At 63.3% G+C, this 57,128-nt stretch carries 52 protein-coding genes and 1 riboswitch (2 of these 53 only partly in view); of the genes, 24 read left to right on the top strand and 28 right to left on the bottom strand.

What is annotated here, in order from left to right; all coding sequences use genetic code 11:
• From rnr to rpmG, 6 genes are all read left to right on the top strand, one after another.
• Positions 1–1,839, top strand: the 3' portion of a protein-coding gene (rnr, locus tag EN845_RS25005) for a ribonuclease R (RefSeq protein ID WP_127872588.1). 468 nt of this gene lie to the left of the window's left edge; only the last 1,839 of its 2,307 coding nucleotides appear in the window; its start codon lies beyond the left edge, outside the window; it ends in the stop codon at positions 1,837–1,839.
• Positions 1,839–2,273, top strand: a complete 435-nt coding sequence (locus EN845_RS25000; protein ID WP_135864396.1) for a DUF983 domain-containing protein — start codon at positions 1,839–1,841, stop codon at positions 2,271–2,273. Before rnr ends, EN845_RS25000 begins: the two co-directional genes overlap by 1 nt.
• 73 nt (positions 2,274–2,346) lie before the next feature.
• Positions 2,347–3,087 (top strand): NUDIX hydrolase, encoded by a 741-nt coding sequence (locus tag EN845_RS24995; RefSeq protein WP_127872589.1) that lies wholly within the window; start codon positions 2,347–2,349, stop codon positions 3,085–3,087.
• A 102-nt stretch (positions 3,088–3,189) separates the two neighbouring features.
• The gene (locus tag EN845_RS24990) at positions 3,190–4,368 is read left to right on the top strand and encodes an MFS transporter (RefSeq protein WP_127872590.1); all 1,179 of its coding nucleotides are present in this window, start codon (positions 3,190–3,192) and stop codon (positions 4,366–4,368) included.
• A 111-nt stretch (positions 4,369–4,479) separates the two neighbouring features.
• Positions 4,480–4,938: a hypothetical protein gene (locus EN845_RS24985; protein WP_127872591.1), complete on the top strand. Its 459-nt coding sequence runs from the start codon at positions 4,480–4,482 to the stop codon at positions 4,936–4,938.
• A 155-nt stretch (positions 4,939–5,093) separates the two neighbouring features.
• Positions 5,094–5,261 carry a 50S ribosomal protein L33 gene (rpmG, locus tag EN845_RS24980; RefSeq protein ID WP_006201775.1) on the top strand — a complete coding sequence of 56 codons (168 nt, stop codon included), beginning with the start codon at positions 5,094–5,096 and terminating at the stop codon, positions 5,259–5,261.
• A 104-nt stretch (positions 5,262–5,365) separates the two neighbouring features.
• On the opposite strand, the gene ugpC is transcribed toward rpmG, so the two are convergent.
• The 9 genes from ugpC to EN845_RS24930 all read right to left on the bottom strand — a co-directional run bounded on the left by ugpC (position 5,366) and on the right by EN845_RS24930 (position 15,595).
• The gene (gene ugpC / locus EN845_RS24975; protein ID WP_127872592.1) at positions 5,366–6,433 is read right to left on the bottom strand and encodes a sn-glycerol-3-phosphate ABC transporter ATP-binding protein UgpC; all 1,068 of its coding nucleotides are present in this window, start codon (positions 6,431–6,433) and stop codon (positions 5,366–5,368) included.
• Positions 6,434–6,436: 3 nt separating this feature from the next.
• Entirely contained in the window at positions 6,437–7,285 is an 849-nt protein-coding gene (locus EN845_RS24970; RefSeq protein WP_127872593.1) for a carbohydrate ABC transporter permease, read from the bottom strand.
• A complete protein-coding gene (locus EN845_RS24965) occupies positions 7,285–8,208 on the bottom strand; it encodes a sugar ABC transporter permease (RefSeq protein ID WP_127872594.1) in 924 nt (307 codons plus the stop codon). Before EN845_RS24965 ends, EN845_RS24970 begins: the two co-directional genes overlap by 1 nt.
• 185 nt (positions 8,209–8,393) lie before the next feature.
• Entirely contained in the window at positions 8,394–9,671 is a 1,278-nt protein-coding gene (locus EN845_RS24960; RefSeq protein ID WP_127872595.1) for a sugar ABC transporter substrate-binding protein, read from the bottom strand.
• 29 nt (positions 9,672–9,700) lie between these two features.
• Positions 9,701–10,888, bottom strand: coding sequence for a PLP-dependent transferase (locus tag EN845_RS24955; protein ID WP_127872596.1), 1,188 nt, complete (start codon positions 10,886–10,888; stop codon positions 9,701–9,703).
• The gene (locus tag EN845_RS24950) at positions 10,885–11,619 is read right to left on the bottom strand and encodes a FadR/GntR family transcriptional regulator (protein WP_127872597.1); all 735 of its coding nucleotides are present in this window, start codon (positions 11,617–11,619) and stop codon (positions 10,885–10,887) included. Before EN845_RS24950 ends, EN845_RS24955 begins: the two co-directional genes overlap by 4 nt.
• A gap of 105 nt (positions 11,620–11,724) precedes the next feature.
• On the bottom strand, positions 11,725–13,263 hold the full coding sequence (locus EN845_RS24945) for an FAD-dependent monooxygenase (protein ID WP_127278637.1): 1,539 nt from the start codon (positions 13,261–13,263) through the stop codon (positions 11,725–11,727).
• A gap of 553 nt (positions 13,264–13,816) precedes the next feature.
• A complete protein-coding gene (locus EN845_RS24935) occupies positions 13,817–15,190 on the bottom strand; it encodes a PleD family two-component system response regulator (protein ID WP_127872598.1) in 1,374 nt (457 codons plus the stop codon).
• A gap of 33 nt (positions 15,191–15,223) precedes the next feature.
• Entirely contained in the window at positions 15,224–15,595 is a 372-nt protein-coding gene (locus EN845_RS24930; RefSeq protein ID WP_006334976.1) for a response regulator, read from the bottom strand.
• Between the two features lie 247 nt (positions 15,596–15,842).
• Between EN845_RS24930 and EN845_RS24925 the strand changes: the two genes are divergently transcribed.
• Complete coding sequence (locus EN845_RS24925; RefSeq protein ID WP_127872599.1) at positions 15,843–16,142, top strand: DUF3572 domain-containing protein; 300 nt, start codon at positions 15,843–15,845, stop codon at positions 16,140–16,142.
• Positions 16,139–16,801 (top strand): hypothetical protein, encoded by a 663-nt coding sequence (locus EN845_RS24920; protein WP_127872600.1) that lies wholly within the window; start codon positions 16,139–16,141, stop codon positions 16,799–16,801. Before EN845_RS24925 ends, EN845_RS24920 begins: the two co-directional genes overlap by 4 nt.
• Before the next feature lie 36 nt (positions 16,802–16,837).
• Here the strand turns inward: EN845_RS24920 and EN845_RS24915 are convergent, their stop codons facing one another.
• On the bottom strand, positions 16,838–18,427 hold the full coding sequence (locus EN845_RS24915; RefSeq protein ID WP_127872723.1) for a hypothetical protein: 1,590 nt from the start codon (positions 18,425–18,427) through the stop codon (positions 16,838–16,840).
• Between the two features lie 92 nt (positions 18,428–18,519).
• Entirely contained in the window at positions 18,520–19,107 is a 588-nt protein-coding gene (locus EN845_RS24910) for a GNAT family N-acetyltransferase (RefSeq protein WP_127872601.1), read from the bottom strand.
• Between the two features lie 65 nt (positions 19,108–19,172).
• On the opposite strand from EN845_RS24910, the gene EN845_RS24905 reads away from it, so the two are divergent.
• A complete protein-coding gene (locus EN845_RS24905) occupies positions 19,173–20,501 on the top strand; it encodes a DNA polymerase IV (protein WP_127872602.1) in 1,329 nt (442 codons plus the stop codon).
• Positions 20,502–20,507: 6 nt separating this feature from the next.
• Here the strand turns inward: EN845_RS24905 and EN845_RS24900 are convergent, their stop codons facing one another.
• A complete protein-coding gene (locus tag EN845_RS24900) occupies positions 20,508–21,014 on the bottom strand; it encodes a hypothetical protein (RefSeq protein WP_127872603.1) in 507 nt (168 codons plus the stop codon).
• Between the two features lie 186 nt (positions 21,015–21,200).
• On the opposite strand from EN845_RS24900, the gene EN845_RS24895 reads away from it, so the two are divergent.
• Positions 21,201–22,082 carry a DMT family transporter gene (locus EN845_RS24895; protein WP_127872604.1) on the top strand — a complete coding sequence of 294 codons (882 nt, stop codon included), beginning with the start codon at positions 21,201–21,203 and terminating at the stop codon, positions 22,080–22,082.
• Positions 22,083–22,094: 12 nt separating this feature from the next.
• Here EN845_RS24895 and EN845_RS24890 read toward each other — a convergent pair whose 3' ends face one another.
• The 3 genes from EN845_RS24890 to EN845_RS24880 form a co-directional block, all read right to left on the bottom strand.
• The gene (locus EN845_RS24890; RefSeq protein ID WP_127872605.1) at positions 22,095–22,898 is read right to left on the bottom strand and encodes a potassium channel family protein; all 804 of its coding nucleotides are present in this window, start codon (positions 22,896–22,898) and stop codon (positions 22,095–22,097) included.
• A 64-nt stretch (positions 22,899–22,962) separates the two neighbouring features.
• Complete coding sequence (gene dnaE / locus EN845_RS24885; protein ID WP_127872606.1) at positions 22,963–26,490, bottom strand: DNA polymerase III subunit alpha; 3,528 nt, start codon at positions 26,488–26,490, stop codon at positions 22,963–22,965.
• 107 nt (positions 26,491–26,597) lie between these two features.
• Positions 26,598–28,610 (bottom strand): acetyl/propionyl/methylcrotonyl-CoA carboxylase subunit alpha, encoded by a 2,013-nt coding sequence (locus tag EN845_RS24880; RefSeq protein WP_127872607.1) that lies wholly within the window; start codon positions 28,608–28,610, stop codon positions 26,598–26,600.
• A gap of 243 nt (positions 28,611–28,853) precedes the next feature.
• On the opposite strand from EN845_RS24880, the gene EN845_RS24875 reads away from it, so the two are divergent.
• The 7 genes from EN845_RS24875 to EN845_RS24845 all read left to right on the top strand — a co-directional run bounded on the left by EN845_RS24875 (position 28,854) and on the right by EN845_RS24845 (position 34,066).
• Positions 28,854–29,981: an S-(hydroxymethyl)glutathione dehydrogenase/class III alcohol dehydrogenase gene (locus tag EN845_RS24875; RefSeq protein WP_127872608.1), complete on the top strand. Its 1,128-nt coding sequence runs from the start codon at positions 28,854–28,856 to the stop codon at positions 29,979–29,981.
• 65 nt (positions 29,982–30,046) lie between these two features.
• Positions 30,047–30,616: an S-(hydroxymethyl)glutathione synthase gene (gfa, locus tag EN845_RS24870; RefSeq protein WP_127872609.1), complete on the top strand. Its 570-nt coding sequence runs from the start codon at positions 30,047–30,049 to the stop codon at positions 30,614–30,616.
• A gap of 65 nt (positions 30,617–30,681) precedes the next feature.
• Positions 30,682–31,149 (top strand): YaiI/YqxD family protein, encoded by a 468-nt coding sequence (locus tag EN845_RS24865; protein WP_127872610.1) that lies wholly within the window; start codon positions 30,682–30,684, stop codon positions 31,147–31,149.
• Between the two features lie 30 nt (positions 31,150–31,179).
• Positions 31,180–31,857 carry a DUF1345 domain-containing protein gene (locus EN845_RS24860; RefSeq protein WP_127872611.1) on the top strand — a complete coding sequence of 226 codons (678 nt, stop codon included), beginning with the start codon at positions 31,180–31,182 and terminating at the stop codon, positions 31,855–31,857.
• Between the two features lie 97 nt (positions 31,858–31,954).
• Complete coding sequence (locus EN845_RS24855) at positions 31,955–32,836, top strand: cytochrome b/b6 domain-containing protein (RefSeq protein ID WP_127872612.1); 882 nt, start codon at positions 31,955–31,957, stop codon at positions 32,834–32,836.
• A gap of 1 nt (position 32,837) precedes the next feature.
• Positions 32,838–33,629 (top strand): molybdopterin-binding protein, encoded by a 792-nt coding sequence (locus EN845_RS24850; protein WP_127872613.1) that lies wholly within the window; start codon positions 32,838–32,840, stop codon positions 33,627–33,629.
• A complete protein-coding gene (locus EN845_RS24845; RefSeq protein ID WP_127277659.1) occupies positions 33,629–34,066 on the top strand; it encodes a GNAT family N-acetyltransferase in 438 nt (145 codons plus the stop codon). The genes EN845_RS24850 and EN845_RS24845 overlap by 1 nt, the downstream gene beginning before the upstream one ends.
• Here EN845_RS24845 and EN845_RS24840 read toward each other — a convergent pair.
• Positions 34,063–35,064, bottom strand: coding sequence for a hypothetical protein (locus EN845_RS24840; RefSeq protein WP_127277660.1), 1,002 nt, complete (start codon positions 35,062–35,064; stop codon positions 34,063–34,065). The two genes, EN845_RS24845 and EN845_RS24840, sit on opposite strands and share 4 nt — an antisense overlap.
• 249 nt (positions 35,065–35,313) lie before the next feature.
• Positions 35,314–35,400, top strand: a riboswitch (glycine riboswitch).
• 149 nt (positions 35,401–35,549) lie between these two features.
• On the opposite strand from EN845_RS24840, the gene gcvT reads away from it, so the two are divergent.
• From gcvT to gcvP, 3 genes are read left to right on the top strand one after another with little or no spacing between them, the layout of a single operon-like run.
• A complete protein-coding gene (gcvT, locus tag EN845_RS24835; RefSeq protein WP_127277661.1) occupies positions 35,550–36,647 on the top strand; it encodes a glycine cleavage system aminomethyltransferase GcvT in 1,098 nt (365 codons plus the stop codon).
• Positions 36,648–36,652: 5 nt separating this feature from the next.
• On the top strand, positions 36,653–37,021 hold the full coding sequence (gcvH, locus tag EN845_RS24830; protein ID WP_127277662.1) for a glycine cleavage system protein GcvH: 369 nt from the start codon (positions 36,653–36,655) through the stop codon (positions 37,019–37,021).
• A gap of 18 nt (positions 37,022–37,039) precedes the next feature.
• Complete coding sequence (gcvP, locus tag EN845_RS24825; RefSeq protein ID WP_127872614.1) at positions 37,040–39,850, top strand: aminomethyl-transferring glycine dehydrogenase; 2,811 nt, start codon at positions 37,040–37,042, stop codon at positions 39,848–39,850.
• Here gcvP and EN845_RS24820 read toward each other — a convergent pair whose 3' ends face one another.
• The 10 genes from EN845_RS24820 to cpaB form a co-directional block, all read right to left on the bottom strand.
• A complete protein-coding gene (locus tag EN845_RS24820) occupies positions 39,851–41,026 on the bottom strand; it encodes a GGDEF domain-containing protein (protein WP_127872615.1) in 1,176 nt (391 codons plus the stop codon).
• Between the two features lie 173 nt (positions 41,027–41,199).
• Positions 41,200–41,673: a hypothetical protein gene (locus tag EN845_RS24815; protein WP_127279842.1), complete on the bottom strand. Its 474-nt coding sequence runs from the start codon at positions 41,671–41,673 to the stop codon at positions 41,200–41,202.
• Positions 41,674–41,827: 154 nt separating this feature from the next.
• The gene (locus EN845_RS24810) at positions 41,828–42,613 is read right to left on the bottom strand and encodes a hypothetical protein (protein WP_245511796.1); all 786 of its coding nucleotides are present in this window, start codon (positions 42,611–42,613) and stop codon (positions 41,828–41,830) included.
• A 125-nt stretch (positions 42,614–42,738) separates the two neighbouring features.
• Positions 42,739–43,701, bottom strand: coding sequence for a type II secretion system F family protein (locus tag EN845_RS24805; protein ID WP_127279841.1), 963 nt, complete (start codon positions 43,699–43,701; stop codon positions 42,739–42,741).
• A gap of 1 nt (position 43,702) precedes the next feature.
• A complete protein-coding gene (locus EN845_RS24800; protein WP_127872617.1) occupies positions 43,703–44,668 on the bottom strand; it encodes a type II secretion system F family protein in 966 nt (321 codons plus the stop codon).
• A 5-nt stretch (positions 44,669–44,673) separates the two neighbouring features.
• Positions 44,674–46,095 carry a CpaF family protein gene (locus tag EN845_RS24795; RefSeq protein WP_127872618.1) on the bottom strand — a complete coding sequence of 474 codons (1,422 nt, stop codon included), beginning with the start codon at positions 46,093–46,095 and terminating at the stop codon, positions 44,674–44,676.
• Entirely contained in the window at positions 46,092–47,300 is a 1,209-nt protein-coding gene (locus EN845_RS24790; RefSeq protein ID WP_127280813.1) for a response regulator, read from the bottom strand. The genes EN845_RS24795 and EN845_RS24790 overlap by 4 nt, the downstream gene beginning before the upstream one ends.
• 33 nt (positions 47,301–47,333) lie before the next feature.
• Positions 47,334–47,603 carry a hypothetical protein gene (locus EN845_RS24785; RefSeq protein WP_127280814.1) on the bottom strand — a complete coding sequence of 90 codons (270 nt, stop codon included), beginning with the start codon at positions 47,601–47,603 and terminating at the stop codon, positions 47,334–47,336.
• Between the two features lie 4 nt (positions 47,604–47,607).
• Positions 47,608–48,993, bottom strand: coding sequence for a type II and III secretion system protein family protein (locus EN845_RS24780; protein ID WP_245511799.1), 1,386 nt, complete (start codon positions 48,991–48,993; stop codon positions 47,608–47,610).
• A gap of 90 nt (positions 48,994–49,083) precedes the next feature.
• Complete coding sequence (cpaB, locus tag EN845_RS24775; protein WP_245511795.1) at positions 49,084–50,010, bottom strand: Flp pilus assembly protein CpaB; 927 nt, start codon at positions 50,008–50,010, stop codon at positions 49,084–49,086.
• Positions 50,011–50,248: 238 nt separating this feature from the next.
• On the opposite strand from cpaB, the gene parE reads away from it, so the two are divergent.
• Positions 50,249–52,306: a DNA topoisomerase IV subunit B gene (parE, locus tag EN845_RS24770; protein ID WP_127872620.1), complete on the top strand. Its 2,058-nt coding sequence runs from the start codon at positions 50,249–50,251 to the stop codon at positions 52,304–52,306.
• 44 nt (positions 52,307–52,350) lie between these two features.
• Positions 52,351–54,420 carry an FUSC family protein gene (locus EN845_RS24765; RefSeq protein ID WP_127872621.1) on the top strand — a complete coding sequence of 690 codons (2,070 nt, stop codon included), beginning with the start codon at positions 52,351–52,353 and terminating at the stop codon, positions 54,418–54,420.
• On the opposite strand, the gene EN845_RS24760 is transcribed toward EN845_RS24765, so the two are convergent.
• The gene (locus EN845_RS24760) at positions 54,417–55,541 is read right to left on the bottom strand and encodes a DUF2336 domain-containing protein (RefSeq protein ID WP_127872622.1); all 1,125 of its coding nucleotides are present in this window, start codon (positions 55,539–55,541) and stop codon (positions 54,417–54,419) included. The genes EN845_RS24765 and EN845_RS24760 overlap by 4 nt on opposite strands.
• Positions 55,542–55,692: 151 nt before the next feature.
• Between EN845_RS24760 and EN845_RS24755 the strand changes: the two genes are divergently transcribed.
• Together EN845_RS24755 and EN845_RS24750 are read left to right on the top strand one after the other, a co-directional pair.
• Positions 55,693–56,145 carry a MaoC family dehydratase gene (locus tag EN845_RS24755; protein ID WP_056572267.1) on the top strand — a complete coding sequence of 151 codons (453 nt, stop codon included), beginning with the start codon at positions 55,693–55,695 and terminating at the stop codon, positions 56,143–56,145.
• Positions 56,145–57,026 carry a CoA ester lyase gene (locus EN845_RS24750; RefSeq protein ID WP_127872725.1) on the top strand — a complete coding sequence of 294 codons (882 nt, stop codon included), beginning with the start codon at positions 56,145–56,147 and terminating at the stop codon, positions 57,024–57,026. Before EN845_RS24755 ends, EN845_RS24750 begins: the two co-directional genes overlap by 1 nt.
• Positions 57,027–57,029: 3 nt before the next feature.
• On the opposite strand, the gene EN845_RS24745 is transcribed toward EN845_RS24750, so the two are convergent.
• Positions 57,030–57,128, bottom strand: partial view of a flavin reductase family protein gene (locus tag EN845_RS24745; protein WP_127277448.1) — the final stretch only. Its footprint extends 510 nt past the window's final position; only the last 99 of its 609 coding nucleotides appear in the window; its start codon lies beyond the right edge, outside the window; its stop codon occupies positions 57,030–57,032.

Raw genomic sequence — 57,128 nt, 5'->3', positions numbered from 1 at the left:
ACCGGCCGGGTGATGAAGATCTTCGAGAAGCGCACGGATGCCGTCCTCGGTGTCTTTCGCGTGCTTCAGGACGGCAGCTTCCGCATCGAGCCGGTGGAACGGCGCCAGCCCGAGCTGATCGTCGACAAGGAATTCCAGAACGGCGCCAAAAACGGCGACCTTGTCGAGGTCGAGCCCGCGCGAGCCTCGCGTTATGGGCTGCCGAGAGCCAAGGTGCTCAACGTGCTGGGTTCGCTGACGAGCGAAAAGGCGGTCTCGATGATCGCCATCCACGCGCACGACATTCCGCATATCTTCCCGGCCGAGGTGATAGCCGAATCCGAAGCCGTCAAGCCGGCGACGCTTGCCCATCGCGAGGACTGGCGCGACCTGCCCCTGGTGACCATCGATCCGGCTGATGCCAAGGACCATGACGACGCCGTCTTCGCCACCCCTGACCTCGACGAGAGAAATCTCGGCGGCTTTATCGCCACCGTCGCGATCGCCGATGTCGCCGCCTATGTCCGCTACGGCACGGCGCTCGACCGCGAGGCCCTGAAGCGTGGCAATTCGGTTTATTTCCCGGATTGCGTCGTGCCGATGCTGCCCGAGCGCATCTCCAACGATCTCTGCTCGCTGCGCGAGGGCCAGGATCGCCCGGCGCTAGCGGTGCGCATGACCTTCTCCGCCGATGGCCGCAAGATCAGGCATTCCTTTCACCGCGTCATGATGAAGTCGGCGGCCAAGCTCGCCTACAGCCAAGCCCAGGCGGCGATCGACGGCGTGCCGGACGACAAGACCGGCCCGATCCTCGACACGGTGCTGAGGCCGTTGTGGGACGCCTACGCGATCCTCAAGCGCGGCCGCGACAGCCGCCAGCCGCTCGAACTCGAGCTGCCGGAGCGCAAGATCCTGCTCAAACCGGATGGCACGGTCGACCGCGTCATCGTGCCGGAGCGGCTCGACGCCCACAAGCTGATCGAAGAGTTCATGATCCAGGCCAATGTCGCCGCGGCCGAAACGCTGGAGGGCAAAAAGCAGGCGCTGGTCTACCGCATTCACGACGCGCCGTCGCTGGCCAAGCAGGAATCGCTGCGCGAATTCCTGCAGACGCTTAGCCTGTCGCTGGCACGCGGCGCCCAGATGCGGCCCAGCCAGTTCAACGGCATTCTGGACCGCGTACGCGGCGCCGACAATGAGGCGCTGGTCAACGAAGTGGTGCTGCGCTCGCAGAGCCAGGCCGAATATTCACCCAAGAACATCGGCCATTTCGGCCTCAACCTCAGGCGCTACGCGCATTTCACCTCGCCGATCCGCCGCTACGCCGACCTGATCGTCCATCGCGGGCTTATTGCCGCACTGGGTCTTGGCCCCGGAGGATTGACGCAAGATGAGGAGGCGCGCCTTGAAGACGTTGCGGTGCTGATCTCCGGCACGGAGCGGCGCGCAATGTCTGCCGAGCGCGACACGGTCGACCGGCTGATCTCCGCCTATCTCGCAGAGCGCATCGACGACCGCTTCGATGCCCGCATCTCCGGCGTCACCAAATCAGGACTTTTTGTCCAATTGCCGCAGTATGGCGCCGATGGTTTCATCCCGGTGTCAACTCTGGGCGGCGATTACTATATATACGACGAAACGGCCCGCTCGCTGTTCGGAGAACGCTCGGGCAAAGGCTACCAACTGGCGGACCGCGTCGAGGTCCGGCTCGTCGAGGTGGCGCCAATGGCCGGCGCGATGCGCTTCGAGATGTTGACCGACCCAAAGCCCCTGCCAGGCTCCAGCAGGTCGTTTCACAAGGCTAAGGGCCGCGCCCGTGCGTCGCAATCGCGACCGGGGTCGCGCGGCAGGAGACGATGATGGAACAACAGGTTTTTGGCGGCGAACATCACTCGGGCCGGATTGCCCGCCCATTGTGGACGGCGATGAAGCGGGGGCTCTTGGGCCGCTGCCCGAATTGCGGCGAAGGCAAGCTGTTCCGCGGCTTCACCAAGACCGTCGAAACCTGCAGCGTCTGCGGCGAGGAGATTCATCACCATCGCGCCGACGATTTGCCCGCCTATCTCGTCATCGTCATCGTCGGCCACATCGTGCTCGGCGCCTTCATGGGTGTCGAGGCGACCTCGACGCTCTCCACCTGGCAACACATCCTCATCTGGGTGCCCTTGACCATCCTTCTCTCGATCGCGTTGCTGCAGCCTGTCAAAGGCGCCGTCATCGGATTGCAATGGGCGTTCTATATGCACGGATTTGGTGGCGAAAAGGATGTGATCGAGCCGCATCCCGGGGCCTGAGGTGTTGGCTGGCGCAACATGCCAATCGTTAAGGCCACTTTCGCATGCAAGAAGTTTCCGCTAGGTCCCGCGCATGGAAGCTATGACCAAGGCGGACGTCGACAAGATCGACAAGGGCCTGGCCGTGCATGACGGCCGGCCCCTGCGTCCGCGTGATGCCGCGACGCTCATCCTGCTCGACCGCCAAGGCGACGACGTCCTGGTGCTGATGGGACGTCGCCACGCCGCGCACGCCTTCATGCCAGGGAAATTCGTTTTCCCGGGCGGCCGCACCGACCCTGCCGACAGCCGCATCCCGACGGCGACCGCCCTTAACCAGCACGAAGAAGCCAAGCTGACGGCCGGCCCCGGCCGCACCAGCCACGCCCGAGCCCGTGCCATCGCTTTGTCGGCGGTCCGCGAAACCTATGAGGAAGCCGGCCTGCTGATCGGCCGCAAGGGCGCCTTTGCGACGACCAGGCGCGACTGGCAGGGTTTCGTCGAACATGGCGTGGCACCGTCGCTGGAGGCGTTGCGCTTCGTCGCGCGCGCCATCACACCGCCGAACCGGGTGCGCCGATTCGACACCCGCTTCTTCAGCGCCTGGCGTGGCGACGTCGCCATCGAATTGCCCGATGGCGGCCCGACCAACGAGCTGGAGGAACTGGTCTGGCTGCCGCTCGCCAAGGCCAAGCAGGCTGATATACCCGACATCACCCGAATGATCCTGGACGAGTTGGAAAGGCGGCTCGCCCACGATCCGCTGCTGCGTCCGGGTGGCCCCGTCCCCTTCTACCGGCTTGTCCGCAACCGCTTCACCCGCGAACTTCTCTAGAGCAATTCCAGGAAAAGTGTGACCCGGTTTTCCCGGGACAAGAGCGAAGCACTTGCCCTTGGGAATTGCGTAAGATCAAACAGACAGAGTATTCAGCATCTCATGACGGTCGATACCCAACCACAGGGCGACGAACGCGTACACTGGCTGCCGATGGTGGCGGCGATCTCGTCGATCAGCGTCGTCGGCATTGCCATCGGCCTCGGCATGCCGCTGCTCAGCGTCATCCTGGAAACACGCGGCCATTCGGCCTCGATGATCGGCCTCAACACGGCCGTCGCCGGCCTGGCTTCGATCGCCGGGGCGCCGCTCGCCACGCCGCTCGCCATGCGCTTTGGCGTCGCCTGGACCATGATCGCCATGATTGCTACCGGCGCGCTGGCTTTCGTCGGTTTCCATTTCGCGCCTGATTTCTGGATGTGGTTTCCGCTGCGCGTCGTGCTGCACATCGCGCTGACGGTGCTGTTCATCCTGTCGGAATTCTGGATCAGCACATCAGCACCGCCGCACCGGCGCGGCCTTGTGCTTGGCATCTACGCCACCGTCCTGTCGCTCGGCTTTGCCGCAGGGCCGTGGCTGTTCGCCCATCTCGGCAGTTCCGGCTTCAGGCCGTTTGGCGTCATCATCGCCCTGGTGACGCTCGCCGCCATACCGGTTCTGGCCGCCCGCAACGAAAGCCCTACCATCGTGGCGGAGAGCGAGACCAGCCACTTCCTGCGCTACATCTGGCTGGTGCCGACCGCGACTTTCGCCGTGCTGGTGTTCGGCGCGGTCGAGACCGGCGGCTTCGCACTGTTCCCGGTCTATGGCAACCGCATCGGATATTCCGAGGCCGACGCGGCGTTGCTGCTGACCATGATCGGCCTTGGCAATGTGCTGTTGCAGATCCCGATCGGCATGATCAGCGACCGCGTCTCGGACCGGCGCTATCTGCTGCTCGCTTGTGCCACGGTTGGTCTCGTCGGCACGATATTCATGCCGTTCTTTGCCGCGAACTGGCATTTGATGGCAGCGCTTCTCTTCGTGTGGGGCGGTGTCGTTGCTGCCATGTACACGATCGGTCTTGCCCATCTCGGATCGCAGCTCTCCGGCCACGAACTGGCGTCGGCCAATGCTGCTTTCGTGCTGTGCTATGGCGTCGGGATGGTGCTTGGGCCGCAAGCGATCGGCATCGGCATGGACAGTTTCGGGCCTTCCGGCTTCGGCTGGTCGCTCGGCCTTTTCTTCGGCGCCTACATCGCCCTGGTCTGCTTCAGGCTCGTTCGCAAGATCCTGCTGTAGAGCCCAACCCGTCGCTTATCGGCACCGCCCAGCGACAGGCTGCTGACAGAACCGTGTCAGCAGCCACCGGTTAAAAGGGTGTCCTAAAACACCTGAACCGAGGACACTCCGATGATCGACAGCGGCTTTGAAACCACTTCGCTGCGAATGACCCTCCTGCTGCTCGTCAGCTTCCAGGCTCCGGCTGCCGACGTCGACCGCATCATGGACGCGGTTGTGGCGATCGCACCGCTTGCCATGGGCAAGCATGACCGCAATGCCTATCAGTCGGCGCACGGCATCGAGCGCTACAGGCCGCTTGAAGGGGCAGCGGCCGGCGCCGAAACCGAATTGCGCCGCCGTCCGGGCACGGTCGAGGTTTCCTTCGAATTACCCGACGACCAGGCGCTGGCGGCCCGCGTCGTCGAGGCGATTTTCCAGGCCCATTCCTATCAGGAGCCGGTGATCCGCATCCAGCCGATCCTTGCCAGCCGCTCCAAGGGGCTGGACGACCGCGCCAATCCGAATCGCTGGTGGAACACGACCGGAGACTGGAAGAAGGTCGCGGTATCAGAGGCGCAAACCGTCTGATTTATGCATACCGGGCAGCTTGAGCGGGCCACATCGGGTCCGCCGGGCTTGACTTTCCAGGCACGTTCTTTATGTGTCGCGCCAAGTTTCCCGCGTCCGGGTGTTTTCCCCGTGCTCCAGCGGCCAAAACTCCACGAACATAACGGACTGAGATCATGGCCAAAGCCGCAAACATCAAGATCAAGCTTCTGTCGACCGCCGACACCGGTTTCTTCTACGTCACCAGCAAGAACAGCCGTACCAAGACCGACAAGCTGTCGTTCCGCAAGTACGACCCGGTCGCCAAGAAGCACGTCGAATTCAAGGAAACCAAGATCAAGTAATCTGGGTTTTCCCTCTGGAATGCAAAAACGCCGCCCGATGGGCGGCGTTTTTGTTTGCAAGGCGGAAGGCTACGGCTGGGTGCGCTCAGCCCGGCTGAATTCATTCAGCCGATACGGTCGCCGCTTTCCCTGTCAAACAGATGCAGCGACGCCGGATCGGCCGCCAGCCGCACGACGTCGCCGGGTTTCACGCCCGCGCGGCCCATGGCAAAGACGCAAAGTTGCTGGCCGGCCAGCTTGAGATAGAACTGCGTCGACAGGCCGAGCGGCTCCACCACACCGACTTCGCCTTGCAGCGCACCGTCATCGGCCAGCCTTATATGCTCGGGCCGCAGGCCGACGGTGATGACGTCGCCATCCCCGAGCGGCAATCCGTCCGGCAGCCGAAGCTTCTGGCCATCGGACAATACGGCGTCCATCTTGCCGCCCTTCTCCACCACCGCCGGCAGGAAATTCATGCCCGGCGAGCCGATGAAGCCGGCGACGAACATGTTGGCCGGCCGGTCATAGAGATCGAGCGGCGCGCCGACCTGCTGGATCAGCCCGTCATGCATGACGACGATGCGGTCGGCCATGGTCATCGCCTCGATCTGGTCGTGGGTGACGTAGACCGAAGTGGTCTTCAATTGCTGGTGCAGGGCCTTGATCTCGGCGCGCATGTGGACGCGCAGCTTGGCGTCGAGGTTCGACAGCGGCTCGTCGAAGAGAAAAACCTTGGGATCGCGCACGATGGCGCGGCCCATGGCGACACGCTGCCGCTGGCCACCTGACAATTGCCTGGGCAGGCGTTGCAGGAACGTATCCAGCCCCAGCCGCTTGGCAGCACCATCGACGCGAGCATCGATCGCCGGCTTCTCGGCCTTTCGCAACATCAGGCTGAAGCCCATGTTCTTCGATACGTCCATATGCGGATAGAGCGCATAGGACTGGAACACCATGGCGATGTCGCGATCCTTCGGCGCGACATCGTTGACCAGCCGCTCGCCGATGCGGATTTCGCCGCCGGAGGCCTCCTCCAGCCCGGCGATCATGCGCAAAAGCGTGGACTTGCCGCAGCCGGACGGTCCGACCAGCACGACGAACTCGCCGTCGGCGATCTCGAGATCGACCGCATGCAGGACGCGCACGGCGCCGTAATCCTTGCGAACCTTTTCGAGCGTGACAGAGGCCATCGATCATCCTTTGACGGCGCCGGCGGTCAGGCCGGTGACGAGATAGCGTTGCAGGAAGGCGAAGAAGATGCAGACCGGGATCAGCGCCAGGATCGACGCCGCCATCATCTGCCCCCAGTCGACGGCAAACTTGCCGATGAAGGTGAGCAGGCCGACGGCGAAGGTCTTCTGGTCGTCGCTGGAAATCAGCATCAGCGCGAACAGAAGCTCGCTCCATGCCGCGGTGAAGACGAAGCCCAGTGTCGCGCCCATGCCTGGCAGGGTCAGCGGCACGATCACCCGGCGCATTGCCTGCGCACGCGTGCAGCCGTCGATCATCGCCGCCTCTTCGAGGTCCTTCGGGATGCCGTCGAAGAAGGACTGCATCAGGAAGGTGGCGAAGGCAGTGTTGAAGGCGGTGTAGATGATGATCAGCCCGGTCAGACTGTTGATCAGGCCGATCTGGCCCATCACGCGGTAGATCGGCGGAATGACCATCACCAGCGGAAAGGTCTGGGTCAAAAGCAGCATCAGCGCCAGCGCCGCCTTGCCGCGAAAGGTGAAGCGCGACATGGCGTAGCCGGCAAGAGTGGCGATCACCGTCACCAGGGCAGCCGTCGACACCGAGACGATGACGCTGTTGAGGAAATAGCGCGGGAAATCGGTGGCTTCGAGCACGGTGATGAAGTTCTGTAGCGTCATGTGCGACGGCCAGAAGGTGATGCCTTCGGAATAGAGAAGCCGCTCCGGCGTGACCGAGATCTTCAGCGTCCAGTAGATCGGGAACAGTGCGAAGACCACATAGGCCGCGATTGCCGCGTAGAGACCGACGCCGCCGAAAAACCGTTGTGAAGCAGAGCGTCCCGCGATCATCAGACGTGCCTCACAAGCGAGCGGCGGATGGCGATCAGCGCAATCGCATAGGCGATAAGCAGGACGAGCAGCAGCACGGCCACAGCCGAGGCATAGCCCTTGTCCAGCGACTTGAAGGCGCTGACATAGATGTAGACCGGCACCGTGTTGGTCGAGCCGGCCGGCCCGCCCTCGGTCATGACGAAGATCAGGTCGGCGAAGGTGGCGATCCAGATCGTGCGCAGCATCACCGTGATGGCTATGGTCGGCGCCAGGAACGGCAGCGTCACCTTGGTGAAGCGTTGCCAGGGCGAAGCGCCGTCGATCGCCGCTGCCTCATGCAGCTCCGAGGGAATCGACTTCAGCGCCGCCAGCAGCGTGATGGCGAAGAACGGAATGCCGAACCAGACATTGGCGACGATCGGCCCCCACATGGCGGTGGCCGGATCGGAAAGCACGTTGGTCGGCTCGGCTTTCAGCCCCAAGGCGAACAGCCAGTGCGGCAGCGGACCGATGATCGGGTTGAACAGCCAGGCCCAGGTCAGGCCCGACAGGAAGGACGGCACCGCCCAGGGCAGGAAGACCAGCGCCTGCACCGCCTTGCGGCCTGGGAACGGCTTGTCGAGCAGCAGCGCCAGGCCAAGGCCGAGGAAGAATTGGAAGAACAGGCTGGCGACCGTCCACCACAGCGTGTTGACCAGCGCCTGCCCCAGCACCTGGTCCGAAAACATCGCCTGATACTGCCCGAGCCCGACATATTCCGACTTGAAGGCGGAGAACTTGCGGAAGGAATAGCTGATGCCGATGACCAGCGGCACGAGCAGCACCACGACCAGCAGGATGATCGCCGGGCTGAGATAGAGCCAGGGCTCGATGGCAGCGTGTGTGAGCCACTTACGTCGCGGCTTGCCGACAGATCGTATTTCGGACACGGCATAGGTCATTGGCTGTGGAACGTCCTTTGGGAGCGCGGCGTTGGCGACAAGCGTCCTTCTCCCCGTTCAACGGGGAGAAGATGCCGGCAGGCAGATCACGGGCGGCGCCAGCTTCTGAGAACTCAGCGCTGCCCCTCATCTGGCCCTGTCGGGCCACCTTCTCCCCGTGAACGGGGAGAAGGAAAAGCCTGCGCTTACTTCTTGTTCTTCGCCAGCCAGTCCTGCTGCTCCTTGGTCAGGAAGGCAGCCCACTGGTCGGCGACGTCCTTGGCCGTCTTCTGGCCAAGCAGCACTTCCTGGAAGTTCTTGATCGCCACCTGGTCGACGAAGTTGCCAAGGTTTTCGAGGTGCGTCGGCGGCGTCACCATCTCATATTTGGCGCCGTCGCTGAGCTCGGTGAACCAGCCCTTGAACTGCTCGGTCTTGAAGTGGGCGTCCTGGTCGGCGCCCTTGTGGATCGGGATGACGCCGACTTCCTTGGCCCATTCCAGATTGTCCTTCGGCGAGAGCAGCGTCGCCATCAACTTCCAGGCATCATCCTTGTGCTGCGAGTTGGCGAACATCGCCCAGCCGGCATAGCCCAGCGTCGGATAGGACTTGCCGCTCGGCCCGGTCGGCATCGGCGCCACGGCAAAGTCGTCGGCGCTCATCTTGTCGGCGATGCCGAGCAGCGCGTCCGGATCCTGGTTGAGCATGGCGCAAGTGCCGGAATAGAAGCCGGTCACCGTTTCGTTGAAACCCCAGCTCACGGCATCCTTCGGCGCCAGGCCGTTCTTGTACATGTCGGCCAGCATCTGCAGGCCCTTGACCGAGCCTTCGTCGTTGATGGTCGAGGTGCCGTCCTCGTTGAAATAGCCACCCTTGCCGGCGGCGATGTTCATGAACATGTGCATGCCGTTGAAGGCGCCCGGCCCGCCGCGCAGGCAGTAGCCGTATTTGCCGGGAATGGCCGAGATTTTCTTGGAATCGGCGACGAATTCGTCAAGCGTCGCCGGCGGACCGTCGAGGCCGGCTTGCTTGAACAGCTTCTTGTTCCAGAACAGCGCGTTCACATAGTAGCCGTAGGGGATCATGAACTGGGTGTTGTTGACCGTCGAGCCGAACTGCTTGGCGCGGTCGCCGAGCGTCTTGGCGTCGTCCCACTTGGCCATATAGGGGCCGAGATCCTCGAGCTGAGCGTTGTTGGCGTAAAGCCCCATCCAGCGTTCCGGCATCTCGACCACATCGGGCGTATCGCCGGCCTGCACCATGGTCAGGAATTTTTCAAACGCCTGCCCCCAGGGCAGCGAGACCAGCTCGACCTTGACGCCCGGATTGGCCGCCTCGAACTCGGCAATCTGCTTTTTCAGGAACTCCGTGCGCGGCGGGCTGGTGATGACCTCGACCATTTTCAGGGTCGAATCGGCGAGCGCGCCCCCGGCGGAAATTGCCAGCCCCGCGACGGTGGCAAGCATGACGGTCAGTTTTTTCATGTTCAAGACTCCCATTTTGAACCCGCTTGTTATTTTCTGGCTTTTTCGAAGGCCTGGGCGACATCCGGCCAAAGATCCTCGACACTTTCCAATCCGACATTGAAGCGGATGGTTCGGGGGCTGACGCCGAAGCGCGCCATCGAATTCAGTCCCGGCGTCTGCTCCAGCGACGCCTTGGCCGGCACGACCAGGCTCTCATGCCCACCCCAGCTGACGCCGATGCGGAAATATTTCAACGCGTCGACGAAGACGGGAATGTCGATATCCTCGGTAACTTCGAACGAGAACAACCCGCCATAGCCGGCAAGCGTCGCCTTGCCCGGATGGTTCGAATAGACGGGGTGGTTGACCCGCTCGACATTGCCATGCGCCTTCAGCCGTTCGGCGATGGCGAGCCCGCTCTTCATGTGGTGCGGCAGGCGCAGCGGCAGCGTGCGCAGGCCGCGCAGCAAGAGCCAGGCCTCGAACGGCGACAGCTTGCCGCCGAGATAGGAATAGGTCTGCTCGTTGATGTGTTTGATGTGGGCGGCCGAGCCCGCCACCACGCCGGCAACGGTGTCGCTGTGGCCGCCGAGATATTTCGAGGCCGAGTGCAGCACGAGATCGACGCCGTGCGAGATCGGCTTCTGGAACACCGGCGTCGCCCAGGAATTGTCGATGGTGGTGATGATGCCCTGCTCCTTGGCCAGCCGGGTCAGATGCGGCAGGTCCTGAAGCTCGAACATCATCGAGGTCGGGCTTTCCAGATAAAGCAGCTTTGCGCCGGGCAATGCCGCCGCCACCGCATCCGGGTCCGAGCCGTCGACATAATCGACCTTGATGTTGAGCCGCGGCAGGAGCCGCTCGAACAGCCGGTAGGCATCGCCATAGCAATTGCGCACCGCGACGATGCGCTCGCCCGCCCCGACGAAGGCAAGCACGGTGGCGCTGATCGCTGCCATGCCGCTTGAAAAGCCGCGCGCGGCCTCGGCGCCTTCGAGCGCCGCGACACGCGCCTCGAACTCCATGACCGTCGGATTGTCGCCGCGCGAATAGATCGGCTGCTTTCGCTTGCCGGCAAAGGTATCGGCCATTTCGGCGTAATTGGCGAAGGTGAACAGCGACGTCTGGTAGATAGGCGGCACGACGGCGCCGCCGGGGAACGGTTCATCATGCGCCAAAAGCGTCGCCGCCTCGGCGAGATAGTCTTGATCGAAACCGGCTGGGTGCTCGTTCATCTCAGGTCCGAAAGTTTGAGTTTGGCCGCACCGCGCTTCAGGTCGTCCTCGACAGTGGCGATGAGCTTCAGCGCCTCGCCGCGGGCGCCTTGCGGATCACGCGCGGCGATGCACTCGTAGATGGTGCGGTGATAGGGAAAGCTGGCATGGCCGAAATCGCGCACGCCGAGTGGATGTTCCCAGAAACGGTGGAACAGTTCGTGCATGGCCGCGATGATCTGTTCGAACAGCGGATTGCCGGAGACCCGGTAGATCGCCTGGTGGAATTCCCAGTCCTCTTCCGATGACATGCCGTCTAGGGTGCGAAACGCCTGCTCCATGATATCGAGCTTGCGTTCGATCTCGGCAATGTCGGCGGGGCTTGCCCGCTCGGCGCACAGTGCCGCCGCTTCCGCTTCCAGTGCGCGGCGGATTTCCAGCGTCTGCATCAGGCTGGTGAAATCATTGCCGCCCGCCAGCGTCAGCGGCAGATGCAGCATATCGGGCGATACGGCCGCCTTGAGATAGGTGCCGCTGCCTTGCCGGCGCTCGACCAGGCCCAATCCCTCCCACCGCGTCAGCGCCTCGCGCACCGTGTTGCGGCTGACCTTGAGCCGTTCGGCCAGGATGCGCTCGGTCGGCAGTCGCTCACCAGGCTGCAAGGCCTCGGCGCGGACGAAGCCCACCAATGCCTTCAGCACGGCGTCGTCGCGCGCCGTCGTCTGAATGGGTGGCAGGCTGTTCTGGTCCACACTTCCTCCAAGTGGTCCAATGGTCCAACCAATTTCTGCATAGATGGAGCCTCCTGTCAATCGCTTGTCAGGAGGCAGCCGCCTTCAGCCTGTGGAAGCCAGCCTTCAGTCCGTGGAAGAGTGTGACGCGCTGCGTTCGGAAGGACACCCGGCTGCGGCAGCCGGTCCGAACCATCTGGTCAGCGCATCGGCCAATCCCTGTGGAGTCCCAACTCCTACCCAGGCCACATATCCATCGGGCCGGATCAAAACCGCGTCGGGCGCAGCGACCGTTCCGAGTACGGGAAGCTCCCAGGCACCGGCATACCTGGCGTCGATCTGCCGGATCCGGCCGGCCGAAGGCGCACTGTCCAGTCTGCCTGGTTCACCGAAATGGAGGAGCACCGGCCGCGCGTCGTGCAGCAAGGTAAACAGCCGCAACGGCCCGTTGGCGGTGAGCAGATCGAGGTCGGGCATTCGCCGCCCAAGCAGCGCGTGCCCTTCCCCGAGGTCGTAGTGGACACCCAGGCCGGACATCTCGGCGGCGATTCGTTTGCGTGGCCCGTCCATGGCGAGCAGTTCGGCAAACGTGTCGCCCAGAGCCTTGGTGCGGTCGTCCCTGCGACGAAGCGCGACCTGCGCCATCGCATTGCGCAGCACGCGGGCGGCAACCGGATGGCGTTCGGCATGGTAGCTGTCGAGCAGGCTTTCAGGGGACGTCGCCTTGACCACCTGGGCCAGCTTCCATCCCAGGTTCACCGCGTCCTGCACGCCGATATTGAGGCCCTGTCCGCCCATTGGGGGATGGATGTGCGCAGCATCGCCGGCGAGCAGAATACGTTTGTTGCGGTAAGACGCGGCCTGGCGTGTCATGTCGGTGAACCGGGAAATCCAGGTCGGATTGTGGACCCCGTAATCGGTGCCGTAAACCGCGACAAGCGCCTCGCTGAGATCGCGCAGCGTAGGTTCGCCGCCAATGGTCAGATGCCTCTCGGTCAACACCACACCCACGCGGTCGCTTTCTTCAATCTTGCCTATCGCATGAATACCGTAGGCGTCGCTGCGAAAGCCCCATGCAGGTTCCTCAGACATCTCGACGTCGGCGATCATCCAGCTCATCGTCGGATCCCACCCGTCGAACGCGATGCCCGCCGCCTTGCGGATGATGCTGCGTCCTCCGTCGCAGCCGACGAGATATTGCGCTCTCAGGCACCGACCACCGGACAGTTCGACGTCGACGCCATCGTCATCCTGTGCGAGGCCCGTGACGTCCTGTCCGCGATAGATCGGCACCCCCAACTGGCTGATCCAGTCGGCCAACAGCCGCTCGATATGGTTTTGCCGCAGCGCCAGCAGATAATTGTGCCGCGTGGGAAAATCGCTGATGTCCAACCGGATCATGTGGAAGCCCACGGACGGCGATAGCTGTCCCTGTGATAAGAACCGGTCGGCAATTCCACGCTGGTCGAGTACCTCGATGGTGCGTGCGTGCAGGCCACCCGCTCGCGAGCCGATGAGTTCCTGGTTGGGCCGCCGCTCGACAATGGCCACATCGACGCCCGCCAATGCGAGTTCGCCACCCAGCATCAACCCGGTCGGACCGCCTCCGGCGATCACCACTGCACGGTCCCGACCTACTTGGCCTCTTGGCAACAATTCCGGCATTCGCCACTCCCGTTTCGGTTAACTTGGGTCGTGGTTTTACGGGAACAGCCAGGTCTTGCCGCAAGCCCCTTGTACGCCATATGTATGAAATGGAGGGGGTAGCCTCTCGCCTTCCCCTCTGCATACGGCAGTGAAAAGGTCGCGCGTTGCGAAGCGATAGCGCGCGAGGTGCCGTTAGAACCCAGGAAAGCGTTCTTCAGATCCTGCCGCACACAAAAAAGCCCCGGCACTTCCGGGGCTTGGCGCGGAATCCTGATGTCATGTCGGACAAGAGGGGGCCGGTCGGCGTTTGGCAGCGGTACGAGGAGGCCACTATGTGCCAGCGCCGGCCGGCCGACCCCACGGACCCAGGAGATGCGGCGGACCTGAGCATCATGGGGTATTCCTGAGGGACCGAGCCGGCTGTCTACCCTCGTGCCGGCTTCGTCTTGGCCTGCACATTTGCGCAAGAGCTTATGAAAATCAACAGTTTCTTAACCAAGGCTCGCGAATCGCTTGGATTAAGGTAAATGGGTAACCCTGTTGGGTTGACCGGATAATCGGGCCCGGACCGTCAGGCCGCCTTGGCAACGACGCGGTTGCGGCCGCCGCTCTTGGCTTCGTAGAGCGCGAGATCGGCGCGCTTCATCAGCGCGGCCGCCGTATCCACGCCCTTCAGCACCGATGACACGCCAACGCTGACGGTGACCTCGATCGTCTTGCCGTCGGCGCCGATGGCGAAAGGCTTCTGGGCGATTTCGGCACGGATGCGCTCGGCCACCTTCTCGGCAACGGTGCCGTCGGTGTCCGGCATCACCACCACGAACTCCTCGCCGCCGAACCGGCACGCAAGGTCGATACCCCTGACGTTCTTGCGCAGCCGCCGCGCGAATTCGCGCAGCACGTCGTCGCCGCCATCATGGCCGTACGCGTCATTGATGGACTTGAAGCGGTCGAGATCGGTGATCATCACCGACAGTGGCCGGCGCCGCGCCACGGCGCGGTCGAACAGCGTCTGCAGATGGCTGTCGAGATAGCGGCGGTTGTGCAGCCCGGTCAGGCCGTCGGTCACAGCCATTTCGATGGTCTGGGTGACGCTGGCGCGCAATTGGTCGTTGTAGCGCTTGCGGCGCACCTGGGTGCGCAGCCGCGCCGTCAGTTCCTGCTGGTCGATCGGCCGCATCAGATAGTCGTTGATGCCGAGTTCGAGCCCTCGGATGAGGCGCTCCTCCTCGCCCTCCTCCGCCAAAAGGATGATCGGCACGAAACGGGTGCGGTCGAGCGAGCGCAGTTGCGAGCAGAGCCTGAGCGGATCGAAATCGGCGAAGGCGGTCGAGATCATCACGCATTCATAGGGCGTTTCGGCGGCCTGGAAGAACCCGGCATGCGGATCACCGGTGACGTCGAGATCGGCACGGTCGCGCAACATCTTCTGGATGCGCTCGACCGACGATTTGCGCTCATCGATCAAAAGTACTTTCGGCGTCGTGTCCTCGGACGCGAAATTGCGGCTCAAAAGTTCCTCGATGCCTATGTTGCGTGTGGTCGAGGCGCGTAGCCGAAGCTCGTCGGTCAGCGACTTCAGGCGGACCAGGCTCTTGACGCGCGTCATCAGTTGCAGGTCGTTGACCGGTTTGGTCAGGAAATCGTCGGCACCAGCCTCCAGCCCGCGCACGCGGTCTGAGACCTGGTCGAGCGCGGTGATCATCACCACCGGAATGTGCGACGTCGCCGGATCGCTCTTCAGCCGCCGGCAGACCTCGAACCCGTCCATATCGGGCATCATCACGTCGAGCAGCACGACATCGACCTTGCCGTTCTCGCAGGTCTCGATCGCGTCGGGCCCGTTGGTGGCGGTCAGCACCTCGAAATATTCGGCCAGCAGCCGGACTTCCAGCAGCCTCACATTGGCAGGGATGTCGTCGACGACGAGGATCCGCGCGGTCATTTCACAAGGCTCCGGCTCGGCTGGAAGGGCACATCAGGCATCGCCCAGATAGGATTTGATGGTTTCGATGAAGCGCGGCACCGAGATCGGCTTCGAAATATAGGCCTCGCAGCCGCCCTGGCGGATGCGCTCCTCATCGCCTTTCATCGCGAAGGCAGTCACGGCAATGACCGGGATAACGTGCAAATCATCGTCCTCCTTCAGCCATTTGGTCACTTCCAGCCCCGACACTTCGGGCAGTTGGATATCCATCAGGATAAGGTCCGGCCGGTGCTGGCGCGCCAGGTCGAGCGCCTCGAGACCGTTGCGGGTGCGCACCGTCTCGTAGCCGCTTGCTTCGATGAGGTCCCGAAAGAGCTTCATATTGAGCTCGTTGTCCTCGACGATCATGACCTTCTTAGGCATCGACATCCCGTCCCGACCGTCCTCCGCCCGGAGGTGACCGTCATGCGCTCTTTCCTTGAACGCACCAAACCCTGCTTCACTATACGGCAATATGATTGACGAAACGGAAACCCGCGGCCTGCAAAGCAGCACGAATTCCGCCTCGACTCCCTGCGCGTCCAATAGGCGCGCCACACTCTAATGGCTTGCCGCAAGCAACTCTTGCCATTACTGCGGGAGAGACTCATTCCACACACCGAAGGTAGTGATGGCAAACGCAGCGTCAATGCGCGAAGAGGCGGAAAACATTGCCGTGAAGGCATTGGGCTTCGTTGCCGCCGATCCCGAGCTTCTACCGCGTTTTCTGGCGATCACGGGAATAGAGGCGCATTCGATCCGCCGGGCGGCCGGCGAGCCGGGTTTCCTGGCCGGCGTCCTGCAGTTCATTCTCGCCCACGAGCCGACCTTGATGCGTTTTGCCGAGGAAACCGGCACCCCGCCGGCTGCCGTTGGCAAGGCGTTGCGCGCCTTGCCGCTCGGCGATGACAGTCACGAGCGTTCCACATGAGCGACGATCCCGAAACCGCGCGCCAGATCGAGGAACTGGCGGCCGACGACCGTCCGCTGCTGGTGCTCGACGTCGACGATGTGGTGCTCGAATTCATCCGCCCGTTTCCGCATTTCCTCAAGGCACGCGGCTATGGCCTGACACTGGCTTCCTTCCGGCTGACCGGCAACATTGCCGAAACGGCCAGCGGCCGGCTGATCGAACAATCCGAAGTCACGGCACTCCTGGGCGATTTCTTCGACGCGCAAGCTGATTGGCAAAGCATCACCGATGGCGCCGCGGCGGCCTTGACGGGGCTTGGAGGTCGCGCGGAAATCATATTGCTGACGGCCATGCCGCACAGGCATCGCGCCGCGCGCCGCGCCCATCTCGATGCGCTGGGACTAGCCTATCCGCTGCTGACCACCGAGATGGCCAAGGGCCCGGCGGTGGCCAGGCTGCGCGGCAAGACCGGGCGGCCCGTGGTCTTCGTCGACGACCAGCCACACAATCTGGCGTCGGTGCGGGAATCGATCGCCGATGCAAATCTCTTCCACCTGATGGCCGACAATTCGCTGCGCGCGTTCCTGCCCCCGGTCTCGGACGATGTCATCGTCGTCCAGGACTGGCACGAAGCCGCGCCGAAGATCGCGAGCGCTCTGGGACTACAGGCGCTTTGACGCAATTCCGGGGGGAATTGCTGGAGGGCTACCCCCTCAAGGGTTCAGCTTGGCCCCTGCCCCGCCATTATCGGTGCCGCCGCTATTGCTGCCTTCGTTAGCGCTACCGCCGTTAGCGCCACCGCCATTGTCATCGCCGCTCTCATCGTCCGCGCCGCCACCATCATCGACACTGTCATCCACCGCCGGATCGGCGGGCTTCAGCATGACGCCGTTGACAGTGACCGAACCGTCGGCCTTGGTGTTGATAGCCCATTCCAGCTTGCCGTCCGGCAGCGTCTTGGCAAAACCCTTTGCCATGAGAGCGACAGGCACGTACTGCCCGACCTCCGGCTCCGCCTTCGCCGCTTCCTGCAGATGCTCCATGATCTTGTCGAAGCCGGCGACGTCGACAGTGAGATTTGCATCGGGCTTCTGGCCGAAGGTCGTCATCTCGCCTTCGAGCGCGATCTCCATGTCCTTGTTCTTCACGGTGCTGTGGCCGATGACCACCTTCGGCGTCTTGGCCAGGAAGTCGGCCTTGAGCTGGTCGCCGAACTCGGCCGGCAGCGGCGGATCCTGATTGAGATCAAAGGCTTCGATCGCCTTCTTCGCCATGCTGTCGAGATCGATGCTGGCGCCGCCGAAGTTCAGGTCGATATCGGTGGGCAGCAGTGCCACGCTCCAGCTTGGCAAGAGCTGCTGCGGCACGGTCAGTCCCGAAGCCTTGATGCCATAGCTGATCTTGCCATTCTGGGCGACGCCGTCGGAGCCGAACGCTATGCCGAGCTGGGTCGCCCCGAACGTGCCGATCGGGCTGTCGACGGCGAAATCCTTGAAGCCATAGGTTCCGTCGATACGCTCCCACACCGGAAGCGCGGCAAGCAGAAGCGACTTGAGCTGCGCCTGGTTTGCCTTCAGCGTCTTCTCGTCCTCATTGGCCACGGCAAACGCCAGGAGATCGAGCAGTGGCTTGGTCTCGACGCCCTTGCCGCTGGCCTCCACCGACAATTCCGGCGACTTCACGGTAACGGGAAAATTCAACCCGCTCTCGGGATCATTGAATTTTATCGTTTCGACGAAGTTCGCAATCTTTTGCGACGTCGTGAAATCGACGCCGCCATTGGCTGCCTTGGCCGCGGACAGGGTCGCGGTGCCGGCACCGGCGCTCGCATCCATCTGCTGCTTGGCGTCCTGCGACGACATCGTCATCCCGGCAATCGAACTGGTGGCGCTGCTGAACGCCGCCAGCTTGGGGTCGTAGACGCCGCTGCCCTTGCCGTCCTTGATCGAAAACCGCGTGCTCTGCTTTCCCTCGGGACCGTTGAACTCGAATGAGGCGCTCTGCGAAAAGTCCATCGAGACATCCCAGGACCCGTCGCTGCGCGGCTTGACCAGCAGGGCGTAGGGCGCAAAGTCGAATTTCACCATCTTCTGGTCGGGGAAGGTCGCGGCAAGCGCCTTGAAATCAAACACGATCTTGTAGGCGTCGCCTTCGGCCGAAACCTTCAGGATACCCTTGTCGAGCGCCTGTTTGCCGACATAGCGCGACAGGTCATCGGACAATTGCTTGGCGCCCTGGCTGTCGACGGTCTGACCGAAAGCAGGTGCGCTGAGCAGAAGCGCGGTAAACGCAATTGGCAACATAGGGTTCACGGGAATTCTCCGTTCGGTCGAAGGCAAAAATCGTTTCGCATCTCTGGTAGGGAAATACCATCCCGACTGCAAGACGATGACAGTCAGGCAATCGGCTTCAACGTCAGCCGCATCAGCGGCCGACCGGCCTTGCGCTCCACGAGCCTCTCGAACCCGGCCTTCTCGAACACCCCGGATGAGCCGACGAACAGGCCGATCGAACGCGAATCGCGGGACAGGTCGATCGGACAGGCATCGACAAGCCGTGCCCCGTTCCTGCGGGCGAAATCGATGCCGCCTTCGACGAGGCGGTGCGTAATGCCTCTGCCACGGGCCTTGGCGCGGATGAAAAAGCAGGAGATCGCCCAAACGGCCGGATCGGAGGCGTCGGCGGGTTCGATCGGCGCCGAACCCCTGCCCTTGTTGTTCCATTCGGGCACGTCGGCGCGTGGCCCGATCTGCATCCAGCCAACCGCCTTGCCGTCCTCGAAGGCCAGCAGCCCGGGCGGCGGGCCGGCCTCGATGCGCGCCTTGATGTGATCCTTGTTGCGTTCGCGGCTGCTCTCGCGCCGCGCCGCCGGCGCCAGCCGGAAATGCGTGCACCAGCAGCCGTAGCAGGCGCCCTGCTTGCCGAAAAGGTCCTCGAAATCAGGCCAGAGCTCTGGCGCCAGCGGCACTATGGTCGTGCTCATGCGTTCTCCCCAGGCCAGGCTTGTCGCTGGCCCTGCGCTGTCGTACCATTGCATTTGTTCTCTTTATGTTCGCAGTGATGGCGGCTCCTGTCAACAATCCCGATCACGGTTTTTGTCGTGACTGCCTGACGTTTCAGCGTGGCGAAACGCGCCGCTGCGAACGCTGCGGCAGCCCTCGCCTTGCCCGCCATCCCGAGCTTTACCGGCTGCACCTCGCCCATATCGATTGCGATGCCTTCTACGCGGCGATCGAAAAGCGCGACAATCCCGCGCTCAAGGACAAGCCGCTGATCATCGGCGGCGGCAAACGCGGGGTCGTCTCCACCGCCTGCTATATAGCGCGCATTCGCGGCGTGCGTTCCGCCATGCCGATGTTCAAGGCGCTCGAGGCCTGCCCCGAGGCGGTGGTGATCGCACCCAACATGGAAAAATATGTGCGTGTCGGCCACGAGGTGCGCGCCATGATGCAGGCGTTGACGCCGTTGGTCGAGCCGCTGTCGATCGATGAGGCGTTCCTCGATCTCGCCGGCACCGAGCGGCTGCACGGCCTGCCGCCGGCGGTGGTGCTGGCGCGCTTCGCGCTGGCCGTGGAGAAGGAAATCGGCATCACCGTGTCGGCCGGCCTGTCCTATTGCAAGTTCCTCGCCAAGATTGCATCGGACTTCCGCAAGCCGCGCGGCTTTTCGGTAATTGGCGAGGCCGAGGCGGTCGGCTTCCTGGCAACGCAGCCGGTGACCATGATCTGGGGCGTCGGCAAGGCGTTCAACGCCACGCTGGAACAGGATGGCATCCGCACCATCGGTCAGCTCCAGAAGATGGAGCGTAGCGACCTGATGCGTCGCTACGGGGTGATGGGCGAACGGCTCTACCGGCTTTCGCGCGGTGAGGATGTCCGCCGCGTCGACCCCGACCAGGATGCCAAGAGCGTATCGGCCGAAACCACTTTCGACACCGACATCGCCTCGCTGGACGAGCTGACCTCGGTGCTGAGGGGCCTTTCTGAAAAAGTCTCGGCGCGGCTGAAGAAGTCAGGCATTGCGGGTCGCACCGTGGTGCTGAAGCTGAAGACCCAGGATTTCAAGCTGCGCACGCGCAACCGTCAGCTTGGCGACCCGACCCGGCTCGCGGACCGCATCTTTTCGACCGGCGTGGAGCTTCTTCGCAAGGAGACGGACGGGACAAAATTTCGATTGCTTGGCATCGGCGTCAGCGACCTTTCGGATGACGGCAAGGCCGACCCACCGGATCTGGTCGATGTCCAGTCGCGCAAGCGCGCTATGGCCGAAGGCGCCATCGATGCGTTGCGCGACAAATTCGGGCGCAAGGCGGTGCAAACCGGCTACACCTTCGGCAAGGGCCGCGACGCCCATCCGCCGGAGCCGCTTGAGGATTGAACCAGATCAGCTGCGTCGAAGGTCGATGCGGCTGGTCACGACGCTCTTTCCGGTCTTGGGATCACGGTCGACCACGGTCAAAACAATGCCGTCCGCCCCGTTTTTCTGTACGGTAAGCTGCGCGGTGCGGTCGCCATTGACCTCCTCGGCCCAGCGGATGGCGAGGTTGATGGCATTGCCAGAACGATTTCCGTTCAGCTGCGCCGGTCCGGTGCGCGATCCCACATAGACGCCGCTGTATTTGGCGCCGCTGGTCTTCAGACGGGCGCTGATGGCGCGTGTCACCAGGATCAGGCCGCGGCAGTTGCCGTCGAGCGACAGCGAAGACGATGTCGCATCCGATTTGAATGTGCAGGAAACGCTGACCGTCGGCGCCTGCGTCGTCACCTGAACAGTTCCCTTGCCGGCGAAACTGCCCTGGAAGGACTGGAGAAATTTGCTGTCGTCGGCACGCGCGGCAGTGGCCGCGACGAGCAGGCATCCAGCAAGCGCAAACCGCGTGAGTGATGTCATCGAAGGTCTCCTTGTGACTGGGTGGAGGGGCAATCGGCGATGCTCAGGCGGGATCCAGCGACTCAACGCACCTTGCCATGTCAGGTTCCGACAAGACTGTTTTGCAGCAGCGCGCAAAGTCTCTGGCCCAGTCAAATGGGGCGGCTAGTGGTTGCGGCAAAAACCCCGGCTTGCGACATAGCGGACATGGCACCCACCCCTTCGATCCCCAAGGCCGCGTTCTGGATGGCGCTGTCGATCACGTCGTTCCTGGCGATGTCTGTCGCCGGCCGCGCCACCACGGCCGAACTCAACGTCTTCCAGGTGCTGGAACTGCGCTCGGTGATCGGCTTCTTTATCCTCTTGCCGCTGGTGTTTGCGAGCGGCGGGTTTGCGGCGATGCGCACGCAACGTCCCCTCGCCCATCTCGCCCGAAACGTCATCCACTATACCGGGCAGGCGGCATGGCTCTACGCCTTGACCTTGATTCCGCTGGCCGTGCTGATTTCGATCGAATTCACCACACCGATCTGGACGGCTATCCTGGCGGTGACTTTTCTTGGTGAAAGGCTGTCCAGGCCAAAGCTTGCCGCGATCGTGCTGGGCCTGATCGGCGTGGTGGTCATCGTTCGGCCCGGTGTGGGCTCGGTCGATCCGGGCCATCTCGTCGTGCTCGGCGCCGCGGTCTGCTTCGGCATCTCGGTGGTCATGGTCAAATCGCTGACGCGGACGGACAGCGTCGTACGCATCATCTTCTGGATGCTGATCATCCAGTCGGTGGTCGGCCTCGTTCCAGCCCTTTACGAGTGGCGCAACCCGCCACTGCAACTGTGGCCGTGGATCGTGCTGATTGCCTTCACCGGCATGTCGTCCCACTTCTGCATGGCCCGCGCGCTTGGCTATGCCGACGCCACCGTCATTTCGCCGATGGATTTCCTGCGCGTGCCGTTGTCGGCGCTGATCGGCTGGCTGCTCTACAGCGAACAGATCGACGCTTTCACCGCCGGCGGCGCACTGCTCATCCTGATGGGCAACCTGCTCAATCTACAGCGGAAACCGGCAAGGCCGGCGGAAGTGGCCGCTTCGTAAAACCGCCGCCGATCAGTCGCCCTCGTTCGGTATGTTGAGGACGTGTCCGCAGGCCTTGCAGTGCACGGCGTCCGGTTCATGCCGCTGCAACCCGCACTGCGGGCATGGAAAGAACACCTTGGCCGGCCGAAAGATCGCCTGCGCCAGCCTGACGAACAGCGATATGCCGATGATCATGGTGACGATCGCCGTCAGCTTGCCGGCGATGCCCGGCAGCACGATGTCGCCGAAGCCGGTCGTCGTTACGGTCGCGACGGTGAAGTAGAGCGCGTCGATGTAGTTTTCCAGCCCGGCTCCGTTGCGGAAGAAGAATGTGTAGACGAAGCCCGTGATGACAAAGAGAAAGGTCAAAAGATTGATGACCGCGTGGCTTGCCTCGCGCCAGGGTCTCAGGCCGCGCATCTCGAAATGCCGCCAGATCGAACCGCTGCGCGATAGCGACCACAGCCGCAGAATGCGCAGAAAGCCTAGATTTGCGAGCGCCGTCGGCATCAGCAACGTCAGAAGGATGAAGGCATCCACCCAGAAGGTCGGCTGCTTCATCAGGCGCAGCATGTCGTTTGAGGCCAGCAGCCTGGCGCCCAGATCGGCGGCGACGAGGGCCGCCACGGCATAGTCCAGCCACAGAAACGAGGCCGATTGCTGGATGACCGGCGTGGCGATGAAGAAGGCGATGATGGCGAGGTCGATGATGACAGCGATCAGTTGGAACCGGAACGCGGCGGGCGAGCGTCCATGATAGAGCCTGCGCAGCGTGTCGCGCAGCTGTGCCGTCACGGAGAGACCCTGCGGTGCCTTGCTGTCGGCGCCTGTCATGCCGATCGCGACAGCGTGAGCAGCGGATGCCTTCCCTGGGATTGCCGTCTGGCAAGTGCGCAGATCACACCAGTTCCACTTCGACCACGCCCGGCACGGCGCGCATCGCCGAGGCGATCTGCGGAGAGACGCGATAGCCGCCCTGCAAGGCAATCTCGACCTCGCCCTGCGCCTCTTCCTTGATCACGATGATGCTCACCTGGCTCTCACCGCGCTGGGTGAGCTGGGATTGGATCATCGAGGCAGGCCCATCGTTCCGGACGAAAATGCGCAGCGCCTTTTGGATGCGGCTTGCTTCGTCTTCCAGCGATTGGACGGAGTTGATGCGCAGGTTGACACCCTCGGGCCTGTCTTCCGCCGCGACGGTGATGACAACGGAGCGGCCGGCTTCGAGGAGATCGCGGTACTGGGCCAATCCTTCTGAAAACAACACGGCCTCGTACTGGCCGGAGGTGTCGGAAAAGGCCACCACGCCCATCTTGTTGCCGGTGCGCGTCTTGCGCTCCTGCTTGCTGGTAACGGTGCCGGCAAGCCTGCCTGCGGAAGCGCCGCGCTTGACGGCAGCGGAGAACTCCGCCCAGTTCTGCACCCGCATCTTCTGCAGCGCCGCCTTGTACTCGTCGAGCGGATGCGCCGAGAGATAGAAGCCGACGACCTGGAATTCGCGGTGCAGCCGGTCGGCGGCGAGCCACGGATCGGTCGGCGGCAGGTTGAGCGCCTGCGACTGGGCGCCGAGCGAGGCGCCGAAAATATCGGCCTGGCCGGAAACGGCGTTCTGCTGGGCGAGTGACGCCAGCCCCATCATCCGCTCGACGCCAGCCAACATCTGGGCGCGATCGTGGCCGAAGCAGTCGAGCGCGCCGGCCATGATCAGGCTTTCGAAAACCCGCTTGCCGACGATCTTCGGGTCGACCCTCTCGCAGAAATCGGCCAGGCTCTTGAACGGCTTTTCGCCGCGAACGGCGACGATGTGCTCCACCGCGGCGTCGCCGACGCCCTTGAGGGCAGCCATCGAGTAATAGATGCGGTTCTCGCCGACCTCGAAGGCACGAAAACTGGTCATCACCGACGGCGCCAGGACCTCGATGCCGAGGCGCAGCGCATCCTGGCGAAAGTCGGCGAGCTTGTCGGTGTTGCCCATGTCGAGCGTCATCGACGCTGCCAGGAACTCGACCGGATAATGCGCCTTGAGATAGGCGGTCTGGTACGAGACGACAGCGTAGGCGGCCGCGTGCGACTTGTTGAAACCATAGTCGGCGAACTTGGCCAGCAGGTCGAAAATGAAGTCGGCTTGCGGCTTGGCGACGCCGCGCTCGACCGCGCCGGAGACAAAGCGCTCGCGTTGCTTGTCCATCTCGGCGCGGATCTTCTTGCCCATGGCGCGGCGCAGAAGGTCGGCTTCGCCGAGCGAATAGCCGGACAGCTCCTGCGCGATCTGCATCACCTGTTCCTGGTAGACGATGACGCCTTGCGTCTCCTTCACCAGATGGTCGATCTTGGGATGGATCGAGGCCATCTCCTCCTCGCCATGCTTTCTGGCGTTGTAGGTCGGGATGTTTTCCATCGGGCCCGGCCGGTAGAGCGCGACCAGCGCGATGATGTCCTCGATGCAGTCGGGCCGCATGCCGATCAGCGCCTTGCGCATGCCGGCGCTTTCCACCTGGAACACGCCAACCACCTCGCCGCGCGAGAGCATCGCGTAGGTCTCGGGATCGTCGAGCGGGATGGTCGCGAGATCGATGTCGATGCCGCGGCGACGGATCAGCTTTACGGCGGTCTCCAGCACCGTCAGCGTCTTCAGGCCGAGGAAGTCGAACTTCACCAGCCCGGCCTGCTCGACATATTTCATGTTGAACTGGGTGACAGGCATGTCCGAGCGCGGATCGCGGTACATCGGCACCAGTTCCGACAATGGTCGGTCGCCGATGACGATGCCGGCGGCATGCGTTGAGGCATGGCGGTAGAGGCCTTCCAGCTTCTGCGCCATGTCGAGCAGCGTCTGGACGATCGGCTCCTTCTCGGCCTCCTCGGCAAAGCGTGGCTCGTTGGCGATGGCATCGGCGAGCTTGACCGGATTGGCAGGGTTCTGAGGTACCATTTTTGAGAGCTTGTCGACCTGGCCATAGGGCATCTGCAGAACACGGCCGACGTCGCGCAGCACCGCGCGCGCCTGCAGCGTACCGAAGGTGATGATCTGGCCGACCTGGTCGCGGCCGTATTTCTGCTGGACGTAGCGGATCACCTCCTCGCGGCGATCCTGGCAGAAGTCGATGTCGAAATCGGGCATCGACACGCGGTCCGGATTGAGGAAGCGTTCGAACAGCAGTGAGAAACGCAGCGGATCGATGTCGGTGATGGTCGTCGAATAGGCGACCAGCGAACCGGCACCCGAACCACGCCCCGGCCCGACCGGAATGCCTTGTGCCTTGGCCCATTTGATGAAGTCGGCGACGATCAGGAAATAGCCGGGGAATTTCATCTTCTCGATGATGCCAAGCTCGAATTCGAGCCGCTCACGATATTGCTCGACCGTGTAGCCCGGTGTCGGTCCGTGCAGGGCAAGCCGGGCATCGAGCCCTTGGCGCGCCTGGCGGGCCAGTTCCTCGGCCTCGGCCTTTTCGGCGGCGTCCTTGTCGGAGGCATCGCCGCCCGTGAAACGCGGCAGGATCGGGCTACGGGTTTTCGGATAGTAGGAGCAGCGCAACGCGATCTCGACCGTGTTGTCGATCGCTTCCGGCAGGTCGGCGAACAATTTCGCCATGTCGGCCTGGCTGCGCAGAAAATTGTCCGGCGATAGCCGGCGGCGGGTGTCGACGGCGACGACCGAACCTTCGGCGATGGCGATCAACGCATCGTGCGCCTCATACTCGTCGAGCGACGAGAAGAAGGCCTCGTTGGTGGCGACCAGCGGCAATTCATGGGAATAGGCGAGATCGATCGAGGATTTCTCGATCATGCGATCATAACCCGAAACCCGGTCCAGTTCGACATAGAGGCGGTCGCCGAACATCGCCTTGAGCGTGAGCAGGCGCGCCTCGGCGAGATCGCGGCGGTCTTCCTTCAGGGCTATGCCGATCGGACCGCGCGGCCCGCCACTGAGGCAAATCAGGCCGTCACATTGGCCGTCCATCATTTCGGTGGTCAGGTGCACCGCTTCACCGGGCGGTGTTTCGAGGTATACGCGGCTGACCAGCCGGACGAGATTGGAATAGCCGGCTTCGGTGGCCGCGATCAGCACCACCGGCCGCATGTCGGGACCTTGCCGACGGCGATCACGCTGGCCATCGCTGTTTTCGCCGGAGAAGGCGAGAGCGATCTGGCAGCCGATGATCGGCTGGATGCCGTCCTTCACCGCCTTCTGCGCGAACTCCAGCGCGCCGAACAGATTGTTGGTATCGGTGACGGCGATGGCCGGCGCTTCGTCCTTGACGGCATGGCCGACGATCTTGCCGAGTTGCAGCGCGCCTTCCAACAGCGAATAGGCCGAATGCACGCGCAGATGGACGAACGGCCGTGCCGGTATTTCAGGCCGCGCGGCAGCAATCGCGGCTTCGCGCTTCAGTGGGTCGCGTGGAAGTCTGTCGTCCGCCATGGTTTTTCGCGCTGCCGAAGGTCTTTGAGTCGATGAGAATGTATTGTCCGGGACCGGGCGATACCAGTCCAGCACAAACGACTACTGACCACAGGCTTCCAGCCCGCTCACGCGAATTCCATGATTACCGCGTCGACAGCCAGGCTGTCGCCCGGCTTGGCGTTGAGTTTCGAGACGACAAGATCGCGCTCGGCGCGCAGCACGTTTTCCATCTTCATGGCCTCCACCACGGCCAAGGTTTCGCCGGCCTTGACCTCCTGGCCCTCGGCAACGGCGATCGACACGACAAGCCCGGGCATCGGGCAGAGCAGCAGTTTCGACGTGTCCGGCGCCACCTTTTCCGGCATCAGCCGTTCAAGCTCGGCGGTGCGCGGCAGCATGGCACGCGCCGTCACCGACATGCCTTTCCAGGCGATGCGCAGGCCATTGGCGACAGGCCGGATCTGGGCGGCGACCCTGTGCTTGCCGACCGTGCCGCGCCAGATCAGGTCGCCGGGCCGCCAGTCAGATGCAACGGTCAGCGCCTTGCCGCCGTCGATCGACAGGTCGATCTCCATCGGGATGGAAATCATGCCTTCGAGGATCGACGCCGAGAGATAGTCCTCGCCGATCTTGACCACCCAATCACGCTTGAGCGCTCCCGAATGCGGCGCCAGCCGCCCGCCCAGCCGGTCGAGACGGTCGCGGCGCAGCAGTTCCACCGCGGTGGCGATCGACGCCAGCACGGCCTTTTCCTCGCTGTTCGGCACGATGGGGGCAAAACCGTCGGGATATTCCTCCGCGATGAAGCCCGTCGATATCGCCCCTTCCCGCCAGCGCGGATGCTGCATCAGCGCCGCCAGGAACGGGATGTTGTGCTCGATGCCGTCGACCACAAACCTGTCGAGCGCTTCCGACATGGCGTCTATTGCCTCGAGCCGAGTCGGCGCCCAGGTGCACAGCTTGGCGAGCATCGGATCGTAGAACATCGAAATCTCAGAGCCTTCCGTGACGCCTGTGTCGTTGCGGATGACGATGTCGCCGAATTGCCCCTCCTCCGGCGGCCGGTAGCGCGTCAGCCGGCCGATCGAAGGCAGGAAATTACGATAGGGATCCTCGGCGTAGAGCCGGCTTTCCACCGCCCAGCCGTCCAGCTTGATGTCGCCCTGCTTCAAGGTCAGCTTTTCGCCAGCGGCGACGCGGATCATCTGCTCGACCAGATCGATGCCGGTGACGAGTTCCGTCACGGGGTGCTCGACCTGCAATCGTGTATTCATTTCAAGGAAATAGAAGTTCTTGTCCTTGTCGACGATGAACTCGACGGTGCCGGCGCTCTGGTAGTCGACGGCCCTGGCCAGCGCCACCGACTGTTCGCCCATGGCCTTCCTGGTCTTGGCATCGAGGAAGGGCGATGGCGCCTCCTCGGCGACCTTCTGGTTGCGGCGCTGGATCGAGCATTCGCGCTCGCCGAGATAGAGCGCGTTGCCATGCGCGTCGGCCAGGACCTGGATCTCGATATGGCGGGGATCGACGACGAATTTCTCGATGAACACCCGGTCGTCGCCAAACGAAGTCTTGGCTTCAGAGCGTGCCCGATCGAACCCGTCGCGCACTTCAGTCTGGTCCCAGGCGATGCGCATGCCCTTGCCGCCGCCGCCGGCCGAGGCTTTGATCATGACGGGATAGCCGATCTCGCCGGCGATCTTTTCGGCATGGTCGGCATTTTCGATGACACCGAGCCAGCCGGGCACGGTGGAAACCTTGGCGGCGTTGGCGAATTTCTTCGATTCGATCTTGTCGCCCATCGCCTTGATGGCTTTGGGTTTCGGGCCGATGAATATGATGCCTTCCGCTTCAAGTGCTTCGCAGAACACGGCTCGCTCGGACAGGAAGCCATAGCCCGGATGCACCGCCTGAGCGCCGGTCGCCTTGCAGGCGGCGATGATCTTTTCCGGCACGAGATAGCTCTGCGCCGCCGGCGATGGCCCGATATGCACCGCCTCGTCGGCCATCTCGACATGCACGGCATCGCGATCGGCATCGGAATAGACGGCGACCGTGGCAATGCCCATCTTGCGCGCCGTCCTGATGACGCGGCAGGCGATCTCGCCACGGTTGGCGATCAGGATCTTGGTGAACATGCGGGCAGAATTCCCCTCCGGCGAACGGTTCAGTTCTATGGACTATGTCGCCATGTCTCAAGTACCGCGATGGACGACATGAAAGCCGCGCCAGCGACGCGCCATTGCGCTCTCTGCCGAACCGGTTGTCGAATGGTGTGCTATCTGCGTCAACAAAGCCGACATTTCGTCTCATCTGACAGTTGATGAGCAGCCCAAAACCTGAAAACTTGGACACAAAAATCGCCTTGGAGGAATTGCCCGATGAAAACCCGCGCCGCAGTCGCTGTCGCCGCCGGAAAGCCGCTGGAGATCATGGAGGTCGACCTCGAGGGACCGCGCGATGGCGAGGTGCTGGTCGAGATCAAGGCGACCGGCATCTGCCACACCGACGAATTCACGCTGTCTGGCGCCGATCCCGAAGGCATTTTCCCGGCCATTCTCGGCCATGAAGGCGCCGGCGTGGTGGTCGATGTCGGCAAGGGCGTTACCTCTGTCAAGAAGGGCGACCATGTCATCCCGCTCTACACGCCCGAATGCCGGCAGTGCCCGTCCTGCCTGTCGCGCAAGACAAACCTTTGCACCGCCATCCGCGCCACCCAGGGGCAAGGCCTGATGCCCGACGGCTCGTCGCGCTTCTCGATCGGCAAGGACAAGATCTTTCACTATATGGGCTGCTCGACCTTCTCCAACTTCACCGTGCTGCCCGAGATCGCGGTCGCCAAGGTCAACCCCGACGCTCCCTTCGACAAGATCTGCTACATCGGCTGTGGCGTGACCACAGGCATCGGTGCGGTCATCAACACCGCCAAGGTCGAACAAGGGGCCACATCAGTGGTCTTCGGCCTCGGCGGCATCGGCCTCAACGTCATCCAGGGCCTGAAACTTGCCGGCGCCGACATGATCATCGGTGTCGATTTGAACAACGACAAGAAGGCCTGGGGCGAGCGCTTCGGCATGACGCATTTCGTCAATCCGAAGGAGATCGAGGGCGACATCGTTCCCCACCTCGTCAACATGACCAAGCGCGGCGCCGACCAGATCGGTGGCGCCGACTACACCTTCGACTGCACCGGCAACACCAAGGTGATGCGCCAGGCGCTGGAGGCTTCGCATCGCGGCTGGGGCAAGTCCGTCGTCATCGGCGTCGCCGGCGCTGGCCAGGAGATTTCGACAAGACCGTTCCAGCTGGTCACCGGCCGCAGCTGGATGGGCACCGCCTTCGGCGGCGCGCGTGGCCGCACCGACGTGCCCAAGATCGTCGACTGGTACATGGACGGCAAGATCCAGATCGACCCGATGATCACCCATACGCTGAAGCTAGAGGACATCAACAGGGGATTCGACCTGATGCATGAGGGCAAGTCGATCCGGAGTGTCGTGGTTTACTGAAGACGGCCACATGCCGCCTGCCAATCGGCCAGCGACCTCTGTGGTGAAACATGGGAGGAAATGGAATGGCGGAGAAACTGCATCCGAAAATCGACAATGGGCTGCCAAGGGAAAGCGCGAGCTTTGCCGGCGGCACGCTGGTCTGCGCCTGCACCAGCAAGCCGGTCAAGGTGAAGGTCAAGGGCCAGATCGCCCACAACCATGCTTGCGGCTGCACCAAATGCTGGAAGCCTGACGGCGCGGTGTTCTCGGTGGTGGCGGTTGCCGGCACCGGCGACGTCACCGTCACCGAGAACGGCGACAAGCTCAAAGTGGTCGACCCCTCTGCGCTGATCCAGCGCCATGCCTGCACCGGCTGCGGCGTCCACATGCACGGGCCGGTCGAGCGCGACCATCCATTCAAGGGCCTGTCCTTCATCCATCCCGAGCGCTTCGAGGAGGATGGCTGGTCGCCACCGGGCTTCACCGCCTTCGTCTCGTCGATCATCGAATCCGGAGTTGATCCCAAGCGTATGGACGGCATCCGGGCCCGGCTGAAGACAATCGGGCTGGAGCCTTATGACTGCCTCAATCCGGGCCTGATGGATTACATCGCCACTTGGACGGCCAAGAAGTCCGGCGCGCTGCCCGCCTGACAACTGTGACATTTCAGGTATGGGGCCGGTTGCGTTTCCGGCCCCTGCTTGTTTCTGGAGAGACGATGCCCGCACCCGCCATCTACGTCGACGCCGACGCCTGCCCGGTCAAGGCCGAGGTCGAAAAGGTCGCCGAACGCCATGGCGTCGTGGTCACTTACGTCTCCAATGGCGGCCTGCGGCCGTCGCGCGACCCGATGATCCGCAATGTCGTCGTCTCCAAGGGCGCCGATGCCGCTGACGACTGGATCGTCGACAACGCGAAATCAAACGACATCGTGGTAACAGCGGATATTCCGCTTGCCGCCCGCACGGTGGAGCTCGGCGCGCATGTGTTGGGACCGACCGGGCGGCCCTTCACACCGGAAACGATCGGCATGGCGGTAGCGATGCGGGACCTCAAGCAGCATCTGCGCGAAACCGGCGAAAGCAAGGGCTACAATGCCGCCTTCGCGCCGCAGGACCGCTCGCGGTTCCTCGGCGAACTCGACCGTATCTTGCGGCGCGCGCTGAAATCCGCCACACCGGACTAGCAACAAAGCGCCATCCAGGTGGAGACCGCCATGGCCGCCGAAACCCCGATCGAGAAACCCATGCAGCGCCACATGCTGTTTGCGGTATCGGCGTGTCTCGGTGCGTTTGCGCTGCTTGTGGCGTTGCTGCTGCACGCCCCGCTCGCCTATTCGATCGGCGCCAACGCATTTTTTGCCGCTTACGTCATTCTTGTCGTTAGCCAGATGCCCAAACTCACCGGCAAGTATCTCAGCAAGAATGCACGCGCCACCGATCAGCCGGTGCTGGTCATCTTCGCGGTGACGCTCGTTGTCGTCGGCTTTGCCGTTGTCTCCTTGTTCCTGCTGATCAATCGGAAAGATGGGGATCACCCGATCCAACTCGGCTTCGCGCTGCTGTCGATCCCGCTCGGCTGGTTCACCATCCATGCCATGGCGGCGCTCCACTATGCCCATGTCTACTGGATGGACGGCGATGCGGTCGACGCCGAGACCAACAAGAAAATCCCGGTCGGCGGTCTGCTGTTCCCGGGCGACAAACGCCCCGAGGGCTGGGATTTCCTCTATTTCTCGACCGTCATCGGCATGACGGCACAGACCGCCGACACAAACATTTCCACGACGCACATGCGTTGTGTCGTGCTTGTCCACTCGGTCCTGTCGTTCTTCTTCAACACCGTCATCGTGGCCGCGGCCGTCAATCTCGCCGTCAGCCTGGGCGGTCCGTAATAAATCCGTGATCGGATGAAACATCGGTTTGGATCGCGACGTATCAGGAGGACAATGAACACGTAGGCCAAGCCGCAAGGCCGGGAGACCAGACAAGATGGAATCGGTTGCCAGAAGCCAATCCGAAATTGGACCGGGTGTCCCCGCTTCAAAAGAGAAAACATTGATCTACCGGCAGTCGCGATGGACGCGGCTGACACACTGGCTCTGGGCCATCTCATTGTTTTTCATGCTGCTATCCGGCCTGCAGATTTTCAATGCCCGGCCGCAGCTCTACATCGGCAAGCAATCCGGCTTCGGCTACAGCAACACCATTTTCGCCATAGGCGCCGAAAACACCAATGCCGGTCCGCGCGGTTACACCGAAATCTTCGGGCACCGCTTCGACACGACAGGCGTCCTCGGTTGGTCGGGTCCTGCCGGTAACGAGACGGCGCGCGGTTTCCCATCCTGGGCGACGATCCCCTCCTACTATGACCTCGGCACCGCCCGTGTGATCCATTTCTTCTTTGCCTGGATCCTGACTGCGACTTTGCTGGTCTGGCTGGTCGCCGGCCTGATCAACGGCCACATCCGCCGCGATCTGGCGCCGCGCCTGGATGACCTCAAACGCTTGCCACAGGACATCGCCAATCACGCCAGGCTCAAATTCCACCACACGCGCGAATACAACACATTGCAGAAAATGGCCTATGGCGGCGTGCTGTTCGTGCTCTTGCCTCTGATGATTATCACGGGCCTCGCCATGTCGCCGAGCATGGATTCGGTGCTGCCCTTCCTCAACGATCTGCTCGGCGGGCGGCAGACGGCACGCACTATTCATTTCACCGTCATGGCTCTGCTGGTTGCCTTCTTCATCATTCACATCCTGATGATTCTGGCCGCCGGCCCGATCAATGAGCTGCGTTCGATCATCACCGGCTGGTACCGCACCGATCCTCCCGCGCATGACGACAACACATCCGAGAGGAGTGCCTGACATGGCAAAATTCGAGATCAGCCGCCGGAAATTCCTCACCGCCGCCAGCCTTGGCGCTTCCGGCATCATGCTGTCGGGTTGCGACGCCTTCGACAGCCAGCTCAGCATCGGCAGCGGCCTGCGCGGTTTCCTCGAAAACGCCAATGGCCTGACCCACAGGGCACAACGGTTGCTGGGCGGTGGCAGTTCGCTGGCGCCGGAATTCACTGAAGCCGATATTCGTCAGCCAATGCGGCCGAACGGCGTCACCGCGCCGGATGACGACGCATACAAGGCCCTGCTCGCCAACAACTTCGCCGATTGGCGCCTAGAGGTTTCAGGCCTCGTCGAAAAGCCGCTGTCGCTCACCCGCGAGCAGCTCATGAACATGCCGAGCCGCACCCAGATCACGCGCCATGACTGCGTCGAGGGCTGGAGCTGCATCGCCAAATGGACCGGCACGCCGCTGTCGCTGCTGCTCGACCAGGCGGTGGTCAAGCCGCAGGCGCGCTATGTCATGTTCCACTGCCTCGACACGATCGACCGCAGCCTGTCGGGCGACATCAAATATTACGGGACGATCGACCTGATCGATGCCCGCCATCCCCAGACCATCCTTGCCTATGGCCTGAACGGCAAGCCGCTGCCGGTAGAGAACGGCGCGCCGCTGCGCGTCCGTGTCGAGCGCCAGCTCGGCTACAAGATGCCGAAATATCTCTACAAGATCGAACTGGTCGACGGCTTCGCCAATATTGGCGGCGGCCGCGGCGGCTATTGGGAGGACAACGGCTACGACTGGTACGGCGGGATTTGATGGCCGCCCGCATAGAGGCCGAGCACGATCTGTCGCCCATCGAGTTGAGTTCGCTCGAGGAGCGTCTCCATCGCGACAACCGGCGTATGACGGACCGCGACGACGACCGGGAACTGGCCTTTGTCATCCGTGATGATGCGGGACACGCGATCGGAGTAGCCGCCGGCTATTCCTGGGCGGGCACGTGCGAGCTCACATTGATGTGGATTGACGAGGCTTACCGAGGCCGCGGCTACGCAAGGCAATTGCTCGACGCTTTTGTCGCCGAGGCCGCCGATCGCGGCGTCAAGACGATCTGGGTCTCCAGCCACGACTTCCAGGCACCAGGCCTGTATGAAAAGGCCGGCTTCGAGCGCATGGCCGAACTGGCGGAATGGCCCGAAGGCCATTCCAACATCATCCTGTGTAAAACGGTCGCGGCGGCCGGCGCTGCTTAGGCCACCTTGTCGAGCAACGGCTTCAGTGCCGGATGGATTTCCGGCGAGGCATGCTTGATCAAGGTCAGCAGTGCACGCTCATTCTCGTACAGAGGCCGGTTCACCCCGATATGTCCGACCAGCCAGCCGGCTTCACCGGCATCGATCGTCTCGGCACGGCGGGCCAGCGCCTCGGCGGCCCTGTTCTTCGCCTCCCATTCGGTCTCTATGTCATCCGGCGACCGATAGGCCTCGATGATGCCGGCGAGGCCACCGGAGACCATGCGGCTGAAGAAACCGCCGAATTCCGGGCCCGCGTGATCGAGGAAGGTTTCGTGGCGCAGCGCCACCTCGCGGGTGGGCGCTTCGTAACCGGCCGAGCACATGACGAAATTGGCGATAGCCTTGACGAACAGATCGTTCCAGGACGGATCGTTGTTGGCCTGGGCTGTCCGCTCGTTGATCCTGAAAAGCACCTCGGCCTCGGCCCGGGTGATGGCGATGTTGCCGTCGCCGCCATGGGCATGGAGGATACGGCGCAGAAGCTCGACTTCCGCTTTGGCGATCAATCCAGGCACCAGCGCACCGCCCAGCATCAGCGGTCCCTTGCCGTCGACGACGGCATTGGCGACCTGCTCCAGCGCGTAGACACAAAGCCGGCCCGGCGAGGATTTCGCCTCTTCCAGGACGTGAACGAGCAATTGGAGTTCGGTCCGGCTGTCGACCATGCCGTCGCGCGAAATCGTGCGGACCAGCCAATCGGCATTTTCCTGCGAAATATAGCCAGAGGGCTTTTCCTGGTGGACGATGTAGTCGGTGACCGCCTCGACGAAGAACGGTGCCCATTCCGCGCATTTGTCTCGCGCCGTCTGGTCGAGCGCGAACAAGGCCTCGGCTTCGCCGCGGCTCACCACGCCGTCGGCGAACACGTCGCGGCGCAGCATCACGACATCCTCCGCAGCAATCCGGTTCTTCGACGTCAGCCCCGCCACCGGAGCGCTCATGATCAATTCGCCCATCTGTCGTCCCCGTCCGCCCAACGCGTCACATCTGCCTGCTATATCAGGAGTGTCTTGAAAAACCGCCAAATGGCGTGGTTAGCGAAGACTTGTGAGATCAATGTCGACCAAAAGTGTGCAGCGGTTTTGGGAGAACGACATGCATCAACAAAGATCTAAAGCGCGGGACGCGCTTAGATGTCGCTGGGAGGTGACAAGGTGTCGCCGACGGGCTATGGATGGCGCGTCGAGGGCTCAGGGTTTGAGTCCTACCTGTTTGCGGGAGAGAGCAGCGAGAGCTGCCGCCGAAGGGGAAATCGCCCGAAATCTCTCAGGCAAAAGAACCGTAGACGGGAAAGACACTCTGGAAAGTCGGGGCTTGCCCCCGCGCCGAAGGTGTAAGCGCCGCTGACAGAGTTCCGGCTGCGCGAGTCTCTCAGGCTTCAGACAGAGGGGCACGGACTGGTCGCCATCAGCGACCGATTGCGTGCGACTCTGGAGACGACATGACGGGCGACGACAAACACCTTCCCCTCGAAGACATCCATACAGCCGCCGGTGCGCGCTTCGGCGCCTTTGCCGGCTGGTCGATGCCGTTGACCTATCCGGCCGGCGTCATGAAGGAGCATCTTCACACCCGCGAACATGTGGGGCTGTTCGACATCTCGCATATGAAGCTGTTCGAGGTCGGCGGGCCGGAAGCGGCTGCGCTGTTGAGCCGCGCTTGCCCGCTGGACGCCGGCACGCTCGAGATTTCGCAGTCCAAACTGACGTTCTTCCTGAATGAGGCAGGCGGCATTCTCGACGATCTGATCGTCACCCGACTTGGCGACGACCGCTTCATGGTCGTCGCCAATGCCGGCAACGCCATCGCCGATGAAAAGCATCTGCGCGCGCTGGCGGCTGATTTCGATGTGCAGGTCGAGCCGCTCGACCGTGTGTTCCTGGCCATCCAGGGCCCTGAAGCCTGGGCCGCCCTTTCCCGCGCAGGCATCGAGACCGGCTCGCTGCTGTTCATGCACGGCGTCGAGCCACGGAAAAACTGGTTCATGAGCCGGTCGGGCTATACCGGCGAGGACGGTTTCGAGATCGGCCTGCCGGAGGCGGACGCACGGGACCTGGTCGCCAAACTGCTCGAGGACGAGCGCGTGCTCTGGATCGGCCTTGCCGCGCGCGACAGCCTTCGGCTCGAAGCCGGCCTCTGCCTGCACGGCCAGGACATCACACCGGAGACCGACCCGGCCGCGGCGGCGCTGATGTGGGCAATCCCAAGGGATACCAGGGCTTCCGGCGCCTTTATCGGTGCCGACGCCTTGCGCGCCGCCGTGGAGCGGGGCCCGGCGCAAAAGCGCGTTGGGTTGAAGCCCGAAGGCCGCCAGCCGGTACGCGCGGGCGCGGCGCTATTCGACGCCGACGGCAACCCGGTCGGCCATGTCACCTCGGGCGGCTTCGGCCCGTCCGCCGGCCATCCCGTGGCCATGGGCTATGTCACCACATCGTTGGCAAAGACGGGAACGCGAGTTTTCGCCGATGTGCGCGGCACGAAGATCCCAGTCGAAATCAGTTCCCTGCCCTTCACCCCTCATCGCTACCGCAAAGGATGAATTCCATGGCAACAACCTATTTCACATCAGACCACGAATGGCTCCGCGTCGAAGGCGGCACCGCTACCGTCGGCATCACCGATTATGCGCAGGAGCAGCTCGGCGACCTCGTCTTCGTGGAACTGCCGGAAACGGGAAAGAAGCTCGCCAAGGGCGATACCGCCGTCGTGGTCGAATCCGTCAAGGCGGCCTCCGACGTCTACGCGCCGGTCGACGGTGAAGTCACCGAGGCCAACGGCACGCTGTCTTCCGACCCATCACTGGTCAATTCGGCGGCGACCGGCGCCGGCTGGCTATGGAAGATGAAGCTCGCCGACGAAAGCCAGCTCGCCAGCCTCATGGATGAGGCCGCCTACAAAGCCCATATCGCCTGACATCAGGAACTTGTTGACATGACCGCTGCCCCCTACCCGTTCTCGGCCCGCCACATCGGACCCAGCCTTGCCGACGTTCGAGCCATGCTCACCGTCATCGGTGTTCCCTCGGTGGAGACGCTGATCAGTCAGGCCGTGCCGAGATCGATCCGCCTCGACCAGCCGCTCGACCTGCCAGCGCCAGCCAGCGAAGCCGAAGCGCTTGCCGAATTGTCCGCGACCATGGCGAAGAACAAAGTGCTGAAGAGCTTCATCGGCGCCGGTTACCACGGTGTCCACGTGCCGCCGGTCATCCAGCGCAATCTGTTCGAGAATCCGGCCTGGTACACTGCCTACACGCCTTACCAGGCCGAGATCAGCCAGGGCCGGCTGGAAATGCTGTTCAACTTCCAGACGCTGGTCACGGAACTGACCGGCCTGCCGGTGGCGTCGGCTTCGTTGCTCGACGAGGCAACAGCAGTCGCCGAAGCGGTCGGCATTGCCCTGCGCCACCATCGCGACAGGCGCACCAAGGTGGCGCTCGCCGGCACGCCGCATCCGCAGACACTGGACGTGGTGCGCACCCGCGCCGAGCCGCTCGGCATCGAGATTGACGGCGAGGAGATCGACGACAACACCGCCGCCCTGCTCGTCTCATGGCCTGACACCTTCGGCGTCTATGGCGACCACAAGGCGGCGATCTCCAAGGCTCGCGCTGCCGGCGCGCTGGTCGTTTTCGTCGCCGATCCGCTTGGCCTGACGCTGACCGACGCGCCGGCAAAGCTCGGCGCCGACATTGCGGTCGGCCCGATGCAGCGCTTTGGCGTGCCGATGGGTTTTGGCGGCCCGCACGCCGCCTATTGCGCCGTCTCCGACAAGCTGACGCGCCTGATGCCCGGTCGCCTGGTCGGCCAGTCGACCGATAGCAAGGGCCGGCCGGGCTACCGCCTCGCCTTGCAGACGCGCGAACAGCATATCCGCCGCGACAAGGCGACCTCCAACATCTGCACCGCGCAGGCGCTGCTTGCCAATATGGCGACCGCCTACGCCATCTGGCATGGTCCGGTCGGCTTGCAGGCAATCGCCGGGCGCATCCACGCGCTGGCCAACCGCCTGGCAAGCGGCCTCGAGGCTGCGGGTGTATCGGTGCTCGGTTCCAGCCGTTTCGACACGGTGACGGTGGAGACCAAAGGCAAGGCCGCCCAGATCGCCGCCGCCGCCGAAAAGACCCACCGGCTGCTGCGTGTGCTCGACGCCGACCATGTCGGCATCAGTTTCGACGAAACCTCGACCAATGCCGATCTCGAGGCGATCGCAGCCCTGTTCGACGCCAAGGCTGCTTCTTCGGCCGACAGCACGGTGCCCGGCAAGCCGCGCGGCAAGGAGTTTTTGACCCAGCCGGTCTTCCACGAGAACAAGTCGGAAACCGAGATGATGCGCTTCCTGCGCCGGCTGGCCGACAAGGACCTGGCGCTCGACCGCGCCATGATCCCGCTGGGCTCCTGCACCATGAAGCTCAATGCCGCGGCGGAGATGATGCCGGTGAGCTGGCCGGAAATCGCCAACCTGCATCCCTTTGCGCCGGCAGCGCATTCGGCCGGCTACCGCGCCATGATCGGCGAGTTGGAAGGCTGGCTGGCGGAGATCACCGGCTTCGACGCCGTGACCTTGCAGCCCAATGCCGGCAGCCAGGGCGAATATGCCGGGCTGCTGGCCATCCGCGCCTATCACCGCTCGCGCGGTGAGGGCCATCGCACCGTCTGTCTGATCCCCTCTTCCGCGCATGGCACCAATCCGGCGAGTGCCGCGATGGCTGGCATGAGCGTCGTCGTCGTTCGCTGCCTGGAAGACGGCAACATCGACATGGACGATATGCGCGCCAAGGCCAATGAGCATTCCAGGAATCTCGCGGCGCTGATGTTCACCTACCCCTCCACGCATGGCGTCTACGAAGAAGGCGCGCGCCATCTCTGCGCGCTCATCCATGAGCATGGCGGCCAGGTCTATTTCGACGGCGCCAACCTCAACGCGCTGGTCGGACTTGCCCGTCCCGGCGACATCGGCGCCGACGTCTGCCACATGAACCTGCACAAGACCTTCTGCATCCCGCATGGCGGCGGCGGACCGGGCGTCGGTCCGATCGGCGTCAGGGCGCATCTGAAGCCCTATCTGCCCGGCCATGTCAGCGAAGGCTCGGCGCATGCCGTGGCGGCCGCCCCGTTCGGCAGCGCTTCCATCCTGCCGATCACCTGGATGTACATCCGCATGATGGGCGCTTCCGGCCTCAAGCAGGCGACCGAGACGGCGATCGTCTCGGCCAACTACGTGGCGACGCGGCTCGCCCCGCACTTCCCGCTGCTTTACAAGGGCAGGAGCGATCGTGTCGCCCATGAGTGCATCCTCGACACCCGCGTGCTCAAGGAGAGCGCCGGCATCGGTGTCGAGGACATCGCCAAGCGCCTGATCGACTATGGTTTCCACGCGCCGACCATGTCGTTCCCGGTCGCCGGCACGCTGATGGTCGAGCCGACCGAGTCCGAGCCCAAGCGCGAACTCGACCGTTTCTGCGAGGCCATGATCGCCATAGCCGGCGAAGCGGCGAAAGTGGCCAAAGGCGAATGGCCCTTGGCCGACAATCCGCTGGTCAACGCACCGCATACGTCAGCCGAGGCGCTGGCCGGTCAATGGACCCACCCTTACTCGCGCCTGGAAGCGGCCTATCCCGCCGGCGACGCCGACACCGCCGCAAAGTACTGGCCGCCGGTATCGCGCATCGACAATGTCGCCGGCGACCGCAACCTGGTCTGCTCCTGCCCGCCGCTGTCGGATTATCTGGGTGCTGCGGAATAGCTACGCGGAGCGCAAGGCCGGCTTGATCGGTTCGGCCTTGCCCATCCTATTGTGGCTGATGACGCAGTTTCGGCCGGCGCGCTTGGCCGCGTAGAGCGTGGAGTCGGCCCTGGCCAGCACCTCGTCGAGGGTGCTGCCGTCGGCCTCGCCGAACCCGATCCCGCCGCTGACCGTGCTGCGCAAGGGGCCGAGCGGCGTGGGCACGACTTCCGTGCCGAAAGCGACACCGATCTTGCTGGCAAGATCATAGGCCCGCTCTTCCGTCATCCGCGACATGATGATCGCGAACTCCTCGCCGCCCAGGCGAAAGGCGTCGGCCCCGGTCCTGGCATATTTCCGGATGACGGCACCGAAACGGCACAGGACCTGATCCCCGACCGGGTGTCCATAGATGTCGTTCGTCCGTTTGAAGTGATCGAGATCGAACATGACGATCGCCATGAACGGGCCGAAGGTGCGCTCGCCATAAAGCGACGTCAGGCCCCGGCGGTTCATCAGCCCGGTCAGCGGATCGGTCATGGTCTCGGCCTTCAGCTCGATCTGCGCCTGCAAATGGTGGAGCGAAAGCGTCAAAGCGCCGAGGCCGGTCATACAGGCCACCGCCACGACAGAGTTGAGGCGTTCAGCCCAATTGTCGGGCGCGACACCGAGCGTCCACTGCCCTTTGGCCATCAGAACCACGCCGCAAAGGGCAAACGACAGCGCACAGGTGCCGCTCAGGAACGAAACCACCAGCAGGATGCGGCGATCGTGACTGCCATTGATCCAGAACATGGCCCCGATCGTCGAGAGCAGCACGGTAACCGTCGCGTAGGTGATCACGAAACCGATACCGTCAAGGCTCATGAAGGTCACGGCCGCACAGACGGCCATGGCGGCAAATGTCGGAGCAATCACACGCCTGTGGTCCGGCACACCGAGATATTGCATGGCCGAAATGCAGATGATCAGAAAACCCAGGCTGAGCAGCGCCAGCGCGATCTGGCAAAGCAGCGGATCGGGCTCCCTGGTATAGCGCCAAAACAGGATTACATGCGCGACGAGCACGAGAATGCCGCATGCCACCGTCAGCACGAATCCGGCCCGCGGCGCGGTGGCCCAGATCGCGAACATGGTCACACTGAGACAGATGCCCGACAGCGCGGCTGCGAGCAGGAGCGAACTGAAATCCAGCATATCGGGCGGGGGCCTCTCGAGCGTCGGCGGTTGCGCCGCATTCTAGGTCAGCGGCAGCCCTCGGACATGGTTTTCAGGCAATCTCTCGACCCAACCTGCGGATAGGGTTTACAAAGCGTCGATGCCACCTGTGCCGAAACCGCACCCCTGGCCGGCGCGCGGATCAACCGGCATCAGCCCTTGTTGAGCAAGGCGAGGTTGGCATCGACAACGGTGGGATCGGCCATGCCGGCCTTCGCCTCCAGCAGCAGTGCCCTGGCCTTCGTCTTGTTGCCGCGCAACAATTGCGAATAGCCCATATTGTTGACGATCCGCGGTTTGCGGCCGGCGACTTTCAAAAGCTGGCCATAAGCGCGGTCGGCGAAGTCGAAGCGGCCGAGTTCGTCATAGGAAGCCGCAAGCCCCATCCAGGCCTCCGCATTGTCGGCCTTCAATTCGACGGCCTTGCGGAAATGCTGTTCGGCAAGACCATAATTGGCGTCGCGAAACTGCGCCTTGCCTTCCGCCAGGTCGGATGTGTCGACATCCTTGGCAGTCGGCTGGATGGCGGTTGTCTTGGTCGTGTCGACGTTGGTGTTCGTCGTGCACCCGGTGATCATCAGGACGGTTGCCATCGTGGCCACCGCCGCAAATTTTATCTGACGCATGCCCTGCCCCGTCGCCCGATTTGCCGGGTCGTTCTTCAGGGAAAGACACTACAGCACAGCGATTAAGCTTCGGTGCCGAAATGCGGCTAACTTTTAGTGTCCCGAATACCGGCCATTAACCACGGGTCGCGACGCCCTCGATACCGCAGGGTTCTTACGGCTCCATGGCCCTGAGCTCGCCCGGAACCGGATAACGGCTGCCGTCATAGCGCAGCCGGTAGGTTCGGTTCACAGGTTTGCCGGGATGAGACTGGCACTCGCCATCCGTGTCGGGGGACGGCTCGTCGGTATCCGTCCGTTCGACCGCGGTGATGTCACGATAGCCGTGATGTCTCGCCGCGCCCATCGTCAGGCTGACCCGACTGGAATGAAAGGATCCCGCGCAATTGGTATCGCCTTCGCCACCATTACCGGCAACGACAAGGCCATCGAGCACCATGCGCAGTGCATCGCCGGCGACGGCATAGAGCCGCAGGTCGGTTTCGCTAAAGGGATTGGCCTGCGAATGATTGGCCATCTCGATACGCAGGCCAAAGGCGGTGACACCGGGCGCCAACCCATAGCGGCCGGTATCGAATTCGATCTTGCGGATAGCGATGGCATCGTCGGTTATCAGCCCGGGCTGGAGCAAGCGCTGGCGCACTTGCTTGCTGTTCCTGTCGACGACCAGAAGCTCGATATCGCCAACATGCCCGTCGTCCCTGGATTGGGCGCTGTCGGTCAGCGGCACCGCGACCAGCAGCAGATCGTCATGGGCGGGCCAGATCTTGCAGATCAGGCGGAATGGCGAATCGCTGTCCTGAGGCGCCAAGGCGATGCTGGTGTGGGGCTCGAGCGTGAATGAGGCGCCATCGGCGCTCTTGAGAGCCTTCGGATAGGCCTGCTGCACCAACGCGGCGGCATCGCCGCAATCGCCAGCCGCGGCCTGGGCGGGTGACAAGCCCGCCGCGGCGAGGCCCAGCAACAGGGGGGGGCAACAGTATTCGCATGGACTTCTCGCTGATTACGGACGTTACAGGTCCAGATTGCGTGCATGTCGCGCGAATCGGTCGCGACCGGCGCGCTTTAGTGACCCGTCATTTTGACGATGATGGGAATGACGGCGATCATCAGCACCACCGGCAGGATGCAGACCACGACCGGCACGGACATCTTTGCCGGCAAGGCGTGCGCCTTCTCCTCGGCCAGCGACATGCGCTTGTGGCGCATTTCATCTGAAAACACCCTGAGCGCGCCCGACAGGCTGGTGCCGAGTTCCTTCGACTGCTGCAGGAGCGTGGCGAAGGAGCGCACCTCGTCCAGGCTGAGGCGATCGGCGAGCGCCTTCAGCGCGTCGTCGAGGCTGCGTCCCGCCCGAAGCTCCAGCGACACGAGCTGCAAATTCTGGCTGAGCGACGGATAGGTCTTGGCGAGTTCTTTCGAAACGCGCTCGACGCCCGCTTCCATACTCATGCCGGCATCGGAGCAGACGATCATCAGGTCCATGAAATCGGGGAAGCCGTTGCGGTATTCGCGCATCTTTTCCCGAACCTTCTGGGTCAGCACCAGACCCGGCAAGAAATAGCCGGCAGCGCCCGACAGGATGATGAAGGTCCACCGGCTGGTCATGGTAGCGTCCGGGCTGGCCATCCACCGGTTGAGCACGAAGACGGCGAACGTCGTGCCGATCATTGCCGTGAACCGGATGAGGAAGAACATGCCAACGGCGCGCGGCTCCATGTAACCGGCCTGGATGAGCTTCAAACGCAGGCGGGCGACATTTTCCGGGTCGCTCTTGGCGTAGAATTCCTGCGCCCTCTTCACCGCCTTCTCGCGCACGACGCCGCTATTCTTCTTCTGCACCGGTTCGGGCTTGGCCGCCACCGGACCGTGGTCGACCTTGAGCCGGCGCTTGACTTCATTGCGGTCACCCTTCGCCGCCACCATCGGCCAGGCGACCGCGGCGACTCCGACGAGCAGCAAGAGGACCGCAACCGGCATCAGCGAGGCCGGCGCGAGCGAGGCGAGGAATTCGATGACGCTCTGCATGTCAGAACCTGAAGTTCGACATCTTGAACATGATCAGATTGCCCAGCATCAGCCAGGTAACCGAGCCGCCGATCATGTACCACGTCTTCGGCACGCCCCAGACGTCGCTGTAATATCCCGGCATCATGGCCATGATGGCGGTGAACAGCAGCGCCGGCACGGCAGTCAAAATGTAGGCCGACAGGCGGCCTTCGGTCGAAATCGCGCGCACCTTGCGGCGCAGCTTGCCGCGTTCGCGGATCGTCGTCGACAACCCATCGAGGATTTCGCGCAGATTGCCGCCCGAACTGGTCTGGATCGACACGGCGGTGACGAACAACGGCAGGTCCTCGTGGCCTACCCGGTCGAAAAGCGAGTTCAGCGCCGAGACCAGGTCGGAACCATAGGTGACTTCGTCGGCAATGACGCCGAATTCCGTACCGATCGGATCGGGCATCTCGCGCGACACCATGGCAATCGCCACCGGAACCGGATGACCGGCCTTGAGGCCCCGCGTGATCAGTTCCAGCGCCTCCGGCAACTGCATGCCGAAACGTTTCAGCCGGCGCTTGCGCATGGAGCGCATCGCCATGACCGGCAGCAGCGGCACCAGCATGACGAACAGAATGAGCCCCATCAACAACGGCAAGCCGCGCGAGATGGCGAACAGCGTCATGGCCATCGCCACGCCGCAGGTGATCGTCAGGAATTTCGACAGCGGCATCACCATGCCCGACTGCGTGCGCAAGGCACGGAACCGGTCCGGCGAGAACAGCGACGTTCCCGCGTCGAGACCGCGCTCCTTGCGCAGTTGGATCAGCACCTGCTCCTGGCTGATCTTGTTTTCCTGAAGTTTCATGCGCCGGTTGATGGCGGTGCGCTTGTCGCTGCGGCCGGCATAGAGCAGGTAGACCGCCTCGGCGACCATGATGCCGGTCAGTGCGGCCCCGGCATAGACGACATAGATCGCGCTGAAGCCGTCGAACACCCCGGCTACTCCTGCGGCCGGCCGGGTTCGAAATAGCGTCCCGGAAAGTCGATGCCCATGGCGCGCAGGTCCTCGAGGAAGCGCGGCCGGATCCCGGTTGCCTCGAAGTAGCCGAGAATGCTGCCGTCGGCATCCATGCCGGTGCGCACGAAGCGGAAGATTTCCTGCATCTGGATGACATCACCCTCCATGCCGGTCACCTCGGCGACGCTCGTCACCTTGCGCTTGCCGTCGGAAAGCCGGGTCAATTGGACGATGATGTCGATGGCGCTGGCGATCTGGCTGCGGATCGACTGCACCGTCATCGGCATGCCGGTCATGCCCAGCATCTGCTCGAGGCGTGAAATGGCATCGCGAGGCGTGTTGGCATGGATGGTCGCCATCGACCCTTCATGGCCGGTGTTCATCGCCTGAAGCATGTCGAATGCCTCCTCGCCGCGGCACTCGCCGAGGATGACGCGGTCGGGACGCATGCGCAGCGCGTTCTTGACCAGGTCGCGCTGTTTGAGCTCGCCATGGCCTTCGATGTTGGCCGGGCGCGTTTCCATGCGCGCGACGTGCGGCTGCTGCAATTGAAGCTCCGCCGCGTCCTCGATGGTGATCAGCCGCTCGTCTTCCGGAATGAAGGCCGACAGCGCGTTGAGCATCGTCGTCTTGCCTGTGCCGGTGCCACCCGAAATGATCGTCGTCTTGCGGGCATGCACGGCCGCGGCCAGCACTTCGGCCATGTTCTGCGTGATGGCGCCGAATTCGACCAGCCTGTGCAGGCCAAGCTTGTTCTTGGAGAACTTGCGGATCGACACCAGCGGACCGTCGACGGCCACCGGGCGGATGGCTGCGTTGAAGCGCGAGCCGTCCAGCATGCGTGCGTCGACCATCGGCTGCGATTCGTCGACGCGGCGGCCGACGGCGGCCACGATCTTGTTGACGATTCTGAGCAGATGCGCCTCGTCCTTGAACGGGATGTGGACCTGCTGCAGCTTGCCTTTCTTTTCGACGAAACAGTTCTGGTGGCCGTTGATCAGGATATCGTTGATGTCGGGGTCCTTGAGCAACGGCTCGAGCGGGCCGAGGCCGACCATCTCGTCGACGATATCGTCGACCAGCGCGTCGAGTTCGGCGGTATTGATCGCCATCCGCTCCTGGCGGGTTTTTTCCGATACGAAATCATGCACTTGCCGGCGCATCTCGTCCTTGGGCAAGCGCTCCAGCGCGACGAGGTTGATCTCCTCGAGCAGCATCCGATGGATGCGCACCCGGGCATCGAGCACCTTGTTGGCATTCTTTGCCGGTGCCGCTTCCGGTTTCGCCGGCAAAGCCTTTCGGCTGGTCGGGATAACGACGGCATGATGCGCGACCGGTGTCGATTCCGCCGGTCGCTGCGGGCGGGCGTCGCGATTCTGCAGGGTGGAAAAACGGCTGGTCATCCAGCTTTCCTTTTCAACAGGCCCCTGCCGAAACCGAATAGCGACTTCGACTTGCTCGCGGTCGCCACCGACTCTTCCGGAAGGATGATCTTCTTCAGGTCGTTGACGACATTGGCGTTGGGATCGATCTCGTGCAGCGGCACGCCGCGGTCGACCGCCTCGCGCACCAGCCGGTAGTTGTTGGCGATGCCGCCGACAAAATGCTCGCCAAGGATTTCCTGGACATCCGCCTGCTTGATGCCGTTGTCGAACATCTTCTGCTCGAAACGGTTGACGATCACGTTCGGCTTCACTTCCTTGCCGGCGGTCTCATAGACGGCCTGGATCAGCCGCTGCGTATGGCGCAGGCACGGCACCGTCATTTCAGCAACGATGTAGAGCTTGTTGGAACCGAGCAGCACCGTTTCCGTCCACGGAAACCAGGTGCGCGGCATGTCGATGACGACATTGTCGAAATAGGCCGAGACGAGGTCCAGCATGCGCACCACGACATCGGTCTTGAACGAGCGCATTTCGGCCGGATGGGTCGGCGCCGCCAGCACGCAAAGTCCGCTGGCGTGCTTGGACAGCATCACATCGAGCAGCTGCCGGTCGAGGCGCTCGGGTTGGTTCTCGATTTCGGTGATGTCGAAACGCGGCTCCAGATCGAGATATTCGGCGCAGGCACCTTGCTGGAAATTGAGGTCGACCACACAGGTCGAGGCGCCGCGCGTCACCGAATGATGCAGCTGGAACGCGGTCTGCAGCGCCAGTGTCGTGGTGCCGACGCCGCCGGCGGCGGGCATGAAGGTGTAGATTTGCGACTCGGTGTTTTCCTCGCGGCCGGGTCCCTGCAACGCTCGCACGACCGAACGCACGAGGTCGGCCGTGGTGATCGGCTTGACCAGGAAGTCGGCGACCTTGAGTTGGACCAGGATGCGGACAGCGGCGGCGTTGAACTCCTGCGTGACCACGACCACCGGTGCCTTGCCCTCGAGCCGGCGCATCACACGTTGCAGTGACTCGATTTCTTCCAGCTTCGCCGCATCCATATCGACGATAACGACGCCGAACTCGGCCTCCTGAACCTCGCCGCGCAGTTCGGTGACGTTCTTCTCGACCGTCATGAGCTGGATGATCTCGGAGGCGGCAAAGGCCGTCTTCGTGTCCTGCGCGAAGGTCCGGTCTGTCGATACGAGCAGGATCTTCTTGGTGCTGTTTGCCATTCTTGCCGCCTATGAGGTCGATCGCCGTCTGGATCAGTTGCCGGTGGTCGTTTGCGCTGCCTTGGCACCGGCCGCCTGATCGGGCGTGGCGGCCCCGGCATCGCCACGCTTGGCAGGCACGAGAAGCCTCGTGTTCTGGACGCCGTACTTCCACGGGTCGACCATCTGCATGACGGTGTTGGCGGCCTGCGCCTCACCGGCGGCTGTCGTCACGCCTTCGCTGCGCACATAGTCGTCGCTGGTACAGCCGCTTGCCAAACCGGCAAGAAGCAGTGCGATGCTCGATCTCAGGACCAGACGCATGGCTTCAGTCCTTCGGCAGGTCGAGGAAATGGCCGACTTTGGTCGCGGAAGCGCCCCGCGCAGCGCTGCCGTCAGCCAGCGCCAGCGCACGGTTGGTGTCCGGCGCCTTCACTTCCTCGGTGTTGTTGAGGAAATAGTCGACATTGCTGGCGGGCTGTGTGCCATCGGTCGGCTCAGCCATTTTCTTCGACGGATCGACCGGCTTGACCAGATAGGGCGTGACGATGATGACCAGGTCGGTCTCGCGCCGCTGATAGGATTTCGACGAGAACAGCGACCCCAGCACCGGCATCTTGCCGAGACCGGGTATGCGAGACGTGATGATGTCGTTCTGGGACTGCAGCAGCCCGGCGATCATGAAGCTCTGGCCGTTCTTCAGGTCGACCGAAGTCTTGGCGCGGCGCACGATGAACCCCGGCACCGAAATGTTGCCGATATTGTACGATGCCGACGCATCGATCGAGGAGACTTCCGGCGCGATGTCGAGGCTGACCAATCCGTCCTTCAGCACGGTCGGCGTAAAGTCCAGGCTGACGCCGTATTTCTTGTAGCTGACGGAGATATTGCCATTGTCTTCGGAAACCGGGATGGGAAATTCGCCGCCGGCGAGAAAGCTCGCCGTTTCGCCGGAGCGAGCAATCAGGTTCGGTTCGGCCAACCTTCGGGCAAGGCCGCGCTCCTCCAGCGCCTTGATGGCGATATCGATCGAGACGCCATTGGACAGCAGCCGGCCGATGATCTCGCCGGTGCCGGCCGCCGGGACCGGGCCTGGATTGATCGAGACGTCGCGACCGCCGAAGCCGTAAGCGAAATTGGCGCTGTATTTCGCGCCCAGATCCTGCCCGGCCTGGCGATTGATCTCGACGAAGCGGACATTGAGCTGGACCTGCTGCGACGAGGAGATATTGACCGAATTGATCACCTCCTCATTGCCGGAGAAGCGGGTGGCGATCTTGTTTGCCTTTTCGGCGGCGACCGCGTCATCCGCCTCGCCCGAAAGCACCACGCGGCCATTGGCCGAGCCGACCTTGATCTTGGCGTCCGGCACGCTGGCGCGGATGGTGCTCGCCAATTGGTCGGTGTCGAGCGTCACTTCGATGTCGATGGTGCCGACGAGCTGCTTGTTCTCGTCGAACAGCGCAATGCCGGTGGTGCCGAGATTGTTGCCCAGCACATAGAAGGATTTGTCGGTCAGCGGATTGACGTTGGCGATCTCCGGATCGCCGATGACGATCTGGTAGAAGGCCGCGCTCGTCATGATCGTCTTGGGCTTGCCCTTGGCGACCTTGATCGACGCATTCCTGGTCGACGAGACATGGACGATGTCGTTGTCCGCCTTGGCCGCGCCGACGAAGGCGAGCATGCCGCTCGCGGCCAGTGAAGCCGCCATCGCCAAGGCGCGCACCAAACGCAACCGATCCGTCATTCGATATAGGGTATGCATCGCCATTATCCCGTCCCGCCCGGTCCCCACCGGTCTTTACTTCTGATCCCGCGAAGGAACCTTGTATTCCTCGGCCTGCGTGCCGCGTGTCACGATGACCGTCTTGAACTTCGGCTTCTCCGGCTCCTTTGCGACGGCATCGAACAGGGAGCCGGCCGCCGCCTGGGCCTTGGAAGCCACAGATCCGCCGAAGGAAGAGATGGTGGTGACGCCGTTCTTGCCGTCGCCGCCTTCGCTGGCGGAGCGCAGCGAAAGCGACAGCGTGCCGACGGTGCGGGCCAGCGCCACTTTCTGCGCGCCGTCGCTCGTCACCTCGATGGTCACGGAATTGGCCACCTGCGGCGTCGTCTGGCGCTCGTCGGCGCCCTGCCCGACGCTCAGCACCTTGGCGTCGGCAACGACGATTTCCGAGGTGATGGTCGAACCGGCCGCGCCTTGCGCGTTCTTGGCGACTTCCTGGATTTCGCCGGCATCGCGGGTCAGCACGACATCGACCCGGTCGCCCGGCGTGACGAAGCCGCCGACGCCGGCGATCTCGTCGGTGCGGATGGTGACCGCCCGCATTCCGGGCGTCAGCATATTGGACAGCGTCGCGCGGCCGTTCGGTCCGGACAGCTTGGTGAGCAGCACCGGCTCGTTGACCTCGATCGGCGACAGCACGACCCGGCCACCTTCGCCGAGCAACCCGTCGATGGTCGCAAAGGCGCCCTGCGGCAGGGAATCCTGCGGCCACGGGATTTCGCTGAGTTTGGTGCGATCGAGCTCCATGCCATAACGCAATGGCGCGGTCGCCACCACGATCGTCTTGAATTCGATCCTGGGTGAGGCCGGAGCGGCGATCGAGGCCGTCTTCTCCTGGGCATCGGCCTGGGCTTGGCTCTTGACCCAGAAATCCGCGGCAAAGATCGAGATCGCGCCGAAAACGGCGGCGATGCCGATCATCGTTATGGCCTTGCCCCTCACACCTAAACCCCTGACGCCTGCAGTTTCTTGTTATGTTGGGCTCACGCTAGTCGGCATTGTTAAAGAATCAGGAATCTTGTGCGGTGGCATTCGACCTATTTCCGCCCGCTTGGTTATCGAATGGTTTTAGGGTAAGAAGGGCTAAATCCCCGAACGTAACAGGAACCTCCGTCGCTTGGCGCCGAAAAGCGTGGCAGTATCGACGGGTGATTCGCAGCACCGGACCCTTATGGTTGGCATGGACGACAACAACGATCTCTTCGGCAACATCGACAAGCAGCCGCAGCCGGTTCGCGCGCCGGCGCGCCCAGCGGATCCGCTGGTGCAAGCGGCCGCCAGGCGCCCGGCCGCGGCCAAGGATGGCAGCGAGGGTTACAGCGCCGCCGACATCGAGGTGCTCGAAGGCCTGGAGCCGGTGCGCCGCCGGCCTGGCATGTATATCGGCGGTACCGACGACAAGGCGATGCACCATTTGTTCGCCGAGGTCATCGACAATTCGATGGACGAAGCGGTTGCCGGCCACGCCACCTTCATCGATGTCGAGCTTTCCGCCGACGGCTATCTCACCGTCACCGACAATGGCCGCGGCATCCCGGTCGATCCGCATCCGAAATTCAAGAAGCCGGCGCTCGAAGTGATCATGACGACGCTGCATTCGGGCGGCAAGTTCGATTCCAAGGTCTACGAGACCTCCGGTGGCCTGCACGGCGTCGGCGTTTCCGTCGTCAACGCCCTGTCGGACCATCTCGAGGTCGAAGTCGCGCGCGGCCGCCAGCTTTATCGCCAACGGTTTTCACGCGGCATTCCGGTAAGCGGTCTGGAGCACCTCGGCGAGGTGCACAACCGCCGCGGCACCAGGACGCGTTTCCATCCCGACGAGCAGATCTTCGGCAAGGGTGCGGCCTTCGAGCCGGCACGGCTCTACCGCATGACGCGCTCCAAGGCCTATCTGTTCGGCGGCGTCGAAATCCGCTGGACCTGCGATCCTTCCCTCATCAAGGAAAAGGATCAGACGCCGGCCAAGGCGGAATTCCATTTTCCCGGCGGCCTCAAGGATTATCTGAAAGCGTCGCTAGGCGACGAATTCCAGGTGACGCGCGAAATCTTCGCCGGCAAGAGCGACAGGCAAGGCGGCCATGGCTCGCTCGAGTGGGCGGTGACCTGGTTCGGCGGCGACGGCTTCATCAATTCCTACTGCAACACCATTCCGACCGGTGAAGGCGGCACGCACGAGGCCGGCTTCCGCAACGTCCTGACGCGCGGCCTGCGGGCCTATGCCGACCTCGTCGGCAACAAGCGCGCCTCGATCGTCACGTCGGAAGACGTCATGATCTCGGCCGCCGGCATGCTGTCGGTGTTCATCCGCGAGCCGGAATTCGTCGGCCAGACCAAGGACAGGCTGGCGACGATCGAAGCGATACGCATCGTCGAGACCGCGATACGCGACCCGTTCGACCATTGGCTGGCCGACAATCCGCAAGAAGCCTCGAAACTGCTCGACTGGGTGATCGCGCGCGCTGACGAACGGGTGCGCCGCCGCCAGGAAAAAGAGGTGTCGCGCAAGAGTGCGGTGCGCAAGCTGCGCTTGCCGGGCAAGCTCGCCGACTGCACACAGAACGCGGCGGCAGGTGCCGAACTCTTCATCGTCGAAGGCGATTCCGCCGGCGGCTCCGCCAAGCAAGCGCGCGACCGTGCCAGCCAGGCCGTCTTGCCGCTGCGCGGAAAAATCCTCAACGTCGCCAGCGCCGGCAATGACAAGCTGGCCGCCAACCAGCAGATATCGGACCTGATCCAGGCGCTTGGCTGCGGCACGCGGTCAAAGTATCGCGACGAGGATTTGCGCTACGACCGCGTGATCATCATGACCGACGCCGATGTCGACGGCGCCCACATTGCTTCGCTGCTGATCACCTTTTTCTACCAGGAGATGCCGGCGCTGGTACGCGGCGGCCATCTCTATCTGGCGGTGCCGCCGCTTTACTCGATCAGGCAAGGCGGCAAGGTCGCCTATGCCCGCGACGACGCCCACAAGGACGAGCTTCTGCGCACCGAATTCACCGGGCGCGGCAAGGTCGAGCTCGGCCGCTTCAAGGGCCTGGGCGAAATGATGGCCTCGCAGCTCAAGGAGACCACCATGGACCCCAGGAAGCGCACGCTGCTCAGGGTCGACGTGATCGACGCCGAGGCGGCGACCAAGGATGCGGTCGATGCACTGATGGGTACCAAGCCCGAAGCCCGCTTCCGCTTCATCCAGGAACGCGCCGAATTCGCCGAGACGGAAGTGCTGGATATCTAGCCGCTGGCGAGTTTAGCTTGCGTCCCTGACATGGAGACCGGCATGTGACCTGGGCGCGGCTGAAAACCTATTTCGAGACGAGCCTGGCCGGCCTGACGCAACCGACGCGATCGGACTGGATCTTTGCCCTGCGCACCGTTTCGGCTGGCATGATCGCGCTTCTCGCCGCCTATGCGCTGAAGCTCGACCATCCGCAATGGGCGATGATGACGGTGTTCATCGTCGCCCAGCCGGTTGCCGGCATGGTGCTGGCGAAAGGCTTCTACCGGCTGCTCGGCACGCTTGCTGGGGGTGTCGCGGCAATCGGCATCACCACGGCGTTCGGCACCGGCCCCTGGATTCTGGTGACGGTGCTTGCCGTCTGGATAGGCATCTGCACCTTCGTCTCGTCGCTGCTGCGCAATCCCGAAGCCTATGGCGCCGCCCTTGCCGGCTACACCGCCATGATCATCGGCCTGCCCGCTTTCGGGCAACCGCATCTGGTCGTTGACCTAGCGGTCGCGCGTTGTGCCGAGATCGTGCTCGGCATCGTCTGCGCCGGCCTCACCAGCCGGCTGATCCTGCCCAAACTGGCCAGCGACGCCATCATCTCGCGGCTGAAACGCTGCATTCTCGACCTCGCCACTTACGCCGGCGGAGCGTTTTCCGGCGGGGATCGGGCAACGCTGATCGGCCTGCACCGGAAGCTTGTCGCCGACACCCAGACGCTTGGCGAGATGCGCGCCTATGCCAGGCTCGAAGCGCCGAGCTTCGCACCGCGCGCGCACCCGGTGCGACGCACGATCGGACAACTGCTCTCGGCTCTTTCGGCGGCGCGCGCGCTCTATTCGCATGCCGCTCCGAAAAACGCGGCCCTCATCCCGGTGCGCTCGGAGCTGCAAGCCCTTGTAGGCGAACTGGCAACCAAGCCGGGAGCGCTGGACGATACCTCGCCCTGGTTGGCGCGGCTCGACGCGATCTCAACCAAGGCCCGGCAAATGCCCGATGCCTCGGTCGATCAGGGTGAGGACAGGGTCGGAACCATCACCCGCCTCACCATAGCGGCCGATTTCGCCGAGGCGCTGAAACAGGTGCTTCGTGGCCTGGACGCGCTGCGCGCGCCGGTGACCCGCCGACCAGGTCCTGGCAGCCAGCAGCCGGCCCTGGTGGTGCATCGCGACTATCCCGGTGCCGCGCGCAACGCCATCCGCGCGGCCGTTGCCACGCTGTTGGTCGCGGCTTTCTGGCTGACGACGAAGTGGTCGGAGGCGGCCGGCACCGTCATCCTGGTTGCCGTCGTGTCGAGCCTGTTTGCCGCTCGCCCCGATCCCGTGCAGGTATCATGGGGTTTCTTCAAGGGAACGCTGCTCGCTTTGCCGTTCGCCTTTCTCGTCGGCCAGATCGCGCTTCCCGCCCTGCCGGGCTTCGGCTGGTTCATGCTGTTCGTCGTGCCCATCATGGTGCCGGCGGCACTCGCCATGGCCAATCCGCGCTATGTCGGCGTGGCGACGGCCTTCGCCATCAATTTCCTGGCCTTCCTCAGCCCGCATCAGGCGATGACCTATGATCCCGGCCCCTTCTTCGCCGGTTCGGCATCGATCCTGGTCGGCATCCTGCTGGCGATCGGCGTCTTCATCGTCGTGTTGCCGGCGGATCCGTGGCTCGCGGCCGACCGCATCGTACGGGCCATGCGCGAGGATCTGGCGCGGCTTTGCCTGCATGAGCGCGTGCCGAGGCGTTCGGCCTTCGAGAGCCTCGCTTATGACCGGGTCAATCAGTTGATGCCGCTGGTGCAGAATTCCGGCAGGAAGGGCGAGGCGGTGCTGGGCGGCGGCGTCGCCTCCGTCACGGTCGGCCTGGAAATCCTGCGGCTGCGCAGTGCCAGCCAAGACCATGCCATCCCATCGGAAACGGCGCTTTCAATCGCCAACTTCCTGAGGGGATTGGCGCGCGAGCTGCTTTTCCGTGCCCCTGGCGATCCGCAAACAGCGACCGTCGCTGTTGCCCGGCAGTATGCGGCGGGCATCGCCCAGCGAAACGCCACCGGCGACATGCTGCAAATCGCGGCGTCCCTGCGCATCATCGCCGCGGCGATGGAGGATTTCCCGGATTTCTTCGCGAGGGATAAAACCTAGGCTGCGGCGATCGCCAGCGCGTGGCCGCGCGCGTTCTCGCGCAGGGCATCGAGATGGATCGACTTGACCAGAGCGGCAAGATCGCCTTCGGCGGATTGCCCGCCCAACTCCTTGAGCATCAGCCAGCTGACCTCCTGAACGCCGGCGACGCGCTTGCCGTTGGCAACCTCACGCCAGATCTTCAGCGCGCGCAGGATGACCGCATGCGTGGCGGCAGCCAGGCCGGCACTGCGGAACAACGCCTGCAGGGCCACGTCGTGCCCGCTGGCCAGCAGCGCCCTCACCCGTGGCTCGGACTGCTGGCTGAGCGCGACCAGCGCCGAGCCGAAGAAATCGACCTTGCCGTGCGCGATAGTGCGGATCAGGAAGCTCGCGGTCAGATCGCCACGCAGCCTGAGATGCTCGATCAACGCCGCATGCTCTTCCTGGCGCGTGCCTTCGATCAGCGTCACCGAGGCCTTGACGCAGGCCTCCCGCATGACGCGTTCTGCACGCGCGGCTCCCATCAACGCCATGACCAGCGGCGATGTCTTCAATGTCTCGCCAAGCTTGATGAGCAGCATGTGCCGGCAGTCGGCGGGCAGCCTGATATCCGATATCAGCGCCTCGCGCACCAAAGGCAGATGCCCATGGCGCTCCGCCATGCGGCGGAAACTCATCGAAGCGATGGCGGCACCGGTGTTGGCCAGAAGCACGGCGCAGGCCTCCGCCTCGCCGATCTCGGCGATGGCCGCCGACAGCGCCATCGAGACGAGCGGCCGATCGGCGATCAGTTTCTGCGTTGCCTTCTGGCTCGCCGCCACGCGGTTGATCAGATCGGCGTCGGTGAGCAGTGGCGAGCGCGCCAGCACGACACCGGCGACTTCCGGCTGGTCGGCGGCAAGCACGCTTATGATCTGCAGCGGCGCGTGGTGGCTCATCGAGAGCGCTTCCGCCATCGCCAGCCGCACCTTCGACGAGGCGTCGTCGAGCAGCAGCGTCAGCGCCGCTTCGGCGGCGCAGCGGTCCTCGAACGGCAATTCGGAATTGACATAGGCCCGGGCCAGCGCATTGGCCGCGGCGGCGCGCTCCGACACCCTGGCCGTGTAGATCCATTTCAGGAAATGCGAAACAACAACCATGCCCGTCTGCTTACGCCCCTAGCCGGAAGGTTTCCGGCCCCGTGAGGACGGTAGGCAGAAATGGTTTACGAACGGTTCACCATGTTCATTAACTGGCTTGCGAGCGCTGGATGCAGCGCCTATCAACCGTCAGACAGCGCAGGAGACGGAAATGGCCGGGCTATATCTCGAGGAGTTTGTTGTCGGCCATGTCTTCCAGCACACGCTGCGCAAGACCGTCACCGAGAGCGACAACATGCTGTTTTCGGTGATGACGCTGAACCCGCAGCCGCTGCATATCGACTTCGATTTCGCCGCCAAGAGCGAATGGGGCAAGCCGCTGGTCAACTCGCTGTTCACGCTCGGCCTGATGATCGGCATCTCGGTCAACGACATCACGGTCGGCACCACGGTCGCCAATCTCGGCATGAAGGAAACCGTGTTTCCGCACCCGGTCTTCCATGGCGACACCATCCGTGTCGAAACATCGGTCGTCTCGGTGCGCGAGTCCAAGTCGAAGCCCGACCGTGGCATCGTCGAATTCGAGCACCGCGCCTACAACCAGCATGGCGATCTGGTCGCCAAATGCACCAGGCAAGCGATGATGCTGAAGAAGGCGGCCTGATGCGCTCGCTGCTGTTCGTTCCCGGCGATTCCGAGCGGAAGCTGGAAAAGGGATTCGGCGCCGGCGCCGACGTGGTCATCGTCGATCTCGAGGATTCCGTGGCGCCGCGGAACAAGGCGCAGGCGCGCGAGATAGCGGCGCGCTTCATCCTCGAACGCAGGGGGCAAACCAACCCGGCGATCTATGTCAGGGTCAATGACCTCTCGACCGGGCTGACGGACGATGATCTTGCCAAGCTCGTTCCGGCAAGGCCGGACGGCATCATGCTGCCAAAATCGAACAGCGGCCAGGATATGCAGCAGCTCGCAGCCAAGCTCAGGGTTCGCGAGGCCGAGAACGATCTGCCCGACGGTTCGATAAAAATCCTGCCGATCATCACCGAAACTCCGGCGGGCCTGCTGGCGGCCGCGACCTATGCCGGCGCAAGCGTGCGGCTTGCCGGCCTGACCTGGGGCGCGGAAGACCTGTCGGCCGCGGTCGGCGCGCGTGCGGCCCGCGACGAGCGCGGCCACTACACCGACCTCTTCCGTCACGCCCGCCTGACAACCATCCTCGCGGCCGGGGCCGCGGAGGTCGCCGCGATCGACACCGTGTTTCCGAATTTTCGCGACATGGCGGCCTTCGCCGTGGAATGCACCGAGGCCGAACGCGACGGCTTCACCGGCAAGATGGCGATCCACCCGGATCAGGTGCCCGTCATCAACACCGCCTTCACGCCCTCGGCCGCGGCGGTGAAACAGTCGGCGGCCATCGTTGCGGCGTTCGAGGCAGCGGGAAATCCCGGCGTCGTCGGCATCGACGGCAAGATGTTCGACCGCCCGCATCTGCGGCTGGCCGAACGCCTACTGGCGCGCGCAAGGGCGGCCGGTATACACATCTGACAGCTACTTTTGTTCCCAGCGCGGTCGGCGCATCGAAAAGACCTCGTCGACGCTGGCATAGTCCATATAGCCGAGACGAGCGACATTGCCGGCCTTGGTGAT

It is taken from the genome of Mesorhizobium sp. M8A.F.Ca.ET.202.01.1.1 (assembly GCF_004791595.1).
Taxonomy (GTDB): domain Bacteria; phylum Pseudomonadota; class Alphaproteobacteria; order Rhizobiales; family Rhizobiaceae; genus Mesorhizobium.
Note: the sequence above shows the minus strand (reverse complement) of the source record. Positions and strands in the feature narration are given on the sequence as shown.

Excerpts from the sequence above, each read along its gene's own strand:
- EN845_RS25000 (WP_135864396.1), top strand. The coding sequence starts at position 1,839 with ATGGAACAACAGGTTTTTGGCGGCGAACATCACTCGGGCCGGATTGCC.
- EN845_RS24995 (WP_127872589.1), top strand. The coding sequence starts at position 2,347 with ATGGAAGCTATGACCAAGGCGGACGTCGACAAGATCGACAAGGGCCTG.
- EN845_RS24990 (WP_127872590.1), top strand. The coding sequence starts at position 3,190 with ATGACGGTCGATACCCAACCACAGGGCGACGAACGCGTACACTGGCTG.
- EN845_RS24985 (WP_127872591.1), top strand. The coding sequence starts at position 4,480 with ATGATCGACAGCGGCTTTGAAACCACTTCGCTGCGAATGACCCTCCTG.
- rpmG (WP_006201775.1), top strand. The coding sequence starts at position 5,094 with ATGGCCAAAGCCGCAAACATCAAGATCAAGCTTCTGTCGACCGCCGAC.
- ugpC (WP_127872592.1), bottom strand. The coding sequence starts at position 6,433 with ATGGCCTCTGTCACGCTCGAAAAGGTTCGCAAGGATTACGGCGCCGTG.
- EN845_RS24970 (WP_127872593.1), bottom strand. The coding sequence starts at position 7,285 with ATGATCGCGGGACGCTCTGCTTCACAACGGTTTTTCGGCGGCGTCGGT.
- EN845_RS24965 (WP_127872594.1), bottom strand. The coding sequence starts at position 8,208 with ATGACCTATGCCGTGTCCGAAATACGATCTGTCGGCAAGCCGCGACGT.
- EN845_RS24960 (WP_127872595.1), bottom strand. The coding sequence starts at position 9,671 with ATGAAAAAACTGACCGTCATGCTTGCCACCGTCGCGGGGCTGGCAATT.
- EN845_RS24955 (WP_127872596.1), bottom strand. The coding sequence starts at position 10,888 with ATGAACGAGCACCCAGCCGGTTTCGATCAAGACTATCTCGCCGAGGCG.
- EN845_RS24945 (WP_127278637.1), bottom strand. The coding sequence starts at position 13,263 with ATGCCGGAATTGTTGCCAAGAGGCCAAGTAGGTCGGGACCGTGCAGTG.
- EN845_RS24935 (WP_127872598.1), bottom strand. The coding sequence starts at position 15,190 with ATGACCGCGCGGATCCTCGTCGTCGACGACATCCCTGCCAATGTGAGG.
- EN845_RS24930 (WP_006334976.1), bottom strand. The coding sequence starts at position 15,595 with ATGCCTAAGAAGGTCATGATCGTCGAGGACAACGAGCTCAATATGAAG.
- EN845_RS24925 (WP_127872599.1), top strand. The coding sequence starts at position 15,843 with ATGGCAAACGCAGCGTCAATGCGCGAAGAGGCGGAAAACATTGCCGTG.
- EN845_RS24920 (WP_127872600.1), top strand. The coding sequence starts at position 16,139 with ATGAGCGACGATCCCGAAACCGCGCGCCAGATCGAGGAACTGGCGGCC.
- EN845_RS24915 (WP_127872723.1), bottom strand. The coding sequence starts at position 18,427 with ATGTTGCCAATTGCGTTTACCGCGCTTCTGCTCAGCGCACCTGCTTTC.
- EN845_RS24910 (WP_127872601.1), bottom strand. The coding sequence starts at position 19,107 with ATGAGCACGACCATAGTGCCGCTGGCGCCAGAGCTCTGGCCTGATTTC.
- EN845_RS24905 (WP_127872602.1), top strand. The coding sequence starts at position 19,173 with ATGTTCGCAGTGATGGCGGCTCCTGTCAACAATCCCGATCACGGTTTT.
- EN845_RS24900 (WP_127872603.1), bottom strand. The coding sequence starts at position 21,014 with ATGACATCACTCACGCGGTTTGCGCTTGCTGGATGCCTGCTCGTCGCG.
- EN845_RS24895 (WP_127872604.1), top strand. The coding sequence starts at position 21,201 with ATGGCACCCACCCCTTCGATCCCCAAGGCCGCGTTCTGGATGGCGCTG.
- EN845_RS24890 (WP_127872605.1), bottom strand. The coding sequence starts at position 22,898 with ATGACAGGCGCCGACAGCAAGGCACCGCAGGGTCTCTCCGTGACGGCA.
- dnaE (WP_127872606.1), bottom strand. The coding sequence starts at position 26,490 with ATGGCGGACGACAGACTTCCACGCGACCCACTGAAGCGCGAAGCCGCG.
- EN845_RS24880 (WP_127872607.1), bottom strand. The coding sequence starts at position 28,610 with ATGTTCACCAAGATCCTGATCGCCAACCGTGGCGAGATCGCCTGCCGC.
- EN845_RS24875 (WP_127872608.1), top strand. The coding sequence starts at position 28,854 with ATGAAAACCCGCGCCGCAGTCGCTGTCGCCGCCGGAAAGCCGCTGGAG.
- gfa (WP_127872609.1), top strand. The coding sequence starts at position 30,047 with ATGGCGGAGAAACTGCATCCGAAAATCGACAATGGGCTGCCAAGGGAA.
- EN845_RS24865 (WP_127872610.1), top strand. The coding sequence starts at position 30,682 with ATGCCCGCACCCGCCATCTACGTCGACGCCGACGCCTGCCCGGTCAAG.
- EN845_RS24860 (WP_127872611.1), top strand. The coding sequence starts at position 31,180 with ATGGCCGCCGAAACCCCGATCGAGAAACCCATGCAGCGCCACATGCTG.
- EN845_RS24855 (WP_127872612.1), top strand. The coding sequence starts at position 31,955 with ATGGAATCGGTTGCCAGAAGCCAATCCGAAATTGGACCGGGTGTCCCC.
- EN845_RS24850 (WP_127872613.1), top strand. The coding sequence starts at position 32,838 with ATGGCAAAATTCGAGATCAGCCGCCGGAAATTCCTCACCGCCGCCAGC.
- EN845_RS24845 (WP_127277659.1), top strand. The coding sequence starts at position 33,629 with ATGGCCGCCCGCATAGAGGCCGAGCACGATCTGTCGCCCATCGAGTTG.
- EN845_RS24840 (WP_127277660.1), bottom strand. The coding sequence starts at position 35,064 with ATGGGCGAATTGATCATGAGCGCTCCGGTGGCGGGGCTGACGTCGAAG.
- gcvT (WP_127277661.1), top strand. The coding sequence starts at position 35,550 with ATGACGGGCGACGACAAACACCTTCCCCTCGAAGACATCCATACAGCC.
- gcvH (WP_127277662.1), top strand. The coding sequence starts at position 36,653 with ATGGCAACAACCTATTTCACATCAGACCACGAATGGCTCCGCGTCGAA.
- gcvP (WP_127872614.1), top strand. The coding sequence starts at position 37,040 with ATGACCGCTGCCCCCTACCCGTTCTCGGCCCGCCACATCGGACCCAGC.
- EN845_RS24820 (WP_127872615.1), bottom strand. The coding sequence starts at position 41,026 with ATGCTGGATTTCAGTTCGCTCCTGCTCGCAGCCGCGCTGTCGGGCATC.
- EN845_RS24815 (WP_127279842.1), bottom strand. The coding sequence starts at position 41,673 with ATGCGTCAGATAAAATTTGCGGCGGTGGCCACGATGGCAACCGTCCTG.
- EN845_RS24805 (WP_127279841.1), bottom strand. The coding sequence starts at position 43,701 with ATGCAGAGCGTCATCGAATTCCTCGCCTCGCTCGCGCCGGCCTCGCTG.
- EN845_RS24795 (WP_127872618.1), bottom strand. The coding sequence starts at position 46,095 with ATGACCAGCCGTTTTTCCACCCTGCAGAATCGCGACGCCCGCCCGCAG.
- EN845_RS24790 (WP_127280813.1), bottom strand. The coding sequence starts at position 47,300 with ATGGCAAACAGCACCAAGAAGATCCTGCTCGTATCGACAGACCGGACC.
- EN845_RS24785 (WP_127280814.1), bottom strand. The coding sequence starts at position 47,603 with ATGCGTCTGGTCCTGAGATCGAGCATCGCACTGCTTCTTGCCGGTTTG.
- EN845_RS24780 (WP_245511799.1), bottom strand. The coding sequence starts at position 48,993 with ATGGCGGCTTCACTGGCCGCGAGCGGCATGCTCGCCTTCGTCGGCGCG.
- parE (WP_127872620.1), top strand. The coding sequence starts at position 50,249 with ATGGACGACAACAACGATCTCTTCGGCAACATCGACAAGCAGCCGCAG.
- EN845_RS24760 (WP_127872622.1), bottom strand. The coding sequence starts at position 55,541 with ATGGTTGTTGTTTCGCATTTCCTGAAATGGATCTACACGGCCAGGGTG.
- EN845_RS24755 (WP_056572267.1), top strand. The coding sequence starts at position 55,693 with ATGGCCGGGCTATATCTCGAGGAGTTTGTTGTCGGCCATGTCTTCCAG.
- EN845_RS24750 (WP_127872725.1), top strand. The coding sequence starts at position 56,145 with ATGCGCTCGCTGCTGTTCGTTCCCGGCGATTCCGAGCGGAAGCTGGAA.